The organism is Streptomyces sp. NBC_01551, from assembly GCF_026339935.1.
Taxonomy (GTDB): Bacteria; Actinomycetota; Actinomycetes; order Streptomycetales; family Streptomycetaceae; genus Streptomyces.
On sequence record NZ_JAPEPX010000001.1, the window covers coordinates 5160515 to 5217465 of the forward strand.

The window sequence follows — 56951 nt, forward strand, 5'->3', positions numbered from 1 at the left end:
CGCACGTGGACGCCGACCTCGGCCTCGCCAACGACATGCTGCTGTTCCTGTCGCTGACGGTGGCCGCCGCGCTGCTCGGCGGGCTGTTCCCGGCGCTGGCCTCGGCGGCCGTCGGCTCGCTGCTGCTGAACTACTTCTTCGCGCCGCCCCTGCACCGGTTCACCGTCTCCGACCCCAAGAACATCGTGGCCATCGCGGTCTTCTTCGGGGTGGCCGTCTCCGTGGCGTCGGTGGTGGACCTGGCCGCCCGGCGCACCCACCAGGCCGCGCGGCTGCGCGCCGAGTCGGAGATCCTGTCCTTCCTGGCCGGGAGCGTGCTGCGCGGCGAGCACACGCTGGACGCGCTGCTGGAGCGGGTGCGCGAGACCTTCGCGATGGAGTCCGTGGCCCTGCTGGAGCGCACGAGCGAGGTCGAGCCCTGGAAACCGGCCGGGAGCGTCGGGCCGAGCCCGGTCGCCCGGCCCGAGGACGCCGACGTGGACATGCCGATCGGCGATCACATGGCGCTGGCCCTGTCGGGGCGGGTGCTGCCCGCCGAGGACCGGCGGGTGCTCGGCGCGTTCGCCGCGCAGGCCGCCGTGGTGCTGGACCGCCAGCGGCTGGTCGACCAGGCCGAGGAGGCGCGCCGGCTGGCGGAGGGCAACCGGATCAGGACCGCGCTGCTCGCCGCCGTCAGCCATGACCTGCGGACGCCGCTGGCCTCGATCAAGGCGTCCGTGTCGTCCCTGCGCTCCGATGACGTGGACTGGTCCGAGGAGGACCGGGCCGAGCTGCTTGAAGGGATCGAGGCCGGCGCCGACCGCCTCGACCACCTCGTGGGCAACCTGCTGGACATGTCCCGGCTGCAGACCGGAACCGTGACCCCGCTGATCCGGGAGATCGACCTGGACGAGGTGGTTCCGATGGCGCTGCTCGGCGTACCGGAGGACAGCGTGGTACTGGACGTGCCCGAGACGCTGCCGATGGTGGCGGTGGACCCGGGGCTGCTGGAGCGGACCGTGGCGAACGTGGTGGAGAACGCGGTCAAGTACAGCCCGCTGGGCGAGCCGGTGCTGGTGGCGGCCAGCTTCCTCGGAGACCGCGTCGAGGTGCGGGTCGTGGACCGCGGGCCGGGCGTGCCCGATGAGGCCAAGGACCGGATCTTCGCCCCGTTCCAGCGGCACGGGGACGCGCCGCGCGGGGCCGGGGTGGGGCTCGGGCTGGCGGTGGCCCGCGGCTTCGCGGAGGCCATGGACGGCACCCTGGCCGCCGAGGACACTCCGGGGGGCGGGCTCACCATGGTCCTCACGCTGCGTGCGGTGACACCCGACCGTCCACCGTCACATGTCACGGTGGACGGCGAAGGCCGCTCTGACCTCGAAGATCTCGACCCGATACGACAGAAGGCAGGCCCTCAATGACCCGAGTGCTCGTGGTGGACGACGAGCCGCAGATCGTCCGAGCCCTCGTGATCAACCTGAAGGCGCGCAAGTACGAGGTCGACGCCGCCGCGGACGGGGCCCAGGCCCTGGAGCTCGCGGCCGCCCGCCACCCCGACGTGGTCGTCCTCGACCTCGGCCTGCCCGACATGGACGGCGTCGAGGTGATCAAGGGCCTGCGCGGCTGGACCCGGGTGCCGATCCTGGTCCTGTCCGCCCGCCACAGCTCCGACGAGAAGGTCGAGGCCCTCGACGCGGGCGCCGACGACTACGTCACCAAGCCCTTCGGCATGGACGAGCTGCTGGCCCGGCTGCGCGCCGCCGTCCGCCGGGCCGAGCCGGGCGCGGGCTCCGGCGAGGACGAGGTGATCGTCGAGACCGAGGACTTCACCGTGGACCTCGCCGCGAAGAAGGCCGTGCGCGAGGGACGCGACGTACGTCTCACCCCCACCGAATGGCACCTGCTGGAGGTGCTCGTCCGCAACGGCGGCAAGCTCGTCAGCCAGAAGCAGCTCCTCCAGGAGGTCTGGGGGCCCTCGTACGGCACCGAGACCAACTACCTGCGGGTCTACATGGCCCAGCTGCGCCGCAAACTCGAAGCGGACCCCTCGCACCCGCGGCACTTCATCACGGAACCGGGCATGGGATACCGCTTCGAGAGGTAGTGGAGGCGCCGGTACGCTTCGTCTATGAGTGCTGAACCGCGTCCCGAGAAGCCCGCGAAGCCGGTCAGGCCGGCGGGCCGGTTCCGCCGGATGATTGAGCGGCTGTCCACCTCCCAGGAGGAGCTGCATTCGGCGGAGCTGCAGGAGGACGCAGAAGCCGCGGGGTGCACGCGGATCTGCGACTGCCACGACCGCCAGATAGTCAAGGTGACGGGAACACTGCGTACCGTCACCCTGCGGCCGCGGGCAGGCGTACCGGCCCTCGAGGCGGAGCTCTTCGACGGCTCCGCCGCGCTGGACGTGGTCTGGCTCGGACGTCGCTCGATCGTGGGAATCGAACCCGGGCGGCGCATGATCGCCTCCGGACGGATCTCGATGAGCCACGGGCGCCGGGTGCTCTTCAACCCGAAGTACGAACTCCGACCGCTCGGACAGGAGCACTAACCGGTGACGTCATTCGACAAACCGATCACCCCGGACCCCGCGGGCGAGCCCTCCGAGGATCAGAAGGCCGTGACCCAGGCGGCGCTCTTCGACGCCTTCGGCGGCATCCGCGGCACCGTGGAGACGATGCTGCCCGGGCTGCTCTTCGTCATGATCTACACGATCAACAAGGACGTGAAGATGTCCGCCATCGCGGCGGGCGCGGTCGCGGTCCTGCTCGTGATCGTGCGGCTGCTGCGCAAGGACACCGTGAAGCACGCCTTCAGCGGCGTCTTCGGCGTGGGCGTGGGCGTGGCCTTCGCCCTCTTCACCGGCACCGCCAAGGGCTTCTACCTGCCGGGCATGATCTACGGAGCCGGCCTGGGCGTGGCGTTCACGCTCTCCGCGCTGGTGGGCTTCCCGCTGCTGGGCGTGGTGCTGGGGCCGGTGTTCAAGGAGAACCTGTCCTGGCGCACCCGCAACCCCGGGCGCAAGAAGGCGTACACCAAGGCCAGCCTGGCCTGGGGCATCATCTTCCTCGCCAAGTACGCGATCCTCTTCCCGCTGTACTGGTGGGGCGACGCGACGCAGCTGGGCTGGGTGCTGATCGCGCTCAAGCTCCCGCCGATGGTGCTCGCGGTGTACTTCACCTGGGTGTTCCTGGCGAAGGCGCCGCCGCCGATCGACGTGATCGCGGAGTGGGAGGCCAAGGAGGCGGCCGAGGAAGCCGCCGAGAAGGCCCGCAGGTCCGCCGCCGGGTAGGCGCGGCACCCGCGTGACGGACACGCACGCGAAGGGGCGGGGCGGCCGATCGGCCGCCCCGCCCCTTCGCGTGTTCCTGCCGGGTCCCGCGCGGTCCTGCCGGGTCCTGCCCGGTTCCGTCAGTGACGGGCCTGGAGGAGGTCCTCCAGCTGTTCCTCGCGGGCCTGGGCAGCCACGAAGAGGAGCTCGTCGCCCGGCTCCAGGGTCTCCTCGCCGTGCGGCGTGAGCACCCGGTTGCCCCGGATGATCGTGACGAGCGAGGTGTCCTCCGGCCAGGCGATCTCGCTGATCTGGGTACCCGCGACCGAGGAGTCGGCCGGCAGGGTCAGCTCGACGAGGTTGGCGTCGCCGTGGCTGAAGCGCAGCAGCCGCACCAGGTCGCCGACGCTGACGGCCTCCTCGACCAGCGCCGACATCAGGCGCGGGGTCGAGACGGCGACGTCGACGCCCCAGGACTCGTTGAAGAGCCACTCGTTCTTGGGGTTGTTGACCCGCGCCACGACGCGGGGCACCCCGTACTCGGTCTTGGCCAGCAGCGAGACGACCAGGTTGACCTTGTCGTCTCCCGTCGCGGCGATGACCACGTTGCAGCGCTGCAGTGCCGCCTCGTCCAGCGAGGTGATCTCGCAGGCGTCGGCCAGCAGCCACTCGGCCTGCGGCACCCGCTCCACCGAGATGGCGGTCGGAGCCTTGTCGACCAGCAGCACCTCGTGGCCGTTCTCCAGCAGCTCGCCCGCGATGGAACGACCCACGGCGCCGGCTCCGGCGATCGCGACCCTCATGCGTGTGCCTCCTCGGGACCCTCGGCGAAGGCCTCTTCGACCTTGGCGATCTCGTCCGTGCGCATCATCACGTGGACGAGGTCGCCCTCCTGCAGCACGGTCTGGGAGGTCGGCAGCATCGCCTCGCCCAGCCGGGTGAGGAACGCCACGCGGACGCCGGTCTCCTCCTGCAGCTTGCTGACCTTGTGCCCGATCCAGGCGGCGGAGGTGTGCACCTCGGCGAGCTGGACACCGCCGCTCGGGTCGCGCCACAGCGGCTCCGCGCCCGAGGGCAGCAGCCGGCGCAGCATCTGGTCTGCGGTCCACCGCACGGTGGCGACGGTGGGGATGCCGAGGCGCTGGTAGACCTCGGCGCGCTTGGGGTCGTAGATGCGGGCCGCGACGTTCTCGACGCCGAACATCTCGCGGGCCACGCGGGCGGCGATGATGTTGGAATTGTCACCACTGCTGACCGCGGCGAAGGCGCCCGCCTCCTCGATCCCGGCCTCCCGCAGGGTGTCCTGATCGAAGCCGACGCCGGTGACGCGGCGGCCGCCGAACCCGGCGCCCAGCCGACGGAATGACGTGGGGTCCTGGTCGACGACAGCGACCGTATGCCCCTGCTGTTCCAGGGTCTGCGCGAGGGCGGAGCCCACCCTTCCGCAGCCCATGATGACGATGTGCACGGCCGTCCTTCCGGCTGCCAGCGGCGCGCTGGTTCCCAGCCTCATTGCATGCTCTGGCTTAACAGGGTCTCAGACCATGGCCCAAGCTACACACGGGCGGTCACCAATGTGGCCTCTTGCGGCGCAGTCGGGGCCTCATTGCCCTTGATATGGGGTGGGGGGTTCGTCAGGCCGATTTCGAACGCTTACGATCCTTGGCGTGTCCAAACTGACCGACGTGCCCAAACGGATCCTGATCGGCCGGGCGCTACGCAGCGACCGCCTCGGAGAAACACTCCTCCCCAAGCGGATCGCCCTTCCTGTCTTCGCGTCCGACCCGCTCTCCTCGGTGGCATACGCCCCCGGCGAGGTTCTGCTGGTCCTGTCGATCGCGGGCGTGTCGGCGTACCACTTCAGCCCCTGGATCGCGCTCGCGGTCGTCGTGCTGATGTTCACCGTGGTCGCCTCGTACCGCCAGAACGTCCACGCCTACCCGAGCGGCGGCGGTGACTACGAGGTCGCCAACACCAACCTCGGGCCCAAGGCCGGACTCACCGTCGCGAGCGCCCTGCTCGTCGACTACGTCCTCACGGTCGCGGTCTCGATCTCCTCCGGAGTCGAGAATCTCGGTTCCGCCGTGGATTTCGTCATCGAGCACAAGGTGCTCTCCGCGACGGTCATGATTCTGCTGCTCACGCTGATGAATCTGCGCGGTGTGAAGGAATCCGGGAAGCTCTTCGCCATCCCGACCTATGTGTTCGTCGGCGCCGTTTTCGTGATGATCGCCTGGGGTGCCTGGCGCGGCCTGGTCCTGGACGACACGATGAAGGCCCCCACGGCCGATCTTGAAATCAAGCCCGAGCACCAGGGGCTGGCCGGCTTCGCGCTGGTGTTCCTGCTGCTGAGAGCCTTCTCGTCCGGCTGTGCCGCCCTGACCGGCGTCGAGGCCATCAGCAACGGCGTCCCCGCCTTCCGCAAGCCCAAGAGCAAGAACGCGGCCACCACCCTCGCCCTCATGGGCGCCCTGGCGGTCACCATGTTCTGCGGGATCATCGGCCTGGCCATGGCCACCGACGTCAAGATGGCCGAGACGCCCTCGACGAACCTGCTGGAGAACGGCACCCCCGTCGGTCCCGACTTCGTCCAGCACCCGGTGATCTCCCAGGTCGCCGAGGCCGTCTTCGGCAACGGCAGCTTCCTGTTCATCGTGCTGGCGACCGCCACCGCGCTGGTCCTGTTCCTGGCCGCGAACACCGCGTACAACGGCTTCCCGCTGCTCGGCTCGATCCTCGCCCAGGACCGCTACCTGCCGCGCCAGCTGCACACCCGCGGCGACCGCCTCGCGTTCTCGAACGGCATCGTGCTGCTCGCGGGCGCCGCGATCCTGCTGGTCTGGGTCTACGACGCCGACTCGACCAAGCTGATCCAGCTCTACATCGTGGGCGTGTTCGTCTCCTTCACGCTGAGCCAGATCGGCATGGTCCGGCACTGGAACCGCCACCTGCGCTCCGAGCAGGACCCGGCCGCGCGCAGCCGGATGAAGCGCTCCCGCGCGATCAACACCTTCGGCGCCTTCTTCACCGGCCTGGTGCTGGTCGTCGTACTGGCCACCAAGTTCACCCACGGCGCGTGGGTCGCGCTGCTCGGCATGGTGATCTTCTACGGCACGATGTCCGCGATCCGGAAGCACTACGACCGGGTGGCCGACGAGATCGCCGCCGCCGAGGGCCCCAGCGACGACAGCGTGCGGCCCTCCCGGGTCCACTCGATCGTCCTGGTGTCGAAGGTCCACAAGCCCACCCTGCGGGCCCTGGCCTTCGCCAAGCTGACGCGCTCGGACACCCTGGAAGCGCTGAGCATCAGCGTGGACGTCGCCGAGACCAAGGCGCTGCGCGAGGAGTGGGAGCGGCGCGGGATCAACGTCCCGCTGAAGATCCTCGACTCCCCGTACCGGGAGATCACCCGGCCCGTGGTGGAGTACGTGAAGGGGCTGCGCAGCGAGAACCCGCGCGACGCCGTCAGCGTGTACATCCCCGAGTACGTCGTCGGCCGCTGGTACGAGCACCTGCTGCACAACCAGAGCGCGCTGCGGCTCAAGGGTCGGCTGCTCTTCACGCCCGGTGTGATGGTCACCTCGGTGCCCTACCAGCTGGAGTCCTCGGAGCTCGCGAAGCGGCGGGCGAAGAAGCGGGCGGAGTGGAACGCGCCGGGCGCGGTGCGCCGCGGGCCGGTGGACACCCCGCGGCCGCGGGACCCGGCCGGGAAGTAGCCCCGCGTCAGGTTGGTGAACGGCCGGACGAGATCCACGTAAACTGGTGGGTCGGTCGTCCGGCCGTTCCGCATTTTTGATCTTTCTTAGCCTTGGAGCCTCCCCGCCATGACGGAGCAGAACGAGAAGCAGTCACTGGTCGGGGAGGAGTACGAGGTCGAGGTCGGCCCCGTCGCGCACGGCGGCCACTGCATCGCCCGTACCGCCGAGGGCCGGGTCCTGTTCGTCCGCCACACCCTGCCCGGCGAGAAGGTCGTCGCGAAGGTCACCGAGGGCGACGTCGACTCCCGCTTCCTGCGCGCCGACGCCATCACCGTGCTCGACGCCTCCAAGGACCGCGTCGAGGCCCCGTGCCCGTTCGCCGGCCCCGGCAAGTGCGGTGGCTGCGACTGGCAGCACGCCAAGCCGGGCGCCCAGCGCCGGCTCAAGGGCGAGGTCGTCGCCGAGCAGCTGAAGCGGCTCGCCGGGCTCACCCCGGAGGAGGCCGGCTGGGACGGCACCGTCATGCCGGCCGAGGGCGACAAGCTGCCGGCGGGGCAGGTCCCCCAGTGGCGCACCCGCGTCCAGTACGCGATCGACGAGGACGGCAACGCGGGCCTGCGCAGGCACCGCTCGCACGACGTGGAACTGATCGACCACTGCATGATCGCGGCGCCGGGCGTCAGCGAGCTGGGCATCGAGAAGCAGGACTGGCCCCAGATGGCGTCGGTCGAGGCCATCGCCGCCTCCGGCTCGGGCGACCGCCAGGTCGTCCTCACCCCGCGCCCGGGCGGCCGCCTGCCCCTCGTGGAGCTCGACAAGCCGGTCTCGGTCCTGCGGGTCGAGGAGAAGGACGGCGGTGTCCACCGCGTCCACGGCCGCCCCTTCGTCCGCGAGCGCGCCGACGGCCGCACCTACCGCGTCGGCATGGGCGGCTTCTGGCAGGTCCACCCGCAGGCCGCGGACACCCTGATCAAGGCCGTCATGCAGGGCCTGATGCCGCGCAAGGGCGAGATGGCCCTCGACCTCTACTGCGGCGTCGGCATCTTCGCGGGAGCCCTCGCCGAACGCCTGGGCGAGACGGGCGCGGTCCTCGGCATCGAGTCGACGAAGCGCGCGGTGGAGGACGCCCGGCACAACCTGGCGGACTTCCCCCGGGTCCGCATCGAGCAGGGCAAGGTCGAGACGGTCCTGCCGAAGACCGGCATCACGGAGTGCGACCTGGTCGTCCTCGACCCCCCGCGCGCGGGCGCCGGCAAGCAGACGGTCCGCCACATCGCCGGCCTCTCGGCCCGCCGCATCGCCTACGTGGCCTGCGACCCGGCGGCCCTGGCCCGCGACCTGGCCTACTTCGCGGAAACGGGCTACAAGGTCCGCACCCTGCGCGTCTTCGACCTGTTCCCGATGACGCACCACGTGGAGTGCGTCGCGATTCTGGAGCCGGTGCGCGAGGACGGCTGAGTGGGGGCCGTTCGGTCGGGCGTGCCGGGTCATTCCATTCGGAAGGCGAGGAGTCTGGAGTCCTCGCGGGCGTAGACGCGGGTGCCGTCCGGGTCCGGGATGAGGGTGGTGGCCGTCGTGGTGGAGCGCCAGGCGGTGCGGTGGGTGCGCACGTCGATGGCGCGGAGGCCGATCAGGTCCAGCGAGTAGACGTACCGGGTGCCCACCGCCGGGGTGGTGTCGGGGGCGGCGCGGAAGTCCTTCGGGGCCGTCTCCGTCCAGCGTTCGGCGCCGGTGCGGGCGTCGACGGCGACGATGCCGCGGGCGCCCTCGTTGGCGTAGACGACGCCGTCCCGGACGGCCGGGACGCCGTAGCGGCGCTGGCCGTACGGCTTGGGGCCCCGCGCGGGCCGCTCTGCGGGCCCGCGGTCAGCGCTCGACCGGCAGGCCGGTGGGCTCCTTGATGCGCTTCATGATGATCTGCGAGTTCACCTCGGTGACCCCCGACAGGGCCGTGAGCTGCTCGATCCAGAGGCGTTCGTACGCGCGCAGGTCCGCGACGGCGATGCGGAGCAGGCAGCCGGGGCTGCCGAAGAGGCGGTACGCCTCGATGACGTCGGGGATGCCCTGGAGGGCCGCCTCGAACGCCTCCACCGCCTCGCGGTCGCGCCGTACCTCCACGGAGACCAGCACCTCGAAGCCGCGGCCGACCGCCTCCGGGTCGATCACCGCGCGGTAGCCCTGGATCACCCCGTCCTGTTCCAGCTGGCGCACGCGGCGCATGCAGGGGGAGGGGGTCAGGCCGACGCGCGCGGCCAGCTCCTGGTTGCTGAGGCGGCCGTCCTTCTGGAGCTCGCGCAAGATTTCACGGTCGATGGCGTCCATGGCGCAATCATCCCCCCTCGTATGTTGCGGGTGGGGCGAAACTGGCAATCGCGTTGCGCGTAGATTTTCTTATTATTGCCGTTTCGAGCGTACGTGCGCATCAGGGCGCCAAGGCATGAGGGGAAGGGCGGCCATGGGACGGATCGTCGTCATCAGCACCGGTGGGACGATAGCCAGCCGCTGGCAGGGATCCGGCTTCGCGGCCGACGCCGGCGGCAGCGAGGTGATGGCCACCGCGCCGCTGCCCGAGGGCGTCACCGTCGAGGTGGTCGACCTGTTCAGCGTGAACAGCCCCCGGCTGACCACCGCCCACCAGCTCACCCTGCTGCGCACCGTGCACGAGGTGCTGGCCGACCCGGGCGTGGACGGCATCGTCGTCACCCACGGCACCGACACGCTGGAGGAGTCGGCCTTCCTCGTCGACCTCCACCACCACGACCCGCGCACGGTGGTGTTCACCGGGTCCCAGCTGCCGATGGGTACGGCCGACGGCGACGGCCCGGAGAACCTGTACGACGCGCTGCTGACGGCGGCGTCGACGCGGGGGCTCGGGGTGCTGATCACGTTCGCGGGGCGGGTGCATGCGGCGCGGGGCACCGTGAAGACGCAGGCCGTGGCGCTGGACGCGTTCGCCGACCCGTCGAAGGAACTGCTGGGCAAGATCGGCTTCGGGAAGGTCGTCGTGCTGCGGACGCCGCAGCGGCCGGAGCCGCTGGCGTTGCCGGCGATGCCGGAGGTGCCGCCGCGGGTGGACATGGTGATGCACCACGCCGATGGTGACGCGGTGCTGCTGAACGCCGCCGTCGAGGCGGGGGCGCGGGGGATCGTCCTGATCGGGACGGGGGCGGGGAACGCGACCCCGGAGATCGTGGAGGCGGTGCGGGCCGCCGTTGCCCGGGGGGTGCTGGTCGCGCTGACCACGCGGGTCGCCGCCGGGCCGGTGACGGAGATCTACACCCATGGCGGGGCGGTGGACCTGGTCGCGGCCGGGGCCGTGGCGACGGGCACGCTGCGGGCGGGGCAGGCGCGGATCGCGGTCCTGTCCGCGCTCCTCGCCTCCGGCGACCGGGCGGAGCAGTCCCGCATCCTCCGCCGGACGCTCACCCCGGCGGGGCCGGTCCTGATCGACGCCTGACGCCACCGCCGCTGGGTGGACCGGGTGCGGCGCCGTTGCCGGGGGCTCTGCCCCCGGACCCCCGCGCCTCAAACGCCGGCGAGGCTGCGTTTGACCCCCGGCGGGGCTGGATTTGGCGGGGCCGGATTCGGCCCCGCCGCAGGCGTCAGGATTCGGAGAAGGCGGTCAGGAGGCGGTCGGCTGCGAGGGTGGGGGTCAGGGAGCCGGCGCGGACCGCGGATTCCAAGGCCGGGGCCAGGTCCCGGACGGCGGGGTTGGAGCGCAGGCGCTCCAGCAGTTCGTCGCGGACCATCGACCAGGTCCATTCCACCTGCTGCGCCGCCCGCTTCGCCGCCAGCCGGCCCCCCGCGTCCAGCAGTCGTCGGTGCTGCTCCAGGCGGTTCCAGACCTCGTCCAGGCCCGCGGACTCCCGCGCGCTGCACGTCAGGACCGGCGGGGTCCACGCCGCGTCCGCCGGGTGCATCAGGCGCAGGGCGCCCGCCAGTTCACGCGCCGCCGCCTTCGCGTCGCGCTCGTGCGGGCCGTCCGCCTTGTTCACCGCCAGGACGTCGGCCAGCTCCAGCACGCCCTTCTTGATGCCCTGGAGCTGGTCCCCCGTACGGGCCAGGGACAGCAGGAGGAAGGAGTCCACCATGCCGGCCACCGTCGTTTCCGACTGGCCCACGCCGACCGTCTCCACCAGGACCACGTCGTAGCCCGCCGCCTCCATCACGATCATCGACTCGCGCGTGGCCTTCGCGACCCCGCCCAGCGTGCCCGCCGAGGGGGAGGGGCGGACGAATGCCGCCGGGTCCACCGACAGGCGTTCCATCCGGGTCTTGTCACCCAGGATGGAGCCGCCCGTACGCGTGGAGGACGGGTCCACGGCGAGGACCGCCACACGGTGGCCCAGCCCCGTCAGCATCGTTCCGAACGCATCGATGAACGTGGACTTGCCCACCCCGGGCACACCGCTGATCCCGATGCGCCGGGCTCGCCCCGCGTGGGGGAGGAGTTCCGTCAACAGCTGCTGCGCGAGCCCCCGGTGGGCCGGCAGCGTGGACTCGACGAGCGTGATCGCGCGCGCGATGAACGCCCGCTTCCCGTCGAGTACGCCCTTCGCGTACGCCTCGATGTCGATCCTCGGCATCGCGGCTACAGCTCGTGGCCCAGATCCGCGGCCAGCCGCGTCACCAGGTCGTGGGCCGCGTCCGGGATCACCGTGCCCGGCGGGAACACCGCCGTCGCGCCCATCTCCAGCAGCGTCGGGACATCGGCCGGCGGGATCACCCCGCCCACCACGATCATGATGTCCTCGCGGCCCTCCTCCGCCAGCTGCTCGCGCAGCGCCGGTACGAGGGTCAGGTGACCGGCCGCCAGCGACGAGACGCCCACCACGTGGACGTCCGCCTCGACGGCCTGGCGGGCCACCTCCGCCGGGGTCTGGAACAGCGGGCCGACGTCCACGTCGAAGCCCAGGTCGGCGAAGGCCGTCGCGATCACCTTCTGGCCCCGGTCGTGCCCGTCCTGGCCCATCTTGGCGACCAGGATGCGCGGACGCCGTCCCTCCGCCTCCTCGAACCGGTCGACGAGCGCACGGGTGCGCTCCACGGACGGGGACTCGCCTGCCTCGGTGCGGTACACACCCGAGATCGTACGGATCTGGCTCGCGTGCCGCCCGTACACCTTCTCCAGGGCGTCCGAGATCTCGCCCACGGTCGCCTTCGCGCGCGCCGCGTCCACCGCCAGCGCGAGCAGGTTGCCCTCGCCCCGCCCGGCCGCGTTCGTCAGCGCCCGCAGGGTGTCCTGCGTGACCGCCTCGTCGCGCTCCTCGCGCAGCCGCCGCAACTTGGCGATCTGCTGCGAGCGCACCGAGGAGTTGTCGACCTTGAGGACGTCGATCGCCTCGTCGCTCTCCACCCGGTACTTGTTCACGCCGATCACCGGCTGGCGGCCCGAGTCGATCCGCGCCTGCGTGCGGGCCGCGGCCTCCTCCACGCGCAGCTTCGGGATGCCGGCGTCGATGGCCTGCGCCATGCCGCCGGCCGCCTCGACCTCCTCGATGTGCTGCCAGGCCCGCCGCGCCAGGTCGTACGTCAGCTTCTCGACGTACGCGCTGCCGCCCCACGGGTCGATCGACCGGCAGGTCCCCGACTCCTGCTGGAGCAGCAGCTGGGTGTTGCGGGCGATGCGCGCCGAGAAGTCCGTCGGCAGCGCGAGCGCCTCGTCGAGGGCGTTGGTGTGCAGCGACTGGGTGTGCCCCTGGGTCGCCGCCATCGCCTCGATGCAGGTGCGCGTCACGTTGTTGAAGACGTCCTGCGCCGTCAGCGACCAGCCCGAGGTCTGCGAATGCGTGCGCAGCGACAGAGACTTGGGGTTCTGCGGGTCGAACTGCTTGACGAGCCGCGCCCACAGCAGGCGCGCCGCGCGCAGCTTCGCGACCTCCATGAAGAAGTTCATGCCGATCGCCCAGAAGAACGACAGGCGCGGCGCGAACGCGTCCACGTTCAGCCCGACCGCCTGCCCGGCGCGCAGGTACTCCACACCGTCGGCGAGGGTGTACGCGAGCTCCAGGTCGGCCGTGGCACCGGCCTCCTGGATGTGGTAGCCGGAGATCGAGATGGAGTTGTACCGGGGCATCTTCTGCGAGGTGAACGAGAAGATGTCGGAGATGATCCGCATCGACGGCTTGGGCGGGTAGATGTAGGTGTTGCGGACCATGAACTCTTTGAGGATGTCGTTCTGGATGGTCCCGGCGAGCTTGTCGGGGGAGACGCCCTGCTCCTCCGCCGCCACGATGTAGAGCGCGAGGACCGGCAGCACCGCGCCGTTCATCGTCATCGACACCGACATCTTGTCGAGCGGGATCCCGTCGAACAGCTGCCTCATGTCGTAGATCGAGTCGATCGCCACGCCCGCCATGCCGACGTCGCCCGTCACGCGCGGGTGGTCGCTGTCGTAGCCGCGGTGCGTCGGCAGGTCGAAGGCCACCGACAGGCCCTTCTGGCCGGCCGCCAGGTTGCGCCGGTAGAAGGCGTTCGACTCCTCGGCCGTGGAGAAACCGGCGTACTGCCGGATCGTCCAGGGCTGGTTGACGTACATCGTCGGGTACGGGCCGCGCAGGTACGGGGCCACGCCCGGGTACGTGCGCAGGAAGTCCAGACCCTCCAGGTCCCGGCCGGTGTACAGCGGCTTGACGCCGATGCCCTCCGGGGTCTCCCAGAGCAGGTCGCCGCCCGCGGAGCCGGTGGACTCCTTCACGGCCGTGCGCCACTGGTCCTCGGACGCCGCGGCGCCGTCGCCGTTCAGCGCGAGTGCGGAGAAATCGGGGATCGCGGTGCCGCTCAAGACGCGACTCCCATCCGGTCGAGTACGGAGGACAGCACGGCGACCGCGTCGCAGCCCGCGAAGACGTACTCGTCCACGGAGGCCTGGGCGGTGCCCGGCTTGCCGGCGAGGAACAGGGTCGTGGCGCCCGCCGAGCGCAGCGCCGCGGCCACGGCCTCGGCCTGCTCCTCGTACAGCGCGTCACTGGAGCACAGCACGGCCATCCCGTCCGCGCCGCTGGCGGCGTACGCCTCGGCGGCCGTCGCCGGGTCCACGGACACCGGGTCGTGCACGGGCTCGATGCCGCCGGCCTGGAACAGGTTCGAGGCGAAGGTGGCCCGCGCGGTGTGCGCGGCCGCCGGGCCCAGCGCGGCGAGGAAGATCCGCGGGCGGTTCCCGGTCGCCGTCAGGTGCGCGTCGCTGCGGGCGCGCAGCGCCTCGTACGCCTCGTCACGCCGTACCCGCGGCAGTCCGCCGGTCGGCGCGGCGGGCGCGGGCTCGCGGACGACGGGCTTCTCGGACAGCAGCGGGAACTCGCTGACGCCGGTGATCGGTTCGCGGCGCTTGGCCAGCTTCTTGGAGCGGGCCGCCCAGGTGGTGGCGAGGCGCTCCGCGACCAGGCCGGAGCGCAGGGCCTCGGGCAGGCCGCCCGCCTTCTCCACCGTCTGGAAGAACTCCCAGGCGGCGTCGGCGAGTTCGGCGGTGAGGCGCTCCACGTAGTACGAGCCGCCCGCCGGGTCGATGACCCGGGCGAGGTGCGACTCCTCCAGCAGGATGGTGGAGGTGTTGCGGGCGACGCGGCGCGCGAAGGCGTCCGGCAGGCCGAGCTCGTTGTCGAAGGGGAGCACGGTCACCGAGTCCGCGCCGCCCACGCCGGCCGCCATGCAGGCGACGGTGGTGCGGAGCATGTTCACCCAGGGGTCGCGCCGCGTCATCATCACCGGCGAGGTGACGGCGTGCTGGCGCTGGGCGCCGGCCTCGGGGGCCCCGCAGGCCTCGGCGACGCGGGCCCACAGGCGGCGGGCGGCGCGCAGCTTGGAGATGGTGAGGAACTGGTCGGCGGTCGCGGCGTAGCGGAACTCCAGCTGGCCGAGGGCCGCTTCGATGCCGAGCCCGCCGTCCGTGAGGGCGCGCAGGTACGCGACGCCGGTGGCCAGGGACAGCCCCAGCTCCTCGGCGGCGCTGCCGCCGGCCTCGTGGTACGGCAGGGCGTCCACCGTCAGGGTGCGTACGTGCGGCCAGGCGCCGGCCGTCTCGCGGGCCAGGGCGGCGGCCTCGGCGAGGTCCAGGGCCTCACCCGTGCGGGCCTCGTGGCCCAGCGGGTCGGCGCCGAGCGAGGCGCGGGCGGCGTCGGGGGCGACCTCGCGCTCCGCGTACAGGGCCAGCAGCGCGCGGGCGGCCTCGGCGTAGTCGGCCCCGGCGTCGAGGGCGACGGGTGCGAGGTCGAGGTAGACCCCTTCGAGGGCGCGCCCGAGGCCGTCGGCGGGAAGACCCGTCCGGCCGACGGTGAGCCACAGCGAGGTGGTGCCGTTCTCGAGGTCGGCGAGGGCCGCCTCGTTCACCCGTACGGGGTCGGTGCCCGCGAGCAGCTGGCGCACGTCCCAGCCGGAGACGGAGGTGCCCTCGGGCCGGCCGCCCCGTACAAAGGGGGCGAACCCGGGGAAACCGGTGTCGGCGGCGTTCTCGCGCGCGGTGTAGAGCGGGCGGGTGCTGAGCCCGTCCTCTAGCTGGGTGGACAACGCGTCTTCAGCTGCCTCGCCGGATACTTCCTTGCCCGACTTGCGCAGTACGCCTTCAACCAGGCGCTGCCACTGCTCATGTGTCGCGTCAGGGAACTCGGCGGCCAGGGAAAGCCCGTCATCAGGCAGGACCGTCATGGCTCGAATGCTAGGGGGGTGCTCTGAGATGAACCATAACCACTGGATGTGATCTCCCCCTCTCAACTGAGGCGGGAGGGGTCACGGAAGAGCGGACCCAGCAGCACGGTCGCCGCGGCGCACGGGAGGACGGCGGGGCCGGCGTGGGGGGTGGCGATCCGGGACGGTGCGGGGGCGGGTGTGGTGGGACCCCCCGTCCGACCCTCCGACGGTGAAGCCGTCGGTGACGCCGACGCGGCCGCCTCGCGGATCTCCTCCAGGTAGCCGTCGTGGAGCACGCTGGAGAGTTCCGTGATCACCATCACGGCGGGGTTGAAGACGTCCAGCAGCAGGGCGGCGGCCCGGCCGACGGCTCGGGCGCGCTCGCGCAGCAGCCGGTCCGCGCGGGGGTCGCCGGTCGCGGCGGCGTCGACCAGCAGGCCGACCGAGGGTTCGGGGACGATCCCGCGGCGTACGGCCTCGGCGCCGAGCACGGTGTCGGAGGCGGTGGCCTGCAGGCAGCCGGTGCGTCCGCACGGGCAGGGCGTGCGGGACCCGGGGACCGGGAGGTGGGCCACGTCCCCGGCGGCGGCGCCGGGGCCCTGGTGGACGGTGCCCCCGATGCCGAAGGCGGCGTCGACGACGTTGCCGATGAAGAGGTGGACGAGGCTGCGGCAGGCGTCGGGGTGCCCGAACAGGATCTCGGCGCCGGCGACGGCGCGGGCGTGGTTGTCGATGTGGACGGGGAGTCCGAGGGCGTCGGACAGCTCGGCGGCCAGGGGGCGGTCGTGCCAGCCGAGTGCCTCGTGGCGTACGACGGTGCCTTCGTCGGGGCGCACCCAGCCGCCGAGGGCCGCGCCGACGCCGAGGAGGGGGCGGTGGCCGGTGTCGAACTCGGTCAGGAAGCGGCGGAGTTGCTCCGCGATCTGCTGCGGCAACCGGTCCGGACGCCGTCCCTCGTGCGGCATGGAGCGGCGTGCGAGGACCTGGCCGCGGAGGTCGACGAGGCTGAAGGTGGAGGCGGGCACGCCGATGTGGAGCCCGGCGGTGACGGGCCCGGAGACGGCGCCGGTGTTGACGTCGAGCGGTACCAGCGGGCGTCCCAGGCCGCCGGCGGGCCCGGGCAGCTCGCGCAGCAGTCCGGCGCGGAGCAGGCCGGTGGTCTGCCGCGACACGGCCGCGGGGCTCAGCCCGCACAGCGGCGGGATCCCGCTGCGGGCCACGGGGCCGTGCTCCAGTACGGCCCGCAGCACGGCGGCGGCGTTGGCGGAGGCCCTGCTGTCGCCGGCCATCCGTGGGGTCGGGGAGGTGTCGGGGGGCATGCGCCGATCATGCCGGGCCGCTCCGCCGGGTCGCTCCGCTGGGTGGGGCCGGTGCACGTGGTGCCGGTGCGCGGGGCCGCTCCGCCGGGTGGGGCCGGCGTACGTGGGGCCGGTGCGCGGGGCGCCGGGGCGCTCCGCTGGGGGGCGGGGGCCGCTGGGTGGGGGCCTCCGAGCCGCTCCGCTGGGTGGGGTTGGCGCACGTGGGGCCGGTGTGCGGGGTCGGCGCCGGTGTGCGTGGCGCCGGGCCGCTCCGCCAGGTGGGAGCCGCTGGGTGGGCCCGCCGGGCCGCTTTGCCGGGTGGCGCCGGTGCGTGGGGCCGGTGCGAGGGTCGGCGCCGGTGCGTGTGGCGCCAGGGCGCGGGGTGGGGTGTCTGGCCGGGACCGCGTGCTTGATGGCGTTCCAGGGCGAGCTGTCGCCATGCGGCCGCGCCCCGCGGCGCCATCACCTTGACGTCCCGGCTGACACCCCGCCCCCGACACCGGCCCCTGCGGCGGCCTCCGTCGAAATCCAGCCTCGCCGGCGATTGAGGCGTGGGGGCTGGGGGCCGGGGCCTGGCCCGGGGAGCGGCGGAAGGGCGGGGCGGAGCCCGAGGGTGGCGGGGCGCGTGGCGGGCGCGTTGCGGGACCGTGAAATCCAGCCACGCTTTTCGGCCGCCGCAGGCGATCGGCGGCGCCGGGTGGAAACCCGGGAAAGCGCAGGTGGCGGGGCTGGGGGAGGTCCCTGGCTACCTCCGGCGGTGGCGCTCGGAGGGGGTTGACCCCTCGCGGAGCCGCTGCCAGGCTCCGAGTCATGTCCGCGATCGCACTCCTCGCCCCGCGGCTCCACACCCCCGGCCCCTTTGTCGCGCCGGGCGAGTGTCAGGGCCGCTGTCCGGCCCCCCGCCGCGCCTGAGCGCGCCCGGCCCCGCCGCGCCGCGCCCGGCCCCGCCGCATTCCCGGATTCCCGTACCCCGCCGTGCCGTGCGCACGTCCGCGTACCCCATTTCTTCCGCTGCGGAAATAAATCCAAGGAGCCCCCATGTCCACGGCCACCACCCCCGTCACCGTCACCCGCCTCGGCGGCCGCATCGGTGCCGAACTCACCGGCGTCCGTCTGACCGGCGAGCTGCCCGCCGCCGTCGTCACCGAGATCCGCGACGCCCTCCTCGCCCACAAGGTCGTCTTCTTCCGTGGCCAGGACCACCTCGACGAGGCCGGCCACGAGGCCTTCGCCCAGCTGCTCGGCGCCCCGGTCGCGCACCCCACCGTCCCCTCCGCCGACGGCCGGTACGCCCTCGGCATCGACTCCCACCACGGCGCCCGCGCCAACCAGTGGCACACCGACGTCACCTTCGTCCCCGCCTACCCCGCCTTCTCCATCCTCCGCGCCGTCACCGTCCCCCCGTACGGCGGCAACACCCTCTGGGCCAGCACCGCCGCCGCCTACGCCCACCTCCCCGAGCCGCTCCGCGTACTCGCCGACAGCCTGCGCGCCGTTCACTCCAACGAGTACGACTACGCCGCCCTCAGGCCGGACGCGCTCCCCGAGGCCCTCGCCCAGTACCGCGAGGTGTTCACGTCCACGAAGTTCCTCACCGAGCACCCCGTCGTGCGCGTCCACCCCGAGACCGGCGAACGGACCCTGCTCCTCGGCAACTTCGTCCAGCGGATCCAGGGCCTCACCGGCCAGGACTCCCGCGCACTGCTCGACCTCTTCCAGGCGCACATCGAGCGCCCCGAGAACACCGTCCGCTGGCAGTGGCGGGCCGGGGACGTCGCGATCTGGGACAACCGCGCCACCCAGCACTACGGCGTCGACGACTCCGACGACCACGAGCGCACCCTGCGCCGCGTGACGGTCGACGGCGACGTCCCGGTCGGTCCCGACGGGGTTCCGTCCCGCCTGATCAGCCCCGAGACCGTCCCGGACCCGGCCTTCGGCATTCCCTCCGGCGCCTCGACCGCCTCCGTCTGACCGCCCGCTCCCCAAGGAGAGAGTCCCGTGCCCCGACTGCTCGCCCTCACCGGCAGCCCCTCCGTTCACTCCCGTACCACCGTCGTGGCCGACCACGTGCTGCGTCGCCTCTCCCACGCCGGGTTCGAGACCACCCACCTCGCCGTACGGGACCTCCCCGCCGCCGACCTCCTCGCCGCCCGCCGCGGCGAGCCCGAGATCCGCCGGGCCCTCGAAGCCGTCGCCGAGGCCGACGGGGTGGTCATCGCGACCCCGGTCTACAAGGCCTCGTACACCGGCCTGCTCAAGGCCTTCCTCGACCTGCTCCCGCAGGACGGCCTGGCCGGCAAAACGGTTCTGCCGCTCGCCACCGGCGGCAGCCTCGCCCATGTCCTGACCATCGACTACGCCCTGCGCCCGGTGCTCGCCGCGCTCGGCGCCCGGCACGTCACCGCCGGCCGGTTCATCCTCGACTCCTCCGTCGAGCGCGGGGACGGCCCCGACCGGTTGCGGCCCGAGGCCGAGCTGGACCTGTTCCAGGCCGTCGACGAGTTCGCCGACGCCCTGCGCGCCGCGGCCACCGCCGACGCCGCCACCCTCACCACCGCGCTCTGACCCGTACCCCTCGTACCTCCCGTACGTACCGACAAGGACCCGTCATGCCCGCAGCGATCACCTCGACCACCACCTCCCGACGCCAGTTCCTCGCCCTGCTCGGCATCTCGGCGGCCGCGGTGAGCTGCGGCACGGCCACCGCCACCGGCGGCTCCGGCGGTTCCGGCAAGCAGGTCACCAGCCTCAAGTACCAGGGCGCGGTGGGCGCCGTCACCCTGCCCGAACTGGCCGCGGACCTCGGATACCTCGGGGGGCTCACCCTCGACTGGGTCGGCAACACCATCAGCGGCCCCCAGGACATCCAGTCCGCGGCCACCGGCCAGACTCACTTCGGCGGGGCCTTCAACGGCGCGGTCGTCAAGCTGGCCGCGAGCAAGGCCCAGATCCAGGCCGTCATCTCCTACTACGGCTCCGACCGGGACACCTACCTCGGCTACTACGTCCTGGAGGACAGCCCGATCCGGTCCGCCCGCGACCTGATCGGCAAGAAGGTCGGCATGAACACCCTGGGCGCCCACGCCCAGGCGCTCCTCGACATCTACCTGGAGCGCAACGGCCTCTCCAAGGCCGACGCGGGCAAGGTCGAGGCCCTCGTGGTCCCGCCCGTCAACACCGAACAGGCCCTGCGGCAGAAGCAGATCGAGGTCGGCGTGCTCAGCGGCGTGCTGCGCGACAAGGCCCTGGCGGCCGGCGGGATACGCCCGCTCTTCAACGACTTCGAACTGCTGGGCGCGTTCAGCGCCGGGACGTACGTGATGACGCGGCGCTTCATCAAGGAGAACCCCGACACCGTGCGCACCTTCACCACCGGCGTGGCCAAGGCCATCGAGTGGTCGCGCACCACCCCGCGCGAGGAGGTCATCGCCCGCATGACGCAGATCGTGAAGAAGCGCGGACGCAACGAGGACACCTCGACCCTCCAGTACTGGCGCTCGTACGGGGTCGCCGAGACCGGCGGCCGGATCGCCGACAAGGAGTTCCAGCTCTGGCTCGACTGGCTCGGCGAGCGCGGCGAGATCAAGAAGGGCCGGCTCAAGGCCGGCGACCTCTACACCAACGAGTTCAACGGACAGGGAAAGGGCTGAGCGGCCGCCATGGCGAAGATCGTGTTCGACTCCGTGACGAAGACCTTCCCGACGAAGGGCAAGAAGTCGGGGCGGGACAAGACGGAGTTCACCGCACTCGACGGCATCGACCTGGAGATCGAGGCGGGCGAGTTCGTGGTCGTCGTCGGCCCCAGCGGCTGCGGCAAGTCCACGCTCCTGGACCTCCTCGGCGGCCTGACCCGACCCACCTCCGGCCGGACCCTGCTCGACGGCCGCCCCGTCACCGGGCCGGGGCTGGACCGGGGCATCGTCTTCCAGCAGTACGCGCTGCTGCCGTGGCGCACCGCGCTCGGCAACATCGAGTTCGGCCTGGAGGCGACCGGGGTACCGCGACGTGAACGGACGGAGCGGGCCCGGGAGTTCCTGGACCTGGTCGGCCTGAGCGGCTTCGGGGACCGGCATCCGCACGAGCTCTCGGGCGGCATGCGCCAGCGGGTCGCGATCGCGCGCTCGCTGGCGTACGACCCGGACGTGCTGCTGATGGACGAGCCGTTCGCGGCGCTCGACGCGCAGACCCGCGAGTCCCTGCAGGACGAGCTGCGGCGGATCTGGCAGCGCACCGGCAAGACGGTCGTGTTCATCACCCACGGCATCGAGGAAGCGGTGTACCTCGGCCAGCGGGTGGCCGTCATGACCTCGCGCCCCGGCCGCGTGAAGGAGGTCGTCCCCGTCTCCCTCGGCCCGCGCACCCGCGACGGCGGGGCCACGGGGGAGGACCTGCGCTCCAGCCCGGAGTTCGCCCGCTACCGCCACGAGATCTGGAGCCTGCTCCACGACGAGGTGGCCCGCGCCCAGCAACTGGAGAAGGAGGAAGCCACCGTATGAGTACCGGAACCGACACCACCGCCCGGGCCCTGGCGGGCCTGGCCCCGCCGGCGGACACCGCTACCGCCACCGCCCTGCCCGATGCACCCGCCGTACCCGATGCACCCGCCGCACCCGCCGCACCCGGCGCGCGAACTCCCGAGCGCCTGGCGACGACACCGGAGCCGCCGCCGTCACCGACGCCGAGGTCCGCCCGCTCCTCCCGCTCCGGCGGACCGCTGCGGCTGCTGCGGCTGCTGCGCGCGGCGGGGCTCCGCTCGGCGGCGATCCTGGTACTGCTCGCCCTGTGGGAGGCCGCTCCCCGGCTGGGGCTGGTGGACGCGACCTTCCTGCCGCCGGTCAGCGAGGTCGCCGCCGCCTGGTGGGAACTCCTCGCCGACGGCGAGCTCGGGGAACACGCCCGGGCCAGCCTGGTCCGCTCCTTCGGGGGCTTCGGGATCGCGGTCGTGGTCGCCGTCCCGCTAGGCCTGCTCATCGGCTGGTACCGCCCGGTCGCCGCGCTGCTCGGCCCGCTGCTGGAGGTCTTCCGCAACACGGCGGCCCTCGCCCTGCTGCCGGTCTTCGTCCTCCTCCTCGGCATCGGCGAGACCTCGAAGGTGTCGATCGTCGTCTACGCCTGCGTGTGGCCGGTGCTGCTGAACACGATCAGCGCGGTGGGCAACGCGGATCCCACCCTGGTGAAACTGGCTCGCTCGATGGACCTGTCCACGCCGCGGCTGTTCCAGAAGGTGATCCTCCCGGCATCGGTGCCGGCCATCTTCACCGGCATCCGGCTGGCCGGCGCGGTCTCGATCCTGGTCCTCGTCGCCGCCGAGATGATCGGCGCCAAGGCGGGCCTCGGCTACCTGATCAACGCGTCGCAGTTCAACTTCGCGATCCCCCAGATGTACGCGGGCATCGTCACGATCTCCGCCATCGGCGTGGCCTTCAACCAGCTCCTGGTCACGATCGAACGCCGCCTCTCCCTCTGGCGCGTCCCTTCCTGAACCGCTCCCCCCAAGACCGAGGAACCGACATGTCCGCTCCCCGTACGCTGCACCTCAACGCCTTCCTCATGAACGCCGGTCACCACGACGCCGCCTGGCGGCACCCCGACTCCACTCCCGAGCGCGTCACCGACCTGCGCTACTTCCAGGAGCTCGCCCGGACCGCCGAGCGCGGGCGGCTCGACTCCATCTTCTTCGCCGACGGGCTCGCCCTGTGGGGCAAGGCCCGCTACAACGCCCTCGGCGGGTTCGAACCGCTCACGCTGCTCTCCGCGATCGCGGCCGTCACCGAGCACATCGGGCTCATCGCCACTGTCTCCACGACCTTCAACGAGCCCTTCCACACGGCCCGGAAGTTCGCCTCCCTCGACCACATCAGCAACGGCCGTGCCGGCTGGAACATCGTCACCTCCGGCACCGTCGACGAGGCCCGCAACTTCAACCAGGACGAGCACCTGGAGCACCGTCTGCGCTACGACCGCGCCCGCGAGTTCCTCGACGTCGCCACCAAGCTCTGGGACAGCTGGGAGGACGACGCGATCGTCCTCGACAAGGAGCGCGGCGTCTACGCCGACACCGACAAGCTCCACCCGGCCGCCCACCGCGGCGAGTACTTCGGCGTCGCCGGACCGCTGAACGTCCCGCGCTCCCCGCAGGGGCACCCGCTCCTCGTGCAGGCCGGCTCCTCCGAGGACGGCAAGGAGTTCGCCGCCCAGTACGCCGAGGCCGTCTTCACCGCCCAGCAGACCCTCGCGGACGGGCAGACCTTCTACAAGGACCTCAAGTCCCGCCTCGCCAAGTACGGCCGCGCGGAGTCCGACCTCCTCGTCCTGCCCGGCATCGCACCCGTCATCGGGTCCACCGAGGCCGAGGCGAAGGCCCTGGAGCAGCAGCTCACCGACCTCCAGGTGCCCGAGTACGGCCTCGCCCAGCTCTCCGGGATGCTGAACGTGGACCTCACCGGCCTCCCGCTCGACGGCCCGCTGCCCGACCTCCCCGAGGAGCGGGACGTCAACGGCAACAAGAGCCGGTTCACCCTCGTCGCCGAACTCGCCCGCCGCGACGGCCTCACCCTGCGCGAGCTGATCGCCCGCCTCGGCGCCGGCCGCGGCCACCGCGTCTTCGCCGGGACCCCCGAGCAGATCGCCGACCAGCTGGAGGAGTGGTTCACCCAGGGCGCCGCCGACGGTTTCAACATCATGGCGCCCGTACTGCCCACCGGCCTCACCGCCTTCGTCGACCACGTCGTGCCGATCCTCCAGCGACGCGGCCTCTTCCGCACCGAGTACACCGGTACGACCCTGCGCGAGAACTACGGCCTGGCGCGCCCGGCGAACCGCCACGCGCCGCAGCCGCAGCCCGCCTGAGCGACCGCGCGCCGACGGCGAGGCCCGCGTCCCGGGATCCGCTCGGGGCCTCGCCGCCGGTCAGGCCCGGTCAGACGGTGAGGCCCCGGTCAGACGGTGAGGACGATCTTGCCCCGCGTACGGCCCGCGGCACTCAGCTCCCAGGCCTTCGCGGCCTCGGCGAGCGGCAGCGCGTGCTCCACGTTCACGGTGAGCTTGCCGGCGTCGGCGAGCTCGGCCAGGAAGGTCAGGTCGGCGTGGTCCGGCCGTACCCACAGCTGGTGCGCGCCCTGAGCGGCGGCGTTGTAGTCGGCGATGGAGGCCACCCGGTGGCGCTCCTTGACCAGCGACTGGAGGGTCGCGATGACGTCGTCCCCGTAGAAGTCGAGGGCGGCGTCCACGCCGTCGGGCGCCAGCTCGCGCACCCGGTCCGCGAGCCCCTCGCCGTACAGCACCGGCTCGGCGCCGAGCGAGCGCAGGTAGTCGTGGTTGTGGGCGCCGGCGGTGCCGATGACCCGCAGGCCGAGGGCGACGGCGATCTGCACGCCCAAGGAGCCGGTGCCGCCGGCCGCGGAGTGGATGAGGACGCTCTCGCCGGCCGTGAGGCCCACGCGGGTGATCGACTGGTAGGCCGTCAGGCCGGCCAGCGGGATGCCCGCCGCCTGCTCGAAGGTCAGCTCGCGCGGCTTGCGGGCCAGCGTCCGGACGGGGGCGCTGACCAGTTCGGCGTACGTGCCGAGCTCCACCCACTCCTTGCGGACGTACCCGTACACCTCGTCGCCGACGGCGTAGTCGAACGTGTCGGGTCCGACGGCCTCGACGACGCCCGCCACGTCCCAGCCGGGTATGACGGGGTAGCGGACCTCCAGGATCGAGTCGAGGTATCCGGCGGCGAGCTTCCAGTCCACGGGGTTGACTCCGGCGGCCTTGACGCGGACGAGCACCTCGCCCGGACCCACCTTGGGCTCGGGGACGTCAACGAGCGTGAGGGAGTCGGACGTTCCGTATGCGCTGTATGTGATGGCCTTCATGATCGGTCCAACCGGACCGGGTCCGGGGCTATTCCGGTGTCGCGGGCCCGCCTTCGCCGCTCACCGGGCCTACGCCGGAAGGGTGTTGTGGTGCGAACGCCGCCGGGCCGCGCTGAACAGGGCCTGGATCTGGGCCCCCGACTGCTCCACGCTCTCCAGCGGGGACGGGAACGCCAGCCGCACGTCGCGGTGCCCGCGCGCCTCCTCCAGGCGCAGGGTGATCCCGTACCGGTCCATGGCGAGCGGCAGCGCGCGCAGGACGGCGGCGCTCTCCCGGGCGGGCGGCCGGACCAGCCGCAGCAGCAGGGTGACCAGCTCGGTGTGGTCGTCGAGGAGGTGCGTGAGCATGCCCGCCTCGTACGGGGCGAGCGGGTCGGGGCAGGCGGCGTCCAGCTCCTGCAGGCCGATGTACGAGCGGCCCTCGTCGGTCTCCAGGACGGCCTCGACGAATTCCACACAGGTGGAGTCGGAGCCTTCGTCGGTGTACGGGGTCAGCAGCCGGCCCACGACGGTGACGCGGGCGCGCACCCGCTCGCGCACCGGGGTCGGGGCGATGTCGGTGAACTCCATGCGGATCACGGGCCGGTCCTCGAAGTCCCCGCCGGGCTCGCCGGGGTGCAGGTGCACCCGGCCCATCGGGTCGCTGCCGTCGAGGTGGCGCACCTCGGTGTGCAGGCCGCCGGTGATGACGGTCATGGAGTGGGCGGCGGCCAGGATCGACCGGACCCGCTCGGCGTCGGTGGGCCGGTCGGCGGCGGCCGGGGTGGCAGGGGCACCGGACATGCGCATGCGGATCTCTCCATCGTCCTGGGGCGATTGACTTAGGTATGCCTAACCTAACCTATTGCACTTGGGGGGAGTACCCCGCCTCGGTCGTGTCGTTGTTGGGCTGAACGGGTGAAACGCGAGAGGATGGGGGGATGCACAAGAAGCGCGCGGCCGAGGCGGCCCGGTGAGCAGGTACGACGTCACCGACGAACAGTGGGAGGGGCTCGCGCAGGTGGTGCCGCTGCGCAGTCGCAACGAATGGCCCTCCCGGGTGGACCACCGCACGATCCCCGCGACGCCGGGCGCGACCGCGGCGGAGCAGCGGCGCTTCGTGGTGATCCGCGTCCAGATCTTCGCGGACGCCCGGGAGGTGGCCGAATACCTGATCGCGCAGATCCCGGTGCTGCTCGACCTCACCGGCGCGGACAGCGAAGTGGCCAAGCGGATCCTGGACTTCAGCAGTGGCGTCGTCTTCGGACTGGGCAGCGGGATGCACCGGGTGGACCGGAACGTCTTCCTGCTGGCGCCCGTCGGGACCGAGGTCGAGGGGATCGCGGCCGCGGCCGTCCCCCGATCGTAGGAAGGTCGCCACGAGGGAACGGTTCGCCGGGTCCACCGGGGCTCGGCGGCCCGTAGCGTCCGCCGCATGGACGCCCTCGCCGCTCCCGGAGCTCCCGCCGCCCCCGCAGCCTCGGCCGATGAGCGCCCGGCTCATGCCCCCGCTCCCGCCGCGCCGGAAGCCGGGGCCGCGGCCGGGCCGGCGCCGTCGGCGCACGCCCCGCAGCGGCCCGCCCTCACCGAACTGCGGCTCTCGGCCTTCGCCTCGCACCGCGGCGCCGCCTTCCCGCTCGGGCCCGTCACGCTCTTCACCGGGCCCAGCGGCAGCGGCAAGTCCCAGGCCCTGGGCGCCTACGAGGCGCTGGCCGGGCTGGCTTCCGGAGCCACCCTGGGGGAGGTGTTCCCGCAGCCGAGCGCCCTGGTCCCCGAACGCGCCCTCCCCGACGCCGACCGGCGCCGCGGATTCCGCATCGGCTGCACGGTCGACGGGCCCGTCGGGCCGGTCCGGCTCGACCTGGCCGTACAGGCCGAGCCGGCGCTCCGCGTCGTCGGCGAACGCCTCTCGGTGGGCGGCGAGATCCTGCTCAGCACCGCCCTGCGCGATCCCGGCCGGCGCTCCGTACAGGCCGCCTGGCTGACCGGCGGCGCCATCGGCGTCACCCGGGCCCCGCTGCCCGACGACCGGCTCGGCACCGCCCTGCTCCCGCTCCGGGTGGCCGGCGCGACCGCGGGACAGCGGCGCGTCCTGGCCGCCGCCGAGCAGGCGGTGGTCGCCCTGCGCTCGGTGTTCGCCTGCGATCCCCGTCCGGACCGGATGCGCGACCCCGTCCCGCCGGGGGCCGGGCGGCTGCTGGGCGACTGCGCCAACCTGGCCGACGTACTGCGCCGGACCCGCCACGAATGCGGCACCCGGCACGCGCTGCTGGCGCAGGCGGCCCGGACCGGCTGCGCGGGCGAGGTCGCCGGGCTGGACGTGCGGGCCCCGGCCGGCGGCCCGGTCGCCGCGCTGCTCGACCGCGGCCCCGGTCGGCCCGGCACCGAACTCGGCCGGCTCGGCGCGGGCGAGCTGCGCTTCCTCGCCCTGGCGCTCGTCCTGCTGACCGGGCCGGGGGTGCTGGAGGTGGACCCGGCCGCCGAACTGCTCTCCGCCCGGCAGGCGCTGACCGTGCTCGCCGACGGGTTCGACCGCGACCTGGACCGGAGCCAGCGCGCCGAGCTGCTGCGGCTGGCCCTCATGGCGTGCGGGCGCGGACACGTCCGGCTGGTGGCCGCCGTGGGGGAGGAGTACGCGGGAACCGCCCGGCGGGTGCCCGGCGTCTCGGTGGTAGACCTGACGTCATGAGCGACGCAGGGGACACGAGTAGGCAGAGCGACGAGGGCGCCGCGGCCGCGGCGGGGGAGGAGCGGCTGTGGCAACTGCGGCGGCGGCTCGTCGAGTTCGCGGCGGCACGGGACTGGGGGCAGTACCACACGCCGAAGAACCTGGCCGTGGCGCTGAGCGTGGAGGCGTCGGAACTGGTCGAGATCTTCCAGTGGCTGACGCCGGAACAGTCGGCGAAGGTCATGGAGAAGCCGGAGACCGCACACCGAGTGACCGACGAGGTCGCCGATGTGCTCGCGTATCTCCTGCAGTTCTGCGAGGTCCTCGGGGTGGATGTGCTGGATGCGCTCGCCGCGAAGATCGAGAGGAATGAGCTGCGCTTCCCGGTACCGGGTACTCCGGACGCAAATTGTCACTCTTCGGAGTGATGGCGTCGTCCACAACCATGTCTCTGTCCAGAGATTTCCGAATACCCCTGGCTTTACTGGCTCGTTGCCTTCACTCTGGGTAGTGGAGAACAGCAGGATGTCGTGCGGACGGGGGACGGCATATGGACGCGGTACGGCTCATCGCAGCCGGCCGGCACGCGCTGGCACAGAGCGGGGCTGCGTGGGACATCGTGGGCGAGGCCTGGCAGGCCCAGGCGCTCGCGCAGGGGATAGGGAGCTGGCTGGCGGTCACCGGGCCGCCGGAGCTGAGATCGGAGGCACGGGGGCTGGGTGAAGCCGGGGGCAGAGGCTGTGGGGTGCTCGACAGAGCGGCCCTGCGCGGAGAGGGCAACGCGCCCGACCATCCGCCGCGGGCGGCGCAGCTGACCGAGGTGGCGGATGTCCGCCAGGCACTGCTCGGACTTCAGGCGTTGCTGGGCGAGGTCGGCATAGCCCTGGTCGGGGTGGCCTGCGGGACGGACGACGAGAGCCTGTACTGGCAGTGCATAGAGTCGATCGACGCGGCCGACGAGTCGAGCGATCGGGTACGGGCGCTGCTGCGCCGGATGACGGTCCGCGAGCGGGGGTCCGCCTCGGGCGTGGCCTGAGGGACGGCCGCTGCGGGAGCCTGGTCCCTCGGGGCAGGTTCTCCGGGACAGGTCCCTTCGGGTCGGGTTCCGCGTCGGGGCAGGTTCCGCTTGGGGTCAGGGGCCGCCTCGGGTCGGTCCCGCTTCGGATCGGGTCCCGCCGCGCGCGACGGGACCCGCGCGGTCAGAACGACCGGTCGCAGTGGTGCCCGCTGTCGGTGCCCGGGGCCGGGCTGCCCGGGGCCGGCGCGGCCGCGGTGGGGGCGCGGTCGGCGGAGTGCTGGAGGTCGGCGTCGAGCTGGGACAGGTCGGCGTTGAGCGCGGCCATCAGCTCTTCCATCTGCTGCAGCAGGCCCTTCGGCGCGCCGCCGCCCTGGGCGGGTACCGCGGACTCCTGGCGTACTTGGTCGTGTGCTGCCTGTCCGGTCTGTTCGTGCGGTCGGCGGGTCTCCGGCACGGCCTCGTGGGACATGGCGGCCTCCTCGGCCCTGGCCCTTCCAAGGCGGAAGGGGGCGGTGGACGCACCGGCGAAAGGCCGCCGGCGCGCGGGCCGGGCGGTCCGGCTCCGTCCGAGCCAACGATCTCCGTCCGCGCTGGTCACTGGCGGGGGCGGCGGTGGACCGTCCGGTTGACGGAGATTCACCCGGCAGGGGCGGGCGAGGCAGGATGGAGGGCATGGATCTCCGTATTTTCACCGAGCCCCAGCAGGGCGCGAGCTACGACACCCTCCTGAGCGTCGCCAAAGCCACCGAGGACCTGGGCTTCGACGCGTTCTTCCGGTCGGACCACTACCTGCGGATGGGATCCGTGGACGGTCTGCCCGGGCCCACCGACGCGTGGATCACGCTCGCGGGCCTGGCCCGTGAGACCAAGCGGATCCGGCTGGGCACGCTCATGACGGCCGGTACCTTCCGGCTGCCCGGCGTGCTCGCCATCCAGGTGGCCCAGGTCGACCAGATGTCCGGCGGCCGCATCGAGCTCGGCCTGGGCGCGGGCTGGTTCGAGGAGGAGCACAAGGCGTACGGGATTCCCTTCCCGGCGGAGCGGATGGCCCGGCTGGAGGAGCAGCTGGCCATCGTCACCGGCCTGTGGGCCACCGAGCCCGGCGCCACCTTCGACTACGCGGGCACCCACTACCAGGTGGAGAACTCGCCGGCGCTGCCCAAGCCGGCCCAGGCCAAGGTGCCCGTGCTGGTCGGCGGGCACGGCGCGAAGCGCACCCCGCGCCTGGCCGCCCGGTACGCGGACGAGTTCAACATGCCGTTCGCGTCGATCGCGGACAGCCGGCGCCAGTTCTCCCGCGTCAAGGAGGCCGTCGCGGAGGCCGGGCGCAAGGCGGACGAACTCCTCTACTCCAACGCCCTCGTGGTGTGCGTCGGCAAGAACGACGCCGAGGTGGCCCGCCGGGCCGCCGCCATCGGCCGCGAGGTGGACGAGCTCAAGGCGAACGGCCTGGCCGGGTCCCCTGCCGAGGTCGTGGAGAAGATCGGCACCTACGGCGCCATCGGCTCCTCGCGCGTCTACCTCCAGCTCCTCGACCTCGACGACCTGGACCACCTGGAGCTGATCTCCACCCAGGTGCTGTCCCAGCTCGGCTGAGCCCCGGCCGACGGAGGAGGAAACCGTGCCGCGTGCGTCCGGCCCGCTCGCCGAGGCCCTGGCCCACCGGACCGTGCTCCTGGACGGCGGGCTGAGCAACCAGCTCGCCGACCAGGGCTGCGACCTGTCCGGCGGCCTCTGGACGGGCCGGGTGCTCGCCGAACGCCCCGACCAGGTGGCGGCGGCGCACGCGGCGTACGCCCGGGCCGGCGCCGAGGTGCTGATCACCGCGAGCTACCAGGTCGGGCACGCGGCCTTGGCCGCCCGGGGCCACGGGCGAGCCGAGACGGCCGACCTCCTGGCCCGGAGTGTGCGCCTGGCCGCCGGGGCGGCGCGGGCCGCGGACCACGGGGTCTGGGTGGCCGCCTCGGTCGGGCCGTACGGGGCGGTGCTCGCCGACGGCTCCGAGTACCGCGGCCGGTACGGCCTGACCGTGCGCGAGCTGGCGGACTTCCACCGCCCCCGCGTCGAGGCGCTGCTGGCCGCGGGACCCGACGTACTGGCCCTGGAGACCGTCCCGGACGCCGAGGAGGCCGAGGCCCTGCTCGGGGTCCTCGCCGAGACCGGCGCCCCGGCCTGGCTGAGCTACACGGTGGCGGGCGGCCGCACCCGGGCCGGCCAGCCGCTCGCCGAGGCCTTCGCGCTCGCGGCCGCCGCCCCGCAGGTCATCGCGGTCGGCGTCAACTGCTGCGACCCCCAGGACGTGCTGCCCGCCCTCGAAGCGGCCGCCGCCGTCACCGGGAAACCGCTGCTGGCGTACCCCAACGACGGCTCGGTGTGGGAGGCCGCCACCGGGACCTGGCACGCCCCCGGGCACCCGGCGCCCTGGCCCGTGGCGGACTGGCGGCGCGCCGGCGCCCGCCTGATCGGGGGCTGCTGCCGCATCGGCCCGGACCGCATCGCCGCGCTGGCGGCAGGAGGCTGAGGGGAGCCGGGCGTCAGCCGTCGTCCATCACGGCGGCGCACGCGGTGCAGACCAGCGCCGCGTACGCCGGGTCGTACCAGGTGGAGCCCGGCTGCCCGGAGGGCTGCCACTCGGCCGCCTCCATCGCGAACGTGTCCCGCCCGCACATGGTCCTCGGACCGCGCACCGAGCTGCTGCCCGGGGCGGCGGGAGCCGCGTGCACCCGGCGGACCGGCAGCTTCTCACCCGGCGGCGAACCCGCGAGCACCGGCTCGTCGAGCTCGTACACCACCACGACGCCGCTCATGCCTCCACGGTAGACGCGGTCCGGGCCGCCCGAAAACCGGAGGCGCCCAGGGGCCGTGACCAGCCACAATCGCTCGTGTGTTCCTGACGATCTCCACCACCGGCACCCCTGAACGACCCGCGACCGACCTGGGCTTCCTGCTGCACAAGCATCCCGACAAGGCGCAGACGTTCTCCACCTCCCACGGCACCGCCCACGTGTTCTACCCCGAGGCCTCGGCCGAGCGGTGCACGGCGGCACTGCTGCTGGAGGTGGACCCCGTCGCGCTCGTGCGCCGGGGTCAGGGCAAGGGCCGGGGCGGAGCGCCCGACGCCGCGCTCGCGCAGTACGTCAACGACCGGCCCTACGCCGCGTCCTCACTGCTCGCCGTCGCGCTGAGCGGGGTGTTCGGCAGCGCCCTGAACGGCCGCTGCACCGCCCGCCCGGAGCTCCCGGAGCAGGCGCGTCCGCTGCGCGTCGAGATCCCGGCGCTGCCCGCCCGGGGCGGCGCCGAGCTTGTGCGCGGGCTGTTCGGCCCGCTGGGCTGGGACCGCGTGGAGGTGACGTCCGTACCTCTCGACGAGCAGTTCCCCGAATGGGGCGACTCCCGGTACGTACGCCTCGTACTGGAGGGCGAGGCCAAGCTCGCCGACGCCCTGCGCCAGCTGTACGTGCTGCTGCCCGTGCTGGACGACGCCAAGCACTACTGGGTCGCCCCCGACGAGGTGGACAAGCTGCTCCGCGCCGGAGACGGCTGGCTCGCCGCGCACCCCGAGAACGCGCTGATCACCTCCCGCTACCTGGCCCGGCTGGGGCACCTCACCCGGGACGCCATGGAGCGCCTGGAGCTGGTCCGGCTCGCCGAGGCGGACGGCCGCGAGGTGGAGGAGGTCGACAACGCCGTCGACGAGAGCAGCGACACCGAGGAGAAGCCGGTCCCGCTCGCGGTGCACCGGCGCGAGGCGATCCTCGCCGCCCTGCGCGACGCCGGCGCGGCCCGGGTCCTCGACCTCGGCTGCGGGCAGGGCCAGCTGGTGCAGGCGCTGCTGGGGGACGTCTCCTTCACGGAGATCGTCGGCGTCGACGTGTCCATGCGCGCCCTGGGCTTCGCCGCCAAGCGGCTGCGGCTGGACCGGCTGGGAGAGCGGCAGAGCGAGCGCGTCCGGCTGCTCCAGGGCTCACTCGCCTACACCGACAAGCGGCTGACCGGGTACGACGCGGCCGTGCTCAGCGAGGTCATCGAGCACCTGGACCTGCCGCGGCTGCCCGCGCTGGAGTACGCGGTGTTCGGCTCCGCCCGCCCGCGCACCGTCCTCGTCACCACCCCGAACGTCGAGTACAACGTCCGCTGGGAGTCTCTGCCCGCCGGGCACGTCCGGCACGGCGACCACCGCTTCGAGTGGACCCGCGCGCAGTTCCGCACCTGGGCGGCCGAGGTCGCGGGGCGCTACGGGTACGCCGTCGCGTTCGTTCCCGTCGGGGACGACGACCCCGAGGTGGGGCCGCCGACCCAGATGGCCGTCTTCACGCAGACGGGCACGGCCGACAGCACCGGCACCACTACCAGCACCACGACCGACACCCCGAAGGAGGGCGAGGCAGCATGACCACCACCGAATCCAATACCCACCGCGTGCTTCCCGTCACCGACCTGTCCCTCGTCGTCCTGATCGGGGCCACCGGATCGGGCAAGTCCACCTTCGCCCGCAAGCACTTCAAGGCGACCGAGGTCATCTCCTCCGACTACTGCCGGGGCCTGGTCGCCGACGACGAGAACGACCAGAGCGCCAGCAAGGACGCCTTCGAGGTCCTGCACTACATCGCGGGCAAGCGCCTGGCCGCCGGCCGCCTCACGGTGGTCGACGCCACCAGCGTCCAGCAGGAGGCGCGCCGCCAGCTGGTCCAGCTGGCCCGCGCGCACGACGTGCTGCCCATCGCCATCGTCCTCGACATGCCCGAGGAGGTCTGCGCCGAGCGCAACGCCGCCCGCCCCGACCGGTCCGGGCTGCCCCGCGCCGTCATCCAGCGCCACCGCCGTGATCTGCGGCGTTCGCTGCGCGGCCTGGAGCGCGAGGGCTTCCGCAAGGTGCACGTGCTGCGCACGCCCGAGGAGGCCGAGGCCGCCGAGGTCGTCCTGGAGAAGCGCTTCAACGACCTCACCCACCTCACCGGCCCCTTCGACATCATCGGCGACATCCACGGCTGCGCCTCCGAGCTGGAGACCCTGCTCGCCAAGCTCGGCTACGAGGACGGCGCGCACCCCGAGGGCCGCACCGCCGTCTTCGTCGGCGACCTCGTCGACCGGGGCCCGGACAGCCCCGGCGTGCTGCGCCGGGTGATGGGCATGGCCAAGTCCGGCAACGCCCTGTGCGTCCCCGGGAACCACGAGAACAAGCTCGGCCGTTACCTCAAGGGATCCAAGGTCCAGCAGACGCACGGCCTCGCCGAGACCATCGAGCAGCTGGGGCGGGAGCCGGAGGAATTCGTCCGGGAGGTCCGGGAGTTCATCGCGGGCCTCGTCAGCCACTACGTGCTCGACGGCGGCAGGCTGGTCGTCGCCCACGCCGGGCTGCCCGAGAAGTACCACGGCCGCACCTCCGGACGGGTCCGCTCGCACGCCCTGTACGGGGACACCACCGGGGAGACCGACGAGTTCGGCCTGCCCGTGCGCTACCCGTGGGCCGAGGACTACCGGGGCAAGGCCGTCGTGGTCTACGGCCACACCCCGGTCCCGAACACCGCGTGGATCAACAACACCATCTGCCTCGACACCGGCGCCGTCTTCGGCGGGAAGATGACGGCCCTGCGCTGGCCCGAGCGCGAACTGGTCGACGTACCGGCCGAGAAGGTCTGGTACGAGCCCACGCGCCCCCTCGCCGCCGAGGCGCCCGGGGGCCACGAGGGCCGTCCGCTCGACCTGGCCGACGTCCACGGGCGCCGGATCGTGGAGACCCGGCACCTGGGCAACGTCAACGTGCGCGAGGAGAACGCGGCGGCGGCCCTGGAGGTCATGAGCCGCTTCGCGGTGGACCCGCGCCTGGTGCCGTACCTGCCGCCGACCATGGCTCCGACGGCCACCTCCCGGATCGAGGGCTACCTCGAACACCCGGCGGAGGCCTTCGCGCAGTACCGCAAGGACGGCATCGCGACGGTCGTGTGCGAGGAGAAGCACATGGGCTCCCGCGCCACCGTCCTGGTCTGCAAGGACGCCGACGCCGCACGCGAGCGCTTCGGGGTCGACGGGGTGACCGGTTCCGTCTACACCCGTACCGGGCGGGCCTTCTTCAACGACCCCGAGGTCACCGAGGAGGTCCTCGCCCGGCTCCGCTCGGCGATCGCCGGCGCCGGCCTCTGGGAGGAACTGGACACCGACTGGCTGCTGCTCGACGGGGAACTGCTGCCCTGGTCGCTGAAGTCCGCCGGCCTGCTGCGCAACCAGTACGCCGCCGTGGGCGCGGCCTCGCGCGCCGTCTTCCCGGACGCCATCGCGGCCCTCGCGGCGGCCGGCGCCCGGGGCGTCGACACCGGGGAGCTGCTGGAGCGCCAGCGCGGCCGGGCCGCCGACGCGGCCAGGTTCACCGACGCGTACCGGCGCTACTGCTGGAGCACCGACGGGCTGGACGGCGTCCGGTTCGCACCGTTCCAGCTGCTCGCGGCCGCTGGGCGCTCGCTGGCCGCCGTTCCGCACGACGAGCAGCTGGCCTGGCTGGACCGGCTCGTAGGGGCGGACGAGGCGGCCGGGACCGGGCTGCTGCGCCGCACCGGCCGGATCCTCGTCGACACCGGGGACGAGGACTCCGTCCGCGCGGGCACCGACTGGTGGCTGGAGCTGACGGCGGCGGGCGGCGAGGGCATGGTCGTCAAGCCGCTCCAGGCGTACGCCAAGGACGGCAAGGGGCGGCTCGTCCAGCCGGGCGTCAAGGTGCGCGGCCGCGAGTACCTGCGGATCATCTACGGCCCGGAGTACACGCGTGCGGACCACCTGGAGCGGCTGCGCGAGCGCTTCCTCGGGCACAAGCGCTCGCTGGCCCTGCGCGAGTACGCGCTCGGGCTGGAGGCGCTGGACCGGCTGGCGGCCGACGAGCCGCTGTGGCGGGTGCACGAGGCCGTGTTCGCGGTGCTCGCCCTGGAGTCGGAGCCGGTCGACCCCCGGCTCTGACCCCGACCCCCCGGCCCGTAAAGCCGCCGCCCCCATACGGCCTGGAATTAGGTCGTATGGGGGAACTTTCGCGGAGAACTCCGGGAAAACCACCGGCGGGATCGTTCATCCAGGGCAGCGGAGTGTCCGCGACCCTGGAAGGACGGAACGTCACCTATGAAGATGACCGCGCGCGGAAGCATTGCGGCGCTCATGACCTGTATGGCGGCGGCCGGCGCGGCCTCCCCGGCCGTGGCCGACGCGGTGCCGGTGGGTGTCCCGCTGGACGCCGTGGAGACCACGCTCGGCGTGGACACGCCGCGCGTGGCCACCGGGGTTCCCGTGCCGATGGTCGGCGCGCCCGAGGCGCCCCGGCACCACACCGGCGACATGCTTCCGACCCCGCTCCTCCCGGTGGTGCCGGTCAGCACCGACCTCGGCCGGACCCTCGTCACCTCGCCGGTGCCGAACCTGCTGGGCAAGGAGGAGACGGACGGCGAGGGTTCCGTGGAGGCGCCGGCGACCACCCTGGTCACCCGCACCCCGGGCGCGGTGCTCGGCTCCCCGCTGACCATGCCGGACGGGAGCAACCACGGGATCCCGAACCTGACCACGCCCAAGCTGGGGCTGACCACCCCGGAACTCATCGGCGCCCCGACGGCGCTTCTCGGCCTCGGTACCCCGCGCTGAGCGGACCCCCGGTCAAAAGGCCGTCCGGTCTGGGAATGTGTACGGCATGGGATTCCATGTCGACTCCGAGACCGGGCGGCTTCGCCGCGTCATCCTCCACCGGCCCGACCTGGAGCTGAAGCGGCTCACACCAACCAACAAGGACGCCCTCCTCTTCGACGACGTGCTGTGGGTCCGCCGGGCCCGCCAGGAGCACGACGGTTTCGCGGACGTGCTGCGCGACCGGGGCGTGGACGTGCACCTCTTCGGCGACCTGCTCGCCGAGGCCCTCGACATCCCGGAGGCGAGACACCTCGTACTGGACCGGGTCTTCGACGAGAAGGAGTACGGGCCGCTCGCCACCGACCACCTGCGTTCCGTGTTCGACGTGCTGCCCTCGGCCGAGCTCGCCGAGGCCCTGGTCGGCGGGATGACCAAGCGGGAGTACCTGGAGCGGCACGCGGAGCCGGTGTCGGTCCGCTTCCACGCCATGGAGCTGGACGACTTCCTGCTCGGGCCGCTGCCCAACCACCTGTTCACCCGGGACACCTCCGCCTGGATCTACGACGGGGTGTCCATCAACGCGATGCGCTGGCCGGCCCGGCAGCGCGAGACCGTGCACTTCGAGGCGATCTACCGGCACCACCCGCTCTTCACCACCTCCGGCGCCTTCCACTACTGGTCGCAGGGTCAGGCGGACTACCCCTCGACCATCGAGGGCGGGGACGTGCTCGTCATCGGCAACGGCGCGGTGCTCATCGGGATGAGCGAGCGCACCACGCCGCAGGCGGTGGAGATGCTCGCGCGGGGCCTGTTCGCCGCCGGGTCCGCCACCAGCATCGTGGCGCTGGACATGCCCAAGCGGCGGGCCTTCATGCACCTGGACACGGTCATGACGATGGTCGATGGAGATACGTTTACTCAGTACGCGGGGCTCGGCATGCTGCGCTCCTACACGATCGAGCCGGGCGACGGGGCGAGCGAGCTGAAGGTGACCGACCACCCGCCGGAGCACATGCACCGGGCGATCGCCAAGGCCCTCGACCTCGACGCGATCCGGGTGCTGACCCCGACGCAGGACGTGCACTCGGCGGAGCGCGAACAGTGGGACGACGGCTGCAACGTGCTGGCCGTGGAACCGGGGGTGGTGGTCGCGTACGAGCGGAACGTCACGACCAACACCCACCTGCGCAAGCAGGGCATCGAGGTCATCGAGATCCCGGGCAGCGAGCTGGGCCGGGGGCGGGGCGGGCCGCGGTGCATGAGCTGTCCGGTGGAGCGGGACGCCGTGTGAGGCGCTGACGGCGGCCGGCGGGGGAGGGTGTGAGGGAGGCCTCTCCACGAGGGGGCTCATAGGTCTGTATATCAATACAGAGGATCGTATAGACTTCCAACATCCCCTGTCAGATGCGACTCTGGAGCGCCCTCATGGCCACCGACCTCGTCGGCCGCAGTTTCCTCAAGGAGCTCGACTTCACCGCCGCCGAGTTCCGCGGCCTCGTCGAGCTCGCCGCCGAACTCAAGGCGGCGAAGAAGGCCGGAATCGAACAGCGGCGGCTCCAGGGCAAGAGCATCGCCCTGATCTTCGAGAAGACCTCCACCCGCACCCGCTGCGCCTTCGAGGTGGCCGCCGCCGACCAGGGGGCCCACACCACCTACCTCGACCCCTCCGGCTCCCAGATGGGCCACAAGGAGTCGGTCAAGGACACCGCCCGGGTGCTCGGCCGGATGTTCGACGGGATCGAGTACCGGGGCGACAGTCAGGAGGCCGTGGAGGAACTCGCCGCGTTCTCCGGCGTGCCCGTCTTCAACGGCCTCACCGACGACTGGCACCCCACCCAGATGCTGGCCGACGTGCTCACCATGACCGAGCACTGCGCCAAGCCGCTGGACCGGATCGCCTTCGCCTACCTCGGCGACGCCCGCTTCAACATGGGCAACTCCTACCTGGTGACCGGTGCGCTGCTGGGCATGGACGTACGGATCGTCGCGCCCAAGGCGTACTGGCCCGCCGAGGCCGTGGTCGCGCGGGCCCGTGAGCTCGCCGCCGCCAGCGGGGCCCGGATCACGTTGACGGAGGAGGTCGCGGAGGGCGTGGCGCAGGCCGACTTCGTCGCCACCGACGTGTGGGTGTCCATGGGCGAGCCCAAGGAGGTCTGGGACGAGCGGATCGAGGCCCTGGCCCCGTACGCGGTCACCATGGACGTGCTCCGCGCCACCGGGAACCCGGACGTGAAGTTCCTGCACTGCCTGCCGGCCTTCCACGACCTGGGCACCAAGGTCGCCCGGGAGATCCACGAGCGCCACGGGCTGGAGTCGCTGGAGGTGACGGGCGAGGTGTTCGAGTCCGCGCACTCGGTCGTCTTCGACGAGGCCGAGAACCGGCTGCACACCATCAAGGCCGTGCTGGTCGCGACGCTCGCGAAGCAGCCGGCCGTCTAGGGCGCCGTCTCGCTCGCCGTGTTCACCGTGTTCACGGGGTTCACCGCATAGTCATACGGCCGTTCCCTGGCGGGGAACGGTGGCGGGCCGGGCCGGCAGGGTGAACCACACCGCCTTGCCCCGCTCGGTGCGGCGGTGGCCGCAGCCGGAGCTCAGGGCGCGGATCAGCAGCAGGCCGCGGCCGTGCTCCTGCCAGGGGTCGGGGTGTGCGTCGTCGTGGCGGCCGGTGAGATCGCCCGGCGGGCGGGGATCGCCGTCGTGCACCTCGACCTGACAGCCGTCCGTCAGCAGCTCCACCACCAGCTCGATCGGCGCGCCGGGGCGGGTGTGCTCGACCGCGTTGGCGACCAGCTCGGCCGTCAGCAGCTCCGCGGTGTCGCGGTCGGCGGGCGCCCCGCTGTCGGTCAGCGCGGTCCGGACGAGGGCGCGGGCCATCGGGACGGCGGCCGCCGTGTGGGGCAGGGCGATCCGCCAGGCGCAGGCGCCGGGCGGGGCGGAGGCGCCGGGCAGGGCCGAGGCGTCGGACAAGGCGATCCCTCCGTTCCGGGGTGGGGGCCAACGCGGGAGTACGGCTTTCAACCATACGAAAACGGAAGCGCGGCTTCGCAGGGCACCCCGGCGCGAGCCCCAGGGGCCGCGGCCCCGGCCGCCCAGGACCTTCGACCCCCGGCTCTCTCGCGTTTCTGTGACGGCAGTCACGACTGGGTGATACCTTCGGGAGCGTGAGCCCCTTCACCGGTTCCACCCCAGCGACCGAACGGTGGCGCCACCTCCGGGTGGCCCGGCAGGACGGCGTGGCCACCGTCACCCTCGACCGCCCCGAGAAGCTGAACGCGCTCACCTTCGGCGCCTACGCCGACCTGCGCGATCTGCTCGCCGAACTGTCCCGGGAGCGTTCCGTGCGCGCCCTCGTCCTCGGCGGCGAGGGGCGCGGCTTCTGCTCCGGCGGCGACGTGGACGAGATCATCGGCGCCACGCTCGCCATGGACACCGCCCAGCTCCTGGACTTCAACCGGATGACCGGCCAGGTCGTGCGCGCGATCCGCGAATGCCCCTTCCCCGTGATCGCCGCCGTCCACGGGGTGGCCGCAGGCGCCGGCGCCGTCCTCGCGCTCGCCGCCGACTTCCGGATCGCCGACCCCACCGCCCGCTTCGCCTTCCTCTTCACCCGCGTCGGCCTCTCCGGCGGCGACATGGGCGCCGCGTACCTCCTGCCCCGCGTCGTCGGCCTCGGCCACGCCACCCGGCTGCTGATGCTCGGAGAGCCCGTACGCGCCCCGGAGGCGGAGCGCATCGGCCTGCTCAGCGAGGTCACCGAGGAGGGCAAGGCCCACCTGCGCGCCGCCGAGCTGGCCGCGCACCTGGCCGCCGGGCCGGCCCTCGCGTACGCGCAGACCAAGGCGCTGCTCACGGCCGAACTCGACATGCCGCTGGCCGCGTCGGTGGAGCTGGACGCCAACACCCAGGCGCTGCTGATGAACGGCCAGGACTACGCGGAGTTCCACGCCGCCTTCACCGCGAAGCGGCCCCCGGAGTGGAAGGGCAGGTAGCCCCATGTCCGTGCCCATGTCCATGTCCGTGTCCGCGGGCGCCCTGCGGGTCGCCGTCGTCGGAGGGGGACCGGGCGGGCTGTACGCCGCCGCCCTGCTCGCCCGCCAAGGGCACACCGTCGAGGTCTGGGAACGCAACGCACCCGATGACACGTTCGGATTCGGGGTGGTGCTCTCCGACGAGACCCTCGGCGGCATCGAGCGCGCCGACACCGTCGTCTACGCCGCCCTCTGCGCGGAGTTCGTGCGCTGGGACGACGTGGACATCGTGCACCGGGGACGGCTGCTGACCTCCGGCGGGCACGGCTTCGCCGCCCTCGGTCGGCGCCGGCTCCTGGAGATCCTGCACGAGCGCTGCGCCGGCCTCGGGGTCCGGCTCCGGTTCCGCGCCGGGGCCCCCGACGCCTTCGCGCTCGCGGACTCCTACGACCTGGTGGTCGCCGCCGACGGGGTGCACAGTGCGACCCGGGAGCGCGGCGCCGCGCACTTCGGGCCGGCGCTGACGGCCGGGAACTGCCGCTACATCTGGCTCGCCGCCGACTTCGCCTTCGACTCCTTCCGCTTCGAGATCGCGGAGACCGAGTACGGGGTGATGCAGCTGCACGCCTACCCGTACGCGGCCGACGCCTCCACGGTGATCGTGGAGATGCGTGAGGAGGTGTGGCGCGCGGCGGGCCTCGACCTGTGCGACGAGGGCGAGTCGGCGGCCCGCTGCGCCAAGATCTTCAGCGAGGCCCTGCGCGGGCGGCCGCTGGTGGGCAACCGCTCGGCGTGGACGAGCTTCCGCACGGTCGTCAACGCGCGCTGGTCGCACGGCAACGTGGCGCTGCTCGGCGACGCGGCGCACACCGCGCACTTCTCCATCGGCTCCGGTACCAAACTGGCCGTCGAGGACGCCCTCGCGCTGGCCGAGGCGGTGGCCGCGGAGCCCGGTGTCCCGGCGGCCCTGGCCGCGTACGAGGCGGCGCGGCGACCGGCCGTGGCCAGCACCCAGCGCGCCGCGGCCGCCAGCATGCGCTGGTTCGAGGAGATCGCCGGGTACGTGGACCAGCCCGCCCGGCAGTTCGCCTTCAACCTGCTCACCCGCAGCCGCCGCGTCACCCACGACAACCTCCGGCTGCGCGACGAACGGTTCACGCGGGCGGTGGAGCGGGACTTCGGCTGCCCGCAGGACGGAACTCCGCCGATGTTCACGCCGTTCACGCTGCGCGGGCTGACCTTGCGCAACCGGGTCGTGGTCTCCCCGATGGACATGTACTCGGCCGAGGGCGGGGATCTCGAAGGCAGCGGCCTGCCCGGGGACTTCCACCTGGTCCACCTCGGCGCCCGGGCACTCGGCGGGGCCGGGCTGGTGATGACCGAGATGGTCTGCGTCAGCGCCGACGGCCGCATCACCCCCGGCTGCACCGGCCTGTACACGGCCGAACAGGCGGCCGCCTGGACCCGCATCGCGGACTTCGTCCACACCTCCGCGCCCGGCACGGCCCTCGGCGTCCAGCTCGGCCACTCGGGCCGCAAGGGCTCGACGCGGCGGATGTGGGAGGGCATGGACGACCCGCTGCCCGAGGGCAACTGGCCGCTGGTCGCCGCCTCCGCGCTGCCGTACCGGCCGGGCGTCTCCGCCGTCCCGCGCGCCCTGACGACGGCCGACCTCGCGGCGGTCCGCTCCGACTTCGCGGCCGCCGCCGTACGGGCCGCCGACTGCGGCTTCGACCTGCTGGAGCTGCACTGCGCGCACGGCTACCTGCTGTCCGGGTTCCTGTCCCCGCTGACCAACCACCGCACCGACGCGTACGGCGGCTCGCTGGAGAACCGGCTCCGGTTCCCGCTGGAGGTCTTCGACGCGGTCCGCGAGGTGTGGCCCGACGACCGGCCCATGACGGTCCGCCTGTCCGCCACCGACTGGGCGCCCGGCGGCACCACGCCCGAGGACGCCGAGCGGATCGCCGCCGCCTTCGCCGCCCGCGGGGCCGACGCCATCGACGTCTCCACCGGCCAGGTGGTGGCCGACGAGACCCCGGAGTACGGGCGCTCGTACCAGACGCCCTACGCGGACCGGATCCGCAACGCCCTCGGCGTCCCGGTGATCGCCGTCGGCGCCATCTCCTCCTGGGACGACGTCAACTCCCTGCTGCTGGCGGGCCGCGCCGACCTCTGCGCGTTGGGCCGCCCGCACCTGTACGACCCGCACTGGACCCTGCACGCGGCCGCCGACCAGTCCTACGAGGGCCCGGCCGCGCCCTGGCCGGCCCCCTACCGCGCGGGCAGCCGCAAACCGCCGACCGGGCGGGGGTGAGGGGGCCTTCGCTCAGACGGCCACGAACAGGCCCCGCGGTGGTTGTGTAGCGGGCCAGGTCTGCGGTGAAGGTCCAGGTCATGAACATCCTGGCGCGCCCCGGACCCGCACCGCAGCCGCTTTTGCGGCGCCCCGGAGGTCACGCCGACGGCGGACGCCACCGAGTGGATCACGGTTGCAGGAACGACGCCCCGATGTCCCGCAGCCGGGCGTGCAGCTCGGCGAAGACCGCCGCCGCCCGGTCGCCCGGCCAGTCGGCGGGCAGCAGCTCGCGCGGCAGGCCCGGGTCCGCGTACGGGAGTCGCCGCCAGGTGTCCAGGGCCATCAGGTAACCCCGGTACGCCTCCTGCGGAGTCGGCTCGGGGCCCGACTGGAGGCCGCGCAGGGCGGGTTCGTGCAGGTCGAGGAATTCCTCGTGCTGCTTGGCCAGCGCGGTCAGGTCCCACCAGCGGGCCACCGCCTCGGCGGTCGGGGCGAAGCCGAGGTGGGCGCCGCGGAAGAGCTCGACGTACGCGGTCAGGTGCAGCCGGTCCAGGGTGTGACCGGTCTCCTCGGCGATGTGGGCCGGGGCGATCCACACGCCGGGCGCCACGTTGCCGAAGCCGAGCCGTGCCAGCCGGGAGCGCAGCAGGTGCCGCTTGCTGCGCTCCTGCTCCGGTACGGAGAACACCGCGACGAGCCACTCGTCCGACACGTCGGCGGCCCCGTAGATCCGCCGGTCGCCGTCGTCCAGCAGCTGCCGGGCCTCGCCGGAGAGCTCGTACGCCGCCGAGCCGTCCGCCGCGCGGGCGGGCAGCAGGAAGCCCCGCCGCTTCAGCCGGGACACCGAAGAGCGGACCGACGGGGCGTCCACGCCGGCCGCGCCCAGCAGGCGCACCAGCGCGGACACCGGGACGGGGCCCTCGAAGGCCCGTCCGTAGGCGCCGTAGAAGGTGACGATCAACGATCGCGGAGTGTGCTGCTCGGCCACGGGCCTACTGTAGATCGCGCAGCCGGAACCGCTGTAGTTTCCCGGTCGCGGTCCTCGGCAGGGCGGGCAGGAAGACGAAGGAGCGCGGGCACTTGTGCGGGGCCAGCTCGGAGCGCATGAAGGCGCGCAGGGCCTCCTCCGTGAGCACCACACCCTCACGCGTGACGGTGTACGCGACCACGATCTGCCCCCGCCGCTCGTCCGGTCGGCCGACCACCGCCGCCTCCACCACGTCAGGGTGGCGCAGCAGGGCCTCTTCGACCTCGGGTCCGGCGATGTTGTAACCCGAAGAGATGATCATGTCGTCGGCCCGGGCGACATAGCGGAAGTACCCCTGCGGATCGCGTACGTACGTGTCGCCGGTCAGGTTCCAGCCGTCCCGTACGTACTCCGCCTGCCGCGGGTCGGCCAGGTAGCGGCAGCCCACCGGGCCCCGCACCGCCAGCAGCCCCGGCTCGTTGTCGGCGACCGGCCGCCCCGCCGGGTCCACCACGCGGGCCTGCCAGCCCGGGACCACCCGGCCGGTCGTGCCCGGGCGGATGTCCTCGTCGGCGGCGGAGATGAAGATGTGCAGCAGTTCCGTGGCCCCGATGCCGTTGATGATCCGCAGCCCGGTGCGCTCGTACCAGGCCTGCCAGGTGGCCTCCGGCAGGTTCTCGCCCGCCGAGACGCAGCGGCGCAGCGACGACAGGTCGTGGGCGCCGACGTCGTACGGGCCCAGGGCGTCCAGCATCGACCGGTACGCGGTGGGGGCGGTGAACAGGACGGTGACCCGGTGCTCGGAGACGGCCGGCAGCAGCAGCCTCGGCGTGGCCTGCTCCAGCAGCAGCGCCGAGGCCCCGGCGCGCAGCGGGAAGACGACGAGCCCGCCGAGACCGAAGGTGAACCCGAGCGGCGGGCTGCCGGCGAACACGTCGTCGGGGCGGGGTCTGAGCACCTCTCGGGAGAAGGTGTCGGCGACGGCCAGCAGGTCGCGGTGGAAGTGCATGCAGCCCTTGGGGCGCCCGGTGGTGCCGGAGGTGAAGGCGATCAGGGCGACGTCGTCGGCGGAGGTCTCGACGGCGGTGTAGGGCTCGGGGTGGGCCTCGGCCAGGCGCAGCAGGTCGTCCGGGTCGGAGCCGCCGTACGGGGTGATCCGCAGCCCCGGCACCTCGGCCTTGACCAGATCGTCCAGGACCGTCACATGGCACAGCGCGTGCCGTACCCGGGCCATCGAGCACACCGTGGCCAGCTCCTGCGCCCGCTGCTGCGCCAGTACGGTGACGGCCACCGCGCCCGCCTTCATCACCGCGAGCCACGCCGCCGCCAGCCACGGTCCGGTGGGCCCCCGCAGCAGCACCCGGTTGCCGGGGACCACTCCCAGATCGGCCGTGAGCACGTGCGCGAGGCGGTCGACGCGCTCGCGCAGCCCGCCGTACGTCCACACCTCGCCGTCCCCGCTCCGAAACGCCGGGCGGTCGCCGCCGAAGCGGGCGATGGTGGCGTCGAGCAGCTCGGCCCCGCAGTTCAACCGGTCCGGATACGCCAGCCCGGGCAGCTCGAAGAGCAGCTCCGGCCAGGCGTGGGCGGGCGGCAGATGATCGCGGGAGAAGGTGTCGGCGTGAGCGGAAGGCTTGAGCTCCAAGGCGGGTTCGCCCCCTTGCGACGGTCCGGGCCCCTGGGTGTGGGACCGAGTGGGTCGAGCCGGCCGTGCGATTGCCCCCCGAGCGTATCGTGATGGTGACGGTAGTCAACAGGACGCGATAGTGCGGGTGTCGTCGGCTTCGAGGAACCGGCGCACTCGATGGATTCGATGGAATGCGGGGACGACTCGGATGACCGGATTCGCGCTCGGAACGGAACAAGAGGAATGGTGCGCGCGGCTGCGGGCGCTCTCGGCGGACCTGCTCAAACCCCTGGCGGAGAAGGGGGAGCCGGGCCGGGTCAACCGGCCGCTGCTCGCCGCGCTCGGCGCGCAGGGCCTGCTGGAACGGGTCTTCACCTCCGGGGCCCTGGAGCTGTGCCTGCTGCGCGAATCCCTCGCGTACGGCTGCACCGAGGCCGAGACCGCACTGGCCCTCCAGGGGCTGGGATCGTACGCGGTGCTGCGCGAGGGGAGCGCCGCGCAGCGCGAGCGGTGGCTGCCGGGGGTCCGTGCGGGAACGGCCGTGGCGGCCTTCGCGCTCAGCGAGCCGGGGGCCGGCTCCGACGCGGCCGCCCTCGCCCTGCAGGCCCGGCGGGACGGGGCCGGCTGGCGGCTCAGCGGGGAGAAGTGCTGGATCTCCAACGCGCCGGAAGCGGATTTCTACACCGTGTTCGCCCGAACGGGTGAGGGGGCGGGCGCCAAGGGGGTGACGGCCTTCCTGATTCCGGCGGACCGCCCGGGCCTGTCGGGGGAGCCCCTCGACATGCTCTCCCCGCACCCGATCGGCTCGCTCGCCTTCGACGGGGTGCCGGCCGGCCCCGAGGACCTGCTGGGCGAGCCCGGGCGCGGCTTCCGGGTCGCCATGGACACCCTGAACCTGTTCCGGCCGAGCGTCGGCGCCTTCGCGGTCGGCATGGCCCGCGCCGCGCTGGACGCCACCCTGGCGCACACGGCGGGCCGCACCGCCTTCGGCGGGGTGCTCGGCGACCTCCAGGCCGTGGCGCACCGGGTGGCCGAGATGGCCACCCGTACCGAGGCCGCGCGGCTCCTGGTCTACGCGGCGGCAGGGGCGTACGACAGCGGCGCCCCGGACGTACCGCGCCGGGCGGCGATGGCCAAGCTCCTGGCGACCGAGACGGCGCAGTACGTGGTGGACCATGCCGTCCAGCTGCACGGCGCCGTCGCCCTGCGCCGAGGCCACCTGCTGGAACACCTCTACCGGGAGGTGCGGGCGCCGCGGATCTACGAGGGGGCGAGCGAAGTGCAGCGCACCATCATTGCGAAGGAGCTGTACCGGGGGGTGGCGGCGCGATGAGCCTGGAGCGGGTCAATCCGGCGGAACTCTCCCCGCCGACCGGCTTTTCCCACGCGGTGACGGCCACCGGCGGCCGGCTGGTCTTCCTGGCCGGCCAGACCGCGCTGGACGGCGCCGGGAAGGTCGTCGGCGAGACCCTGCCCGAGCAGTTCGAGCAGGCCCTGGCCAACCTGTTGGCGGCGCTCGCGGCCGCCGGCGGCGCCCCGGCCGACCTGGCCCGGGTCACGGTCTACGCCGTCGACGTGGCCGCGTACCGGGAGCACGCCCGCGAACTCGGCCGGATCTGGCACAGGTTGGCGGGGCGCGACTACCCGGCGATGGCGGTGATCGGCGCGGTCCGGCTGTGGGACGAGCAGGCGATGGTCGAGCTGGACGGCATCGCTGTCGTCGACTAGCCCGCTTTGACAGGCGGCCAGGGGCGAGGGAATGTGGAAATGCCCGTTTTGTAGTCTCCCTTTCCATACTCGGAGGTGCATGGATATGCGCCGTGGGATCGTTGTGGCAGCCGTGGCAGGGGCCGCCGGCCTCGCGCTCGGCCTGATGCCTGTCAGTGGCGCCGCCGCAGCGGGTCTTCCGCAGACCTACCGGTGCTCCGATGAGTGGCGCGGGAACTGGAGCGAGTGCTGCGACTCCTACCGCTACCGAAACGACGTGCCCAGTTGGTGCTGGGACCAGTCGGACGCCTCCCGGTACCGGAACGACCCGTACTGGAACAACAGCTGGAACAACGACAACTGGAACGACGGCCGCTGGAACAACGACGGTTGGAACAACCGCTACGACAACGGCAACTGGAACAACGACAACGACAACGGCAACTGGAACGGGAACTGGAACAACGACCGCGGCAACTGGAACAACGACGGCGGGAACTGGAACAACGGCGGCTGGTGATCCGGCCGGCGGGCCGGCCGGATGACGGTCAGCGGCTCTCCAGCAGGTTCCCCATCCAGTCCTCGATGCCCGTGACCGTGCGCGGCAGGGCGCCCGACAGCAGTCGGGCGCCCGTCGCCGTGATCACAAGGTCGTCCTCGATGCGCACGCCGATGCCCCGCAGTTCCGCCGGGAGCGTCTCGTCGTCCGGCTGGAGGTACAGGCCGGGCTCCACGGTCAGCACCTGACCCTCCTCCAGCACGCCGTCCAGGTACGTCTGCGCCCGCGCCTGCGCGCAGTCGTGCACGTCCATGCCGAGCATGTGCCCGCTGGCGCACAGCGTGTAGCGCCGGTGCAGGTCGCCCTCGGCGTTCTTCAGGACGCCCCACTCCGCGAGCCCCTCCGCCATGACGCGCATCCCGGCCCGGTGGAAGTCCCGGAAGGTCGCGCCCGGGCGGAGCGCGGCGATGCCCGCCTCCTGGGCGGCGAGGACCAGTTCGTAGACCTGCCGCTGGACGGGGGAGAACCGCCCCGACAGCGGCAGCGTGCGGGTGATGTCCGCCGTGTAGAGGGTGTCCGTCTCCACGCCCGCGTCGAGCAGCAGCAGCTCGTTCGGGTCGAGCCGGCCGTCGTTGTGGATCCAGTGCAGCATGCAGGCGTGGGCGCCCGACGCCGCGATGGTGTTGTAGCCCAGGCCGTTGCCCTCAGCGCGGGCGCGCAGGCCGAAGACGCCCTCGATCCAGCGCTCCCCGCGCGGGTGGGCCAGGGCCTGCGGCAGGGCCCGTACGACGTCCTCGAATCCGGCCGCCGTGTGGTCCACGGCCAGCTGGAGCTGGTCGACCTCCCAGGCCTCCTTCACCAGGCGCAGCTCCGAGAGCACCGAGGCGAGCTGCCGGTCCTTGGCGGCGTCGCGCCCCCGCGGTGAGCCCAGCGCGTCCAGATGGGCGCAGCGCAGGCCGGTCAGGCGCTCCGCCTCCGCCAGGTCGGGGCGGCGGCCGACCCAGAACTCCCCGTACCGGCGGTCCCGGTAGAACTCCTCGTTCCCGTCGGCGCGCGGCGAGCGCGGGCGCAGGTAGAGCACCGGCTCGTGGCCGTGCGGGCCGGACGGCTCCAGCACCAGCACGTGGCCCGCCTGGTCCTCACCCGTCAGCCCGGTCAGCCAGGCGTACGCGCTGTGCGGGCGGAAGCGGTGGTCGGCGTCGTTGGAGCGGACCTGGAGCTCCCCGGCGGGGATGATCAGTCGCTCGCCCGGGAAGTGCGCGGAGAGCCGTTCGCGACGCGCGGGCGTGGCGGCGTACGCGGGGACCCGGTCGGTGGCGGGCAGCGGCGAGGCGGCCCAGTTGCCCGCCATGTACCGGGTCAGCTCGGGGGACACGGGCAGGTCGTGGCTGCCGGTGTTCAGGCCGGAGGTGGGGCCTGAAGGGGTGTCGGTCATCGGGGCTCCCTACAAGAAGACACGAACTGGTGGGCGCACAGGTCTTGTCAGTGCAATTTCACATTACTATGTTACAGCTCACACCGCGGCACGTTAATCCCCGTCAAACGCCGCGTGACGCAGGGCAGTTCACGCACCACTTCCCCCACCTCCCCTCCCAACCAGGAGTTCTTGGTGTCTCAGCACAGAGCTGTGCGTACGTCCCTTCTCTCCGCCGCCGTGGCGGTGACCCTCCTGGCCTCCGCCGGCCAGGCCGTCAGCCAGGCCGCCGAGAACGGCGCCCCGGCCACCCCGGTCCCCGCCACCTTCGCGGCCGCCGCCCCCGCCGCGGGGCCCGCCGCCCCCGGCGGGAACCCGTTCGACGAGGTCGACCGCCTCGCGAACGCCAAGGAGGCCGTCCCGGCCCCCGCCCCGGCCCCGGGCGGCAAGGCCGTCACCGACGCCCGGGTGCCCGGCGCCGCCACGGCCGCGGCCGCGCCCGCCGAACGCACCGAGAAGAGCCGCAAGTCGGCGTCCGCCGCGCCCACCGCGCGCGGCGTCGCCGCGGGCGTCCCCTGCACCCTTGACGGGATCACGGCCCTTTCCCCCGAGCAGTTCGCCGACTTCCTCGGCGACCAGGCCGTCCTCGCCGACGGCTGCCTGCGCGGGCTGATCTGGACCTGGGACGCGCGCCTCGCGCCCGTCATGTCCGACGCCCACGTGCAGGCCGTCTCCCGCCGGATATCCAGCCTGGCCGCCGCCCACGACGGCCGTAACTCCTCGCACCTGGAGGAGATGTTCACGTACCTGCACGCCGTCGCCTACCACGACTACTCGCGCGACGAGATCGACGTCACCGACGCCCCGACCGTCGACGCCATGCGCCGGGCCGTCGCCGACTTCGGTGACGCCGCCCGCACCTTCGACGCCACCGGCTCCAACGCCCGGACCCTGCGCGAGGCCCTCTACGCCGCCAGCGCGCCGGGCCTGCGCCAGCACCAGCTCGGCCTGATCAAGAAGGTCCTGGCCACCATGGACGCGTCGCACTCCGCGACGAACCAGGACCCGGCCTGGGGCGGCGCGGCCCTCGCCGCCCTCTCCGTCAACTACCTCGGCGTCTACCCGGGCAACCAGGACGCCGCCTTCCACGCGGCGGTGGCCGGGGACGCCTCGTACCGCGCCGCCTTCAAGGCCTTCGCCGGGTACACCCACCTCAAGGGCACCACCAACGCCTGGGTGGTCCGCGACGCCCTCGGCGAGTACGGCCGCTTCGGCCAGGTCGACGCCCTCAAGGGCCAGACCGTCGCCGACCTCGGCGCCCTGCTGGAGAGCGTGAAGGCCGGCTTCGGCAACGGCAGCGAGCCGTGGGCCAAGATCGTCTCCTGGCTCAACTTCTACGAGGCCTGCAAGCCGTACGGGGTGTGCAAGGAGGACATCGAGAAGCAGCTCTTCCCCTACACCTACTCCTACGACAACGGCGCCATCAAGGTCCGCACCGCCCTGGACCAGGCCACCGTCGACCAGCTCTACTACGCGAGCAAGCAGGTCAAGTCCCAGTACCACCGGGTCCTGGGCACCGAGCAGCCGCTCGCCGGGGACCCCAACACCACGCTGAACATCGTGCTGTACGCCTCCCGCGCCGACTACGAGAACTACCACCCGATCCTGACCGGCTACGGCACCAACAACGGCGGCATCTACATCGAGAACGGCGCCACCTTCTACACCTACCAGCGCCGCGTGCCGCAGGACTCCTCCCTCACGCTGGAAGAGCTCTTCCGCCACGAGTACACGCACTACCTCAACGGCCGCTACGCCGTCCCCGGCTTCTTCGGCGAGGGCCCCTGGTACGAGGGCGACCGCACCACCGCCATGGACGAGGGCACCGCCGAGTTCTTCGACGGCGCCACCCGCGACAACGGCATCGCCGTCCGCAAGTCCCTGGTCAAGAGCGTCATCAGCGACACCGCCGGCGGCGGCCCGCGCATGAGCGTCGAGCAGCTGCTGAACGCCACCTACGACGGCGACGGCTTCCGCTTCTACAGCTACGCCGGCACCTTCTTCGAGTTCCTGTGGACCGAGAAGCCCTCGCTGCTGCGCGAGATGTACACCCACCTGCGCGCGGGCGACGTCGCCGGCTACGACGCCTGGCGCCACCGGATGGGCGCCGACAGCTACCTCCAGCGCGACTACGACCGCTTCCTGGACGCGCAGATCGCCAAGGTGGACCAGCTCTACGTCCCGAACACCACCTTCACGCCCAACGGCCAGCTGCGCGACTCCGCGCTCGCCTCGGTGAAGTCGAGCTTCGCGACGGCCACCTACAACACCCCGGACTGCGTGGAGAACGGCGCGGCCGGCAAGCGCCGGTTCGTCTGTACGGGGCGCATCACCGCGAACCTGAAGAACTGGCGCAGCGACGACCAGAACTTCAAGGACATGTCCGAGACGGTCGACTACTTCATCCTCGACCGGGCGGGCGCGGCCTCCAACAACCTGGCCGACATGAACTGCTCCTTCGGCCCGGTGGAGATCTGGGACAACAAGAAGGCGGGCACGTCGAGTTACAGCTGCGACGGCCCGCTGCGCGGCTGATCCGGCGCCCGGGACGGCCCCGTACCCGACGGGGGGCGGGGCCGTCACGGGCGAGCACGCGGCCCGCCTGGGCGACCCTAGGCACTGACTAAAGAATGTGACATATTACTGCCGTGCCCAAGAGACATCCCCTGGACGTCGTGATCATCGGCGCCGGCGTCGTCGGCGCCGCGTGCGCGTACTACGCCGGGCGTGCCGGACTCGCCGCGGCCGTCGTGGACCGCGGCCCCGTCGCGGGCGGCACGACCGGTGCCGGGGAAGGCAACCTGCTCGTCTCCGACAAGGAGGCGGGACCCGAGCTGGACCTCGCGCTGTGGTCGGCGGGGCTGTGGCGGGAACTCGCCGCCGTGCTCCCGGAGCGGATCGAGTACGAGGCCAAGGGCGGCCTCGTCGTCGCCCCGGACGAGACCACCCTCACGGCGCTGCGCACCTTCGCCGACGGCCAGCGCGCCGCCGGGGTGGAGGCCGTCGAGGTCGGGGCGGGCGAACTCCGCGAGCTGGAGCCGCATCTGGCCCCGGGGCCGGCCGGCGGCTTCCACTACCCGCAGGACTCCCAGGTGCAGCCCGCCCAGGCGGCGGCGCGACTGCTGGCGGCGTCGGGGGCCGAGGTGTACCTGGGGGAGGAGGTCACGGGCTTCCTGCTGGAGCGCGGGGCGGTACGGGGGGTGCGGACCGGGAAGCGGGAGCTGCGGGCCCCGGCCGTGGTCAACGCCGCCGGCACCTGGGGCGGCCGGATCGCCGAACTCGCCGGGGTGGGCCTGCCGGTGCTGCCGCGCCGGGGCTTCGTCCTGGTGACCGAACCGCTGCCGCGGGTGGTGCGGCACAAGGTGTACGCCGCCGACTACATCGCGGACGTGGCCAGCGGCTCCGCCGCGCTGCAGTCCTCGGCGGTGGTCGAGGGCACGCCGTCGGGGCCGGTGCTGATCGGCGCGACCCGGGAGCGGGTGGGCTTCGACCGGAGTCTGTCGGTGGAGGCGCTGCGCCGGCTCGCCGGCCAGGCGGCGGCGCTGTTCCCGGTGCTGGCCGACGTCCGGGTGATGCGGGCCTACCACGGGTTCAGGCCCTACCTTCCGGACCACCTCCCGGCGATCGGGCCCGACCCGCGGGTGCCGGGGCTGCTGCACGCCTGTGGCCACGAGGGCGCGGGCATCGGTCTGGCCCCCGCGACGGGGCTGCTGATCGCGGCCGCCCTCACCGGCGCCGAACCCCCGGTACCCCTGCTGCCGTTCCGCCCGAACCGCTTCGGCCCGGCCGCCTCGGGTCCGGACCGTCCAGGCCCGGCCGGGTCCGGCCCGGCCGCCGGTCAGGGCTCCGTCCGATGAGCCGGTCCGGTGGGGAGAAGGCTCCGCGCGGCGGGATCCCGTACCGGTCCGCCGAAGTCCACACGATGCCGAAGGAGAACGGCCGATGAGCCAGAACCCGCGCAACCGCTCGCCCCGCGCCCTCGTCGGTGGGGACCCGGAAGCCACGTACATGCTCCGCTTCGACGGCCGGGACCTGCCCGCACAGACGGGCCAGAGCATCGCCGCCGTGCTGTGGAGCGCCGGGATCCTCGCCTGGCGCACCACCCGCGAGACCGGCGCCCCGCGCGGCGCCTTCTGCGGGATCGGGAGCTGTTACGACTGCCTCGTCATCGTCAACGGCCGTCCGAACCAGCGCGCCTGCCTGGTGCCCGCCCGGCCCGGGGACACCGTCACCACCCAGGAGGGAACCGGCCGTGCCGACCTCGCCGTCTGACCGGGAAGCCGACCTCGTCGGCCTCGCCGACCTCGCCGTCGTCGGCGCCGGCCCCGCCGGGCTCGCCGCCGCCGTCGCGGCCGCCGGGCTCGGCCTGCGCGTCACCGTCCTCGACGCCGGGGAGCGCCCCGGCGGCCAGTACTACCGCCACCCCGCCCCCGGCCTCGGCGCCGCCCGCCCCGAGGCCCTGCACCACGACTGGGCCGACTTCGCCTCCCGCGAAGCCGCCCTGCGCGCCCACGAGGCGGCGGGCCGCATCACGTACCTCCCCTTCCACCACGTCTGGACCGTGGTCCAGGACCGGCAGCGCTGGACCCTGCACGCCGTCGCCGGCCCCGAGGAGAGCGCCGCCGCCGTCCACGCCGAGGCCGTGCTGATCGCCACCGGGGCCTACGAGCGCCAACTGCCCTTCCCGGGCTGGACCCTGCCCGGCGTGGTCGGGGCCGGCGGCGCCCAGGCCATGCTCAAGGGCGGCCTCGTCCTGCCGGGGCGGCGGGTGGTCGTCGCCGGGAGCGGGCCGCTGCTGCTCGCCGTCGCCGGATCCCTCGCGGCCGCCGGGGCGCGGGTGCCCGCGGTCGTCGAGGCCGCCTCGTACTCCGGGTACGCCGGGCAGGCCCCCGCCCTGCTCCGCAACCCCGGCAAGATCGCCGAGGCGGCCACGTACGGCGGCGCGCTGCTGCGCCACCACGTCCGGCTGCTCACCCGGCACGCCGTGACCGAGGCGCACGGCGCCGACCGGGTCGAGGCCGTGACGGTGGCCCGGCTGGACCGGGACTGGCGTCCGCTGCCGGGCACCGCCCGCCGGATCCCCTGCGACGCGGTCGCCGTCGGCCACGGCCTGGTGCCCCAACTGGAGCTGGCCACCGGGCTGGGCTGCGCCACCGCGCCCGCCGCCGACGGCACCGCCGCGCTGGAACTGGACGCCCGGCAGCGGACCTCCGTACCCGGCATCTGGTCCGCCGGGGAGACCGGAGGCATCGGCGGGGCCCAACTGGCCATGACCGAAGGGGAGATCGCCGCCTTCGCGATCGCCGGGGTGCCCGTCCCGGCCGCGCTGGTGCGCCGCCGCGCCCGGCTGCGCGCCTTCGCCGCCGCGATGGGCGCCGCGCACCGCCCCGGCGACGGCTGGACCGGCTGGCTGCGGGACGACACCGACGTGTGCCGCTGCGAGGAGGTCCCGGCCGGCTGTATCCGGGAGGCCGTCGAAGACCTCGGCGCCGGGGACGCCCGTACCGTCAAACTGCTCACCCGCGCCGGAATGGGCTGGTGCCAGGGCCGGATGTGCGGCCCGGCCGTCGCCGCCCTCGCGGGCGAAGCGTCGTCCTCCCCGGGCGCCGCGCCCGACCGGCGGCCGCTGTCCTGCCCGGTCCCGCTGCGCCACCTCGCCGAACTTCCGGCCACGGAGGCCTGATCCGGCACGCGCGGACCCTTGTGGCCGCCTCACACCGCCAAGTAAAATGTCACACACCACTCTAGGGAGCTCTCTCATGACCCACGCGCCCACCCCCGCGCCCACCCGCACCCGCCCCTGGCACGGCATCATGGTCGCCACCGCGCTGCCGCTGCGCGAGGACCTCAGCGTCGACCACGACGCGTACGCCGAGCACGTGGCCTGGCTGATCGCCAACGGCTGCGACGGCGTCGTCCCCAACGGCTCCCTCGGCGAGTACCAGACCCTCACCGACGCCGAACGCGCCCAGGTCGTCCGCACCGCCGTCGAGGCGGCGGGCGACGGCGCCCGCGTCATGCCCGGCGTCGCCGCCTACGGCAGCGCCGAGGCCCGCCGCTGGGCCGACCAGGCCGCCGAGGCCGGCGCCGGCTCCGTCCTGCTGCTGCCCCCCAACGCCTTCCGCGCCGACGAGGCGACCGTCCGCGCCCACTACGCCGAGGTCGCCGCGGCCGGGCTGCCCGTCGTCGCGTACAACAACCCCATCGACACCAAGGTGGACCTGACCCCGGCGCTCCTGGCCCGGCTCCACGCAGACGGCAGCATCGTCGCCGTCAAGGAGTTCAGCGGCGACGTGCGCCGCGCCTACGAGATCGCCGAACTCGCCCCGGGCCTCGACCTGCTCATCGGCGCCGACGACGTCCTCCTCGAACTCGCCCTCGCCGGCGCCGTCGGCTGGATCGCCGGCTACCCCAACGCGCTCCCGAACTCCTGCGCCACCCTCTACCGGGCCGCCGTCGCCGGGGACCTCGACACCGCGCTGCCGCTCTACAAGTCCCTGCACTCGCTGCTGCGCTGGGACTCCAAGACCGAGTTCGTCCAGGCCATCAAGCTCTCCATGGACCTGGCCGGCCGCCCCGGCGGCGCCACCCGCCCGCCGCGCTTCCCGCTCACCGGCGAGATCGAGGCCGCCGTCCGCGCCGCCACCGAGAAGGCCCTCGCCGAGGGCCTCAACTAGCCCCCGGGGGAACTGGAATGCGTACGCGCCACATCTACCACGCGGTGGACTCGCACACCGAGGGCATGCCGACCCGGGTCATCACCGGGGGAGTCGGGGTGGTCCCCGGCGCCACCATGGCCGAGAAGCGGCTCCACTTCATCGAGCACATGGACCAGGTCCGGACCCTGCTCATGTACGAGCCGCGCGGGCACGCCGCGATGAGTGGCGCCATCCTGCAGCCCCCCACCCGGCCCGACGCCGACTTCGGCGTGCTCTACATCGAGGTGTCGGGCCTGCTGCCGATGTGCGGACACGGCACCATCGGCGTCGCCACCGTGCTCGTCGAGACCGGCATGGTGCCCGTGGTCGAGCCGGTCACCACCGTCCGGCTCGACACCCCCGCCGGCCTGGTCAGCGTGGACGTCCGCGTGGAGGACGGGGCGGCCACCGCCGTCACCCTCACCAACGTCCCGTCCTTCTGCGCCGGGCTCGACCTGAAGGCCGAGGTGCCCGGCTTCGGCACGGTCACCTACGACCTCGCCTACGGCGGCAACTTCTACGCCTTCGTCGAACTCGAAGCCCTCGGCCTGCCCTTCGACCGCGCCCGCAAGGACGACCTGATCGCCGCCGGGCTCGCGATCATGGAAGCGGTCAACGCCTCCGACGACCGCCCCGTGCACCCCGAGGAACCCTCCATCGCCGGGGTCAAGCACGTCTACCTCGCCGCCCCCGGCTCCGACGCCCGCCGCTCCCGGCACGCCATGGCCATCCACCCCGGCTGGTTCGACCGCTCGCCCTGCGGTACGGGGACCAGCGCCCGGATGGCCCAGCTGCACGCCCGCGGCCTGCTGGAGACCGGAGCCGACTTCGTCAACGAGTCCTTCATCGGCACCGAGTTCACCGGCCGGCTGATCGCGGAGACCACCGTCGGCGGCCTCCCGGCCGTCGTCCCCACCGTCACCGGGCGGGCCTGGATCACCGGCACCGCCCAGTACTTCCTCGACCCGGCCGACCCCTTCCCCGGAGGGTTCCTGCTGTGACCGCCGTCCGCACCACCGACTACCACACCGCGGGCGAGCCGTTCCGGATCGTCTCCGAAGGCCTTCCCCTGGTCCCGGGGGACACCGTCGCCGAGCGCTGCGCCACCGCCGTCGGACCGGGAGGTTCCGGGACCGCCCCGCGCCGGGGCGCGCTGGACGACGTACGGCGGCTCTTGGTGCAGGAGCCGCGCGGGCACGCCGGGATGTACGGGGGGTTCGTCGTGCCCCCGGACGACGACGGGGCCCACTTCGGGGTGCTGTTCTGGCACAAGGACGGCTACTCCACCGCCTGCGGGCACGGCACCATGGCGCTGGGCGCCTGGGCCGTGGACACCGGCCGGGTCGCCGCCCCCGACGACGGGGACGCCCGGGTGCGGATCGACGTGCCGTCCGGGCGGGTCACCGCGACCGTGCACCGCAGCCGGGGCCGCACCACCGGGGTCACCTTCCGCAACGTCCCGGCCCGGGTGGGCGCCCGCAAGGTGCCCGTCGCCACCTCGCTGGGGATCGCGGAGGTGGACATCGCGCACGCCGGTGCCTGTTACGCCGTCGTCCGCTCGCGGGACCTCGGCCTGGAGGTCACCCGGACCGCGCTCCCCTCGCTGGTACGGGCCGGGCGGGAGATCCGCTCCGCCCTGGCCACCCACCCCGCGACCTGGCACGCCGGCGGACCGCTGCTCTCCGGGGTGTACGGGGTGGTCCTGTACGAGGAGCTGCCCGACA

Annotated in this window: 51 protein-coding genes and 1 pseudogene (2 of these 52 running past the window's edge); 36 read left to right on the forward strand and 16 right to left on the reverse strand. The window is 73.0% G+C overall.

Annotated elements, in window-relative coordinates; genetic code table 11:
- The 4 genes in view from OG982_RS23375 to OG982_RS23390 are tightly spaced (at most 24 nt apart) and all read left to right on the forward strand, a layout consistent with a single transcriptional unit that may run on beyond the window.
- Positions 1-1400, forward strand: partial view of a sensor histidine kinase KdpD gene (locus tag OG982_RS23375; protein ID WP_266949210.1) — the 3' portion only. 1195 nt of this gene lie to the left of the window's left edge; the window shows 1400 of its 2595 coding nt (coding positions 1196-2595); its start codon lies off the left edge, out of view; the stop codon is at positions 1398-1400.
- Entirely contained in the window at positions 1397-2083 is a 687-nt protein-coding gene (locus tag OG982_RS23380; RefSeq protein WP_266783673.1) for a response regulator, read from the forward strand. Before OG982_RS23375 ends, OG982_RS23380 begins: the two co-directional genes overlap by 4 nt.
- A gap of 24 nt (positions 2084-2107) precedes the next feature.
- Positions 2108-2527, forward strand: coding sequence for an OB-fold nucleic acid binding domain-containing protein (locus OG982_RS23385; RefSeq protein ID WP_266783670.1), 420 nt, complete (start codon positions 2108-2110; stop codon positions 2525-2527).
- A 3-nt stretch (positions 2528-2530) separates the two neighbouring features.
- A complete protein-coding gene (locus OG982_RS23390; RefSeq protein ID WP_266783668.1) occupies positions 2531-3268 on the forward strand; it encodes a DUF3159 domain-containing protein in 738 nt (245 codons plus the stop codon).
- Between the two features lie 119 nt (positions 3269-3387).
- Here OG982_RS23390 and OG982_RS23395 read toward each other — a convergent pair whose 3' ends face one another.
- Both OG982_RS23395 and OG982_RS23400 read right to left on the reverse strand, forming a co-directional pair.
- Positions 3388-4050, reverse strand: a complete 663-nt coding sequence (locus tag OG982_RS23395; RefSeq protein WP_266783666.1) for a TrkA family potassium uptake protein — start codon at positions 4048-4050, stop codon at positions 3388-3390.
- Positions 4047-4715, reverse strand: coding sequence for a TrkA family potassium uptake protein (locus OG982_RS23400; protein ID WP_266783664.1), 669 nt, complete (start codon positions 4713-4715; stop codon positions 4047-4049). Before OG982_RS23400 ends, OG982_RS23395 begins: the two co-directional genes overlap by 4 nt.
- Before the next feature lie 199 nt (positions 4716-4914).
- Here OG982_RS23400 and OG982_RS23405 point away from each other — a divergent pair, with 199 nt between their 5' ends.
- On the forward strand, positions 4915-6963 hold the full coding sequence (locus OG982_RS23405; RefSeq protein ID WP_266783662.1) for an APC family permease: 2049 nt from the start codon (positions 4915-4917) through the stop codon (positions 6961-6963).
- 108 nt (positions 6964-7071) lie between these two features.
- The gene (locus OG982_RS23410) at positions 7072-8403 is read left to right on the forward strand and encodes a class I SAM-dependent RNA methyltransferase (RefSeq protein ID WP_266783660.1); all 1332 of its coding nucleotides are present in this window, start codon (positions 7072-7074) and stop codon (positions 8401-8403) included.
- Between the two features lie 29 nt (positions 8404-8432).
- Here the strand turns inward: OG982_RS23410 and OG982_RS23415 are convergent.
- A pseudogene (locus OG982_RS23415) lies at positions 8433-8744 on the reverse strand (PQQ-binding-like beta-propeller repeat protein); the annotation flags it as partial.
- 67 nt (positions 8745-8811) lie between these two features.
- The gene (locus tag OG982_RS23420; protein WP_266783658.1) at positions 8812-9267 is read right to left on the reverse strand and encodes an Lrp/AsnC family transcriptional regulator; all 456 of its coding nucleotides are present in this window, start codon (positions 9265-9267) and stop codon (positions 8812-8814) included.
- Between the two features lie 133 nt (positions 9268-9400).
- On the opposite strand from OG982_RS23420, the gene OG982_RS23425 reads away from it, so the two are divergent.
- Complete coding sequence (locus OG982_RS23425) at positions 9401-10402, forward strand: asparaginase (protein WP_266783656.1); 1002 nt, start codon at positions 9401-9403, stop codon at positions 10400-10402.
- Positions 10403-10547: 145 nt separating this feature from the next.
- Here OG982_RS23425 and meaB read toward each other — a convergent pair whose 3' ends face one another.
- The 4 genes from meaB to OG982_RS23445 all read right to left on the reverse strand — a co-directional run bounded on the left by meaB (position 10548) and on the right by OG982_RS23445 (position 16886).
- A complete protein-coding gene (meaB, locus tag OG982_RS23430; RefSeq protein WP_266783654.1) occupies positions 10548-11531 on the reverse strand; it encodes a methylmalonyl Co-A mutase-associated GTPase MeaB in 984 nt (327 codons plus the stop codon).
- A gap of 5 nt (positions 11532-11536) precedes the next feature.
- A complete protein-coding gene (gene scpA, locus OG982_RS23435) occupies positions 11537-13729 on the reverse strand; it encodes a methylmalonyl-CoA mutase (protein ID WP_266783652.1) in 2193 nt (730 codons plus the stop codon).
- On the reverse strand, positions 13726-15585 hold the full coding sequence (locus OG982_RS23440; protein WP_266783650.1) for a methylmalonyl-CoA mutase family protein: 1860 nt from the start codon (positions 15583-15585) through the stop codon (positions 13726-13728). The genes scpA and OG982_RS23440 overlap by 4 nt, the downstream gene beginning before the upstream one ends.
- A 62-nt stretch (positions 15586-15647) precedes the next feature.
- On the reverse strand, positions 15648-16886 hold the full coding sequence (locus OG982_RS23445) for an ROK family transcriptional regulator (protein ID WP_266783648.1): 1239 nt from the start codon (positions 16884-16886) through the stop codon (positions 15648-15650).
- 1017 nt (positions 16887-17903) lie between these two features.
- Between OG982_RS23445 and OG982_RS23450 the strand changes: the two genes are divergently transcribed.
- The 6 genes from OG982_RS23450 to OG982_RS23475 are packed head-to-tail and all read left to right on the forward strand — an operon-like array spanning position 17904 to position 23717.
- A complete protein-coding gene (locus OG982_RS23450) occupies positions 17904-18839 on the forward strand; it encodes a TauD/TfdA family dioxygenase (RefSeq protein ID WP_266949211.1) in 936 nt (311 codons plus the stop codon).
- A gap of 27 nt (positions 18840-18866) precedes the next feature.
- Positions 18867-19433 carry an NADPH-dependent FMN reductase gene (gene ssuE, locus OG982_RS23455; RefSeq protein WP_266783644.1) on the forward strand — a complete coding sequence of 189 codons (567 nt, stop codon included), beginning with the start codon at positions 18867-18869 and terminating at the stop codon, positions 19431-19433.
- 44 nt (positions 19434-19477) lie between these two features.
- Complete coding sequence (locus tag OG982_RS23460) at positions 19478-20518, forward strand: ABC transporter substrate-binding protein (RefSeq protein ID WP_266783642.1); 1041 nt, start codon at positions 19478-19480, stop codon at positions 20516-20518.
- 9 nt (positions 20519-20527) lie between these two features.
- Positions 20528-21364, forward strand: a complete 837-nt coding sequence (locus OG982_RS23465; RefSeq protein WP_266783640.1) for an ABC transporter ATP-binding protein — start codon at positions 20528-20530, stop codon at positions 21362-21364.
- Entirely contained in the window at positions 21361-22350 is a 990-nt protein-coding gene (locus tag OG982_RS23470; protein WP_266949212.1) for an ABC transporter permease, read from the forward strand. The genes OG982_RS23465 and OG982_RS23470 overlap by 4 nt, the downstream gene beginning before the upstream one ends.
- A gap of 29 nt (positions 22351-22379) precedes the next feature.
- Complete coding sequence (locus OG982_RS23475) at positions 22380-23717, forward strand: LLM class flavin-dependent oxidoreductase (protein WP_266783636.1); 1338 nt, start codon at positions 22380-22382, stop codon at positions 23715-23717.
- Between the two features lie 89 nt (positions 23718-23806).
- On the opposite strand, the gene OG982_RS23480 is transcribed toward OG982_RS23475, so the two are convergent.
- Together OG982_RS23480 and OG982_RS23485 are read right to left on the reverse strand one after the other, a co-directional pair.
- Positions 23807-24727, reverse strand: a complete 921-nt coding sequence (locus OG982_RS23480; RefSeq protein WP_266783634.1) for an NADP-dependent oxidoreductase — start codon at positions 24725-24727, stop codon at positions 23807-23809.
- 69 nt (positions 24728-24796) lie between these two features.
- Positions 24797-25516: a DUF2470 domain-containing protein gene (locus tag OG982_RS23485; RefSeq protein ID WP_266783632.1), complete on the reverse strand. Its 720-nt coding sequence runs from the start codon at positions 25514-25516 to the stop codon at positions 24797-24799.
- Between the two features lie 163 nt (positions 25517-25679).
- Here OG982_RS23485 and OG982_RS23490 point away from each other — a divergent pair, with 163 nt between their 5' ends.
- The 4 genes from OG982_RS23490 (at position 25680) to OG982_RS23505 (ending at position 28410) form a co-directional block, all read left to right on the forward strand.
- Positions 25680-26075, forward strand: coding sequence for a cell division protein SepF (locus tag OG982_RS23490; RefSeq protein WP_266783630.1), 396 nt, complete (start codon positions 25680-25682; stop codon positions 26073-26075).
- Between the two features lie 66 nt (positions 26076-26141).
- Positions 26142-27395, forward strand: a complete 1254-nt coding sequence (locus OG982_RS23495) for an ATP-binding protein (protein ID WP_266783628.1) — start codon at positions 26142-26144, stop codon at positions 27393-27395.
- A 65-nt stretch (positions 27396-27460) separates the two neighbouring features.
- Complete coding sequence (locus OG982_RS23500) at positions 27461-27802, forward strand: nucleotide pyrophosphohydrolase (protein WP_266791766.1); 342 nt, start codon at positions 27461-27463, stop codon at positions 27800-27802.
- 122 nt (positions 27803-27924) lie between these two features.
- A complete protein-coding gene (locus OG982_RS23505) occupies positions 27925-28410 on the forward strand; it encodes a DUF6099 family protein (RefSeq protein ID WP_266783626.1) in 486 nt (161 codons plus the stop codon).
- 163 nt (positions 28411-28573) lie between these two features.
- Here the strand turns inward: OG982_RS23505 and OG982_RS23510 are convergent, their stop codons facing one another.
- Positions 28574-28861, reverse strand: a complete 288-nt coding sequence (locus OG982_RS23510) for a hypothetical protein (RefSeq protein WP_266950003.1) — start codon at positions 28859-28861, stop codon at positions 28574-28576.
- A gap of 203 nt (positions 28862-29064) precedes the next feature.
- On the opposite strand from OG982_RS23510, the gene OG982_RS23515 reads away from it, so the two are divergent.
- Together OG982_RS23515 and mmuM are read left to right on the forward strand one after the other, a co-directional pair.
- Positions 29065-29988, forward strand: a complete 924-nt coding sequence (locus OG982_RS23515; RefSeq protein WP_266783624.1) for an LLM class F420-dependent oxidoreductase — start codon at positions 29065-29067, stop codon at positions 29986-29988.
- 25 nt (positions 29989-30013) lie between these two features.
- Positions 30014-30913 carry a homocysteine S-methyltransferase gene (mmuM, locus tag OG982_RS23520; protein ID WP_266783622.1) on the forward strand — a complete coding sequence of 300 codons (900 nt, stop codon included), beginning with the start codon at positions 30014-30016 and terminating at the stop codon, positions 30911-30913.
- 13 nt (positions 30914-30926) lie between these two features.
- Here the strand turns inward: mmuM and OG982_RS23525 are convergent, their stop codons facing one another.
- Positions 30927-31199 carry a hypothetical protein gene (locus tag OG982_RS23525; protein WP_266783620.1) on the reverse strand — a complete coding sequence of 91 codons (273 nt, stop codon included), beginning with the start codon at positions 31197-31199 and terminating at the stop codon, positions 30927-30929.
- Positions 31200-31276: 77 nt separating this feature from the next.
- On the opposite strand from OG982_RS23525, the gene OG982_RS23530 reads away from it, so the two are divergent.
- The 5 genes from OG982_RS23530 to argF all read left to right on the forward strand — a co-directional run bounded on the left by OG982_RS23530 (position 31277) and on the right by argF (position 38427).
- Positions 31277-32785, forward strand: coding sequence for a 3' terminal RNA ribose 2'-O-methyltransferase Hen1 (locus OG982_RS23530; RefSeq protein WP_266783618.1), 1509 nt, complete (start codon positions 31277-31279; stop codon positions 32783-32785).
- Positions 32782-35337: a polynucleotide kinase-phosphatase gene (locus OG982_RS23535; RefSeq protein WP_266783616.1), complete on the forward strand. Its 2556-nt coding sequence runs from the start codon at positions 32782-32784 to the stop codon at positions 35335-35337. Before OG982_RS23530 ends, OG982_RS23535 begins: the two co-directional genes overlap by 4 nt.
- Before the next feature lie 192 nt (positions 35338-35529).
- The gene (locus OG982_RS23540; protein WP_266783614.1) at positions 35530-36006 is read left to right on the forward strand and encodes a hypothetical protein; all 477 of its coding nucleotides are present in this window, start codon (positions 35530-35532) and stop codon (positions 36004-36006) included.
- Between the two features lie 46 nt (positions 36007-36052).
- A complete protein-coding gene (locus tag OG982_RS23545; RefSeq protein WP_266783612.1) occupies positions 36053-37279 on the forward strand; it encodes an arginine deiminase in 1227 nt (408 codons plus the stop codon).
- 134 nt (positions 37280-37413) lie between these two features.
- Entirely contained in the window at positions 37414-38427 is a 1014-nt protein-coding gene (gene argF / locus OG982_RS23550) for an ornithine carbamoyltransferase (RefSeq protein ID WP_266791762.1), read from the forward strand.
- Between the two features lie 51 nt (positions 38428-38478).
- Here argF and OG982_RS23555 read toward each other — a convergent pair whose 3' ends face one another.
- On the reverse strand, positions 38479-38955 hold the full coding sequence (locus OG982_RS23555) for an ATP-binding protein (RefSeq protein ID WP_266783610.1): 477 nt from the start codon (positions 38953-38955) through the stop codon (positions 38479-38481).
- A 194-nt stretch (positions 38956-39149) separates the two neighbouring features.
- Here OG982_RS23555 and OG982_RS23560 point away from each other — a divergent pair, with 194 nt between their 5' ends.
- Both OG982_RS23560 and OG982_RS23565 read left to right on the forward strand, forming a co-directional pair.
- Positions 39150-39977 carry an enoyl-CoA hydratase family protein gene (locus OG982_RS23560; RefSeq protein ID WP_266783608.1) on the forward strand — a complete coding sequence of 276 codons (828 nt, stop codon included), beginning with the start codon at positions 39150-39152 and terminating at the stop codon, positions 39975-39977.
- A gap of 4 nt (positions 39978-39981) precedes the next feature.
- A complete protein-coding gene (locus OG982_RS23565) occupies positions 39982-42273 on the forward strand; it encodes a bifunctional salicylyl-CoA 5-hydroxylase/oxidoreductase (RefSeq protein WP_266783606.1) in 2292 nt (763 codons plus the stop codon).
- 169 nt (positions 42274-42442) lie between these two features.
- On the opposite strand, the gene OG982_RS23570 is transcribed toward OG982_RS23565, so the two are convergent.
- Complete coding sequence (locus OG982_RS23570; RefSeq protein ID WP_266783604.1) at positions 42443-43243, reverse strand: PaaX family transcriptional regulator C-terminal domain-containing protein; 801 nt, start codon at positions 43241-43243, stop codon at positions 42443-42445.
- A gap of 4 nt (positions 43244-43247) precedes the next feature.
- On the reverse strand, positions 43248-44867 hold the full coding sequence (locus tag OG982_RS23575) for an AMP-binding protein (protein ID WP_266783602.1): 1620 nt from the start codon (positions 44865-44867) through the stop codon (positions 43248-43250).
- A gap of 190 nt (positions 44868-45057) precedes the next feature.
- On the opposite strand from OG982_RS23575, the gene OG982_RS23580 reads away from it, so the two are divergent.
- From OG982_RS23580 to OG982_RS23590, 3 genes are all read left to right on the forward strand, one after another.
- The gene (locus OG982_RS23580; RefSeq protein ID WP_266783600.1) at positions 45058-46182 is read left to right on the forward strand and encodes an acyl-CoA dehydrogenase family protein; all 1125 of its coding nucleotides are present in this window, start codon (positions 45058-45060) and stop codon (positions 46180-46182) included.
- The gene (locus OG982_RS23585; RefSeq protein WP_266783598.1) at positions 46179-46577 is read left to right on the forward strand and encodes a RidA family protein; all 399 of its coding nucleotides are present in this window, start codon (positions 46179-46181) and stop codon (positions 46575-46577) included. Before OG982_RS23580 ends, OG982_RS23585 begins: the two co-directional genes overlap by 4 nt.
- A 145-nt stretch (positions 46578-46722) precedes the next feature.
- Positions 46723-47076 carry a hypothetical protein gene (locus tag OG982_RS23590; RefSeq protein ID WP_266949214.1) on the forward strand — a complete coding sequence of 118 codons (354 nt, stop codon included), beginning with the start codon at positions 46723-46725 and terminating at the stop codon, positions 47074-47076.
- A 28-nt stretch (positions 47077-47104) separates the two neighbouring features.
- Here OG982_RS23590 and OG982_RS23595 read toward each other — a convergent pair whose 3' ends face one another.
- Positions 47105-48490 (reverse strand): aminopeptidase P family protein, encoded by a 1386-nt coding sequence (locus OG982_RS23595; RefSeq protein ID WP_266783594.1) that lies wholly within the window; start codon positions 48488-48490, stop codon positions 47105-47107.
- A gap of 174 nt (positions 48491-48664) precedes the next feature.
- Between OG982_RS23595 and OG982_RS23600 the strand changes: the two genes are divergently transcribed.
- The 7 genes from OG982_RS23600 to OG982_RS23630 all read left to right on the forward strand — a co-directional run.
- Positions 48665-51064 carry a collagenase gene (locus OG982_RS23600; RefSeq protein ID WP_266783592.1) on the forward strand — a complete coding sequence of 800 codons (2400 nt, stop codon included), beginning with the start codon at positions 48665-48667 and terminating at the stop codon, positions 51062-51064.
- A gap of 113 nt (positions 51065-51177) precedes the next feature.
- Positions 51178-52386, forward strand: coding sequence for an FAD-binding oxidoreductase (locus tag OG982_RS23605; protein WP_266783590.1), 1209 nt, complete (start codon positions 51178-51180; stop codon positions 52384-52386).
- Positions 52387-52471: 85 nt separating this feature from the next.
- Positions 52472-52801, forward strand: a complete 330-nt coding sequence (locus OG982_RS23610; protein ID WP_266783588.1) for a (2Fe-2S)-binding protein — start codon at positions 52472-52474, stop codon at positions 52799-52801.
- Positions 52782-54212, forward strand: coding sequence for an NAD(P)/FAD-dependent oxidoreductase (locus tag OG982_RS23615; protein ID WP_266783586.1), 1431 nt, complete (start codon positions 52782-52784; stop codon positions 54210-54212). Before OG982_RS23610 ends, OG982_RS23615 begins: the two co-directional genes overlap by 20 nt.
- Positions 54213-54288: 76 nt before the next feature.
- Positions 54289-55206: a dihydrodipicolinate synthase family protein gene (locus OG982_RS23620; protein WP_266783584.1), complete on the forward strand. Its 918-nt coding sequence runs from the start codon at positions 54289-54291 to the stop codon at positions 55204-55206.
- A gap of 17 nt (positions 55207-55223) precedes the next feature.
- The gene (locus OG982_RS23625) at positions 55224-56228 is read left to right on the forward strand and encodes a proline racemase family protein (RefSeq protein WP_266783582.1); all 1005 of its coding nucleotides are present in this window, start codon (positions 55224-55226) and stop codon (positions 56226-56228) included.
- On the forward strand, positions 56225-56951 hold the 5' portion of the coding sequence (locus tag OG982_RS23630; RefSeq protein ID WP_266783580.1) for a proline racemase family protein. 299 nt of this gene lie beyond the right edge of the window; the window shows 727 of its 1026 coding nt (coding positions 1-727); it begins with the start codon at positions 56225-56227; its stop codon lies off the right edge, out of view. The genes OG982_RS23625 and OG982_RS23630 overlap by 4 nt, the downstream gene beginning before the upstream one ends.

Bases quoted from the DNA above. Each gene is read 5' to 3' on its own strand.
- OG982_RS23380 (WP_266783673.1), top strand. From the start codon at position 1,397: ATGACCCGAGTGCTCGTGGTGGACGACGAGCCGCAGATCGTCCGAGCC.
- OG982_RS23385 (WP_266783670.1), top strand. From the start codon at position 2,108: ATGAGTGCTGAACCGCGTCCCGAGAAGCCCGCGAAGCCGGTCAGGCCG.
- OG982_RS23395 (WP_266783666.1), bottom strand. From the start codon at position 4,050: ATGAGGGTCGCGATCGCCGGAGCCGGCGCCGTGGGTCGTTCCATCGCG.
- OG982_RS23410 (WP_266783660.1), top strand. From the start codon at position 7,072: ATGACGGAGCAGAACGAGAAGCAGTCACTGGTCGGGGAGGAGTACGAG.
- OG982_RS23420 (WP_266783658.1), bottom strand. From the start codon at position 9,267: ATGGACGCCATCGACCGTGAAATCTTGCGCGAGCTCCAGAAGGACGGC.
- OG982_RS23425 (WP_266783656.1), top strand. From the start codon at position 9,401: ATGGGACGGATCGTCGTCATCAGCACCGGTGGGACGATAGCCAGCCGC.
- meaB (WP_266783654.1), bottom strand. From the start codon at position 11,531: ATGCCGAGGATCGACATCGAGGCGTACGCGAAGGGCGTACTCGACGGG.
- OG982_RS23440 (WP_266783650.1), bottom strand. From the start codon at position 15,585: ATGACGGTCCTGCCTGATGACGGGCTTTCCCTGGCCGCCGAGTTCCCT.
- OG982_RS23445 (WP_266783648.1), bottom strand. From the start codon at position 16,886: ATGCCCCCCGACACCTCCCCGACCCCACGGATGGCCGGCGACAGCAGG.
- OG982_RS23450 (WP_266949211.1), top strand. From the start codon at position 17,904: ATGTCCACGGCCACCACCCCCGTCACCGTCACCCGCCTCGGCGGCCGC.
- OG982_RS23460 (WP_266783642.1), top strand. From the start codon at position 19,478: ATGCCCGCAGCGATCACCTCGACCACCACCTCCCGACGCCAGTTCCTC.
- OG982_RS23465 (WP_266783640.1), top strand. From the start codon at position 20,528: ATGGCGAAGATCGTGTTCGACTCCGTGACGAAGACCTTCCCGACGAAG.
- OG982_RS23470 (WP_266949212.1), top strand. From the start codon at position 21,361: ATGAGTACCGGAACCGACACCACCGCCCGGGCCCTGGCGGGCCTGGCC.
- OG982_RS23475 (WP_266783636.1), top strand. From the start codon at position 22,380: ATGTCCGCTCCCCGTACGCTGCACCTCAACGCCTTCCTCATGAACGCC.
- OG982_RS23480 (WP_266783634.1), bottom strand. From the start codon at position 24,727: ATGAAGGCCATCACATACAGCGCATACGGAACGTCCGACTCCCTCACG.
- OG982_RS23485 (WP_266783632.1), bottom strand. From the start codon at position 25,516: ATGCGCATGTCCGGTGCCCCTGCCACCCCGGCCGCCGCCGACCGGCCC.
- OG982_RS23495 (WP_266783628.1), top strand. From the start codon at position 26,142: ATGGACGCCCTCGCCGCTCCCGGAGCTCCCGCCGCCCCCGCAGCCTCG.
- OG982_RS23505 (WP_266783626.1), top strand. From the start codon at position 27,925: ATGGACGCGGTACGGCTCATCGCAGCCGGCCGGCACGCGCTGGCACAG.
- OG982_RS23510 (WP_266950003.1), bottom strand. From the start codon at position 28,861: ATGTCCCACGAGGCCGTGCCGGAGACCCGCCGACCGCACGAACAGACC.
- OG982_RS23515 (WP_266783624.1), top strand. From the start codon at position 29,065: ATGGATCTCCGTATTTTCACCGAGCCCCAGCAGGGCGCGAGCTACGAC.
- OG982_RS23525 (WP_266783620.1), bottom strand. From the start codon at position 31,199: ATGAGCGGCGTCGTGGTGGTGTACGAGCTCGACGAGCCGGTGCTCGCG.
- OG982_RS23535 (WP_266783616.1), top strand. From the start codon at position 32,782: ATGACCACCACCGAATCCAATACCCACCGCGTGCTTCCCGTCACCGAC.
- OG982_RS23540 (WP_266783614.1), top strand. From the start codon at position 35,530: ATGACCTGTATGGCGGCGGCCGGCGCGGCCTCCCCGGCCGTGGCCGAC.
- OG982_RS23545 (WP_266783612.1), top strand. From the start codon at position 36,053: ATGGGATTCCATGTCGACTCCGAGACCGGGCGGCTTCGCCGCGTCATC.
- argF (WP_266791762.1), top strand. From the start codon at position 37,414: ATGGCCACCGACCTCGTCGGCCGCAGTTTCCTCAAGGAGCTCGACTTC.
- OG982_RS23565 (WP_266783606.1), top strand. From the start codon at position 39,982: ATGTCCGTGCCCATGTCCATGTCCGTGTCCGCGGGCGCCCTGCGGGTC.
- OG982_RS23580 (WP_266783600.1), top strand. From the start codon at position 45,058: ATGACCGGATTCGCGCTCGGAACGGAACAAGAGGAATGGTGCGCGCGG.
- OG982_RS23585 (WP_266783598.1), top strand. From the start codon at position 46,179: ATGAGCCTGGAGCGGGTCAATCCGGCGGAACTCTCCCCGCCGACCGGC.
- OG982_RS23590 (WP_266949214.1), top strand. From the start codon at position 46,723: ATGCCTGTCAGTGGCGCCGCCGCAGCGGGTCTTCCGCAGACCTACCGG.
- OG982_RS23595 (WP_266783594.1), bottom strand. From the start codon at position 48,490: ATGACCGACACCCCTTCAGGCCCCACCTCCGGCCTGAACACCGGCAGC.
- OG982_RS23610 (WP_266783588.1), top strand. From the start codon at position 52,472: ATGAGCCAGAACCCGCGCAACCGCTCGCCCCGCGCCCTCGTCGGTGGG.
- OG982_RS23620 (WP_266783584.1), top strand. From the start codon at position 54,289: ATGACCCACGCGCCCACCCCCGCGCCCACCCGCACCCGCCCCTGGCAC.
- OG982_RS23625 (WP_266783582.1), top strand. From the start codon at position 55,224: ATGCGTACGCGCCACATCTACCACGCGGTGGACTCGCACACCGAGGGC.